This window comes from Candidatus Obscuribacterales bacterium (assembly GCA_019744775.1).
Lineage (GTDB): Bacteria > Cyanobacteriota > Vampirovibrionia > Obscuribacterales > Obscuribacteraceae > SBAT01.
The window spans coordinates 1-57,671 of the sequence record JAIETZ010000005.1; the positions used below are offsets into that span (position 1 = coordinate 1).

The following is a 57,671-nucleotide window of genomic DNA, read 5'->3' on the forward strand; positions in this document are numbered from 1 at the left end:
TGTCGGGATGTTGGTGCCGGTAAGAGTATTGGAGAGCATGTTGGCGCCGATGATGGCATTGCCGCCGGTGGCAACACCCTGTCCGTTGACGATGAGTGTGCCGCCGATTTGGCTTTCGCCTTGCAATTGAATGATGAGGGCGGTTAAGTTAGGATCAGTGAAGTCCAAACTATAGATGGGACCTTCAACATCCGGCGTGGCAGTGCCATTGATGGTGACATTACCGCCAAGAGAAATTGCCGACGCAGACAATGACCCTGTATCGAAGATAACGGCACTGCCGTTGGAATTAACATGATTATCCGGAGCGGATGCGGTTATGCTGTTGGTGCCGAAATAAGTGACGCCGCCATTTGTGTTGTTAACAACTACATTACTTGGAGTGGTGGTGTTGGTGCCTGTTGGCAGTGTTGTGCCGATGAAGATGTAGACGCGACCGAGTGTGTCGCCGGTGGTGCTGGCAGACAGTGTTGTGCCGCTATCAATTATGATGGCACCGGACGATGTATTCATGTCTTGAAGTATTAAATTTCCTTCGTCGACTGTTATGTCTTGCGAGACACGAATGTCGCCATTTGCAATAATAGTAGCCGAACCACCTATAACTGTGGTGGCACCATTGATTCTTACTTGTCCACTGGAAGAAGTGAGTTCAAAATCGCCTGCAACGTCAACAGCGAAGATCAGTACACCATTAGCTTCGTGAATATAGGCACCTGACGAATCACCGTTGTTGATGGTGATGCTTGAAACGGCAGTCTGAATTGGATTAGACACTCCAATTCCACTGGCTGCGTTTAATGTGAGCCCAGTGCCAGAAATGGTGCCTGTCGTTTGAATAATTTGTACGCTTGAAGAAATACTGATATCGTCAGCAGCGGTTATGCTGGCCGATAATGTCACGTCGCCATGACCGTTGTTGGTGGACAGTTGAATATTGCCCGCATTAAGAGTACCGCTTACGACTAATCCGGTCTGAGCGGACAAGTCTACAGATGAGTTGGAAGTACCAGTTACTACACCTGAATTAATCGAACCGAGAGTGCTCACATCTAATGACTTGTCACCAAGTGTAATGGTCTGACCGGCGCTTGTGAAGTTGCCTGTGCTGGTAAATACGAGATTGTAATTACCCTGGCCGGATCCGCTAACATCAAGATTGTCAGCTATAGCTAGTGTGGATTGCGATGATACTGATACGGTTCCGGCAATTGTCGCAGTCAACATGTCATTGCTGACAAAGAAGGGGCTGGCATTGGATGTGCCACCGACTGCTACTGCTTCAACTTGATTTGGATTTAGTGTTACTAAGCCGTTGCCGGCAAAGATTGAATTGTAGTTCAAAGTTGCAGAAGTCAGGGTGACATTGCCGCTTGTGCCGGTATGACTCGTGGTCACGTAATTGCCTGCAATGTCGCCGGAAGATGTCACCGAGACGTTGCCGCCATGTCCGCTTTCCGCCTCTGCAAATAACCCACTGACTAGTATATTGTTTGATGACGTCAATGTAATATCGCCGGCATTACCGGTACCGTGGTTAGATGTGATAATCGCCGATATACTGTTGCCATTGGCCAGGTTGAATGAGAGGGAAGGCAAGGTTCCGGAAGAATTTCCGTATCCGTAAATAATTGCGGTGGTGCCGAATGCAATCGTTGGTGTGGCAATTGGAGATCCTGGTGATGACGGATTACCACTTGAATAGAAAGTTAACGCTCCTGGTGTGGATGCGTCACTTTGGAAGAGGAGACTTTTTAAGTTGAATGTGGAGGTCCCACTATTTAGCGTTATGTTGCCTGCAGCACCTCCTGAACTTGAGACATCAATGCGTTGTGAAACACTAATTGCGCCGGCTGAAGTTAGGGTCATGCTGCCACCTGAGCCTGTTCCTAAGTTGAACAGATCGATTGCTACGAGCGAAGTGCTATTGCCCAGGAAAAACGAAAGCGACGGTATATTGCTTGAAGAATTTCCGTAGGCGTTAATTGAAGAAGGACTTAGGAAAGTGACTGTCGGTACTGCTATTGCCGTGCCTGGCGAGAGATAATTTCCGGAACCATAGAAGGTGATCGTACCTGGAAGCCCTCCGGCGCCGTGAGTGTTCAAAGTGGTTAAATTGAAGGTGGATGTACCGCTATTTAGAGAGATGTTTCCACCTGCTCCACCATTACTGTAAGTTGTTAGATTTACGCCCACATTAATGGCGTTAGCGGCCGTCAAGCTAATATCGCCACCGGCTCCTGTGCCGCTATTGTGAGTATCAATTGAAAAAATCGTATTACTGTTGGCTAGATTGAATGACAAAGAGGAAATAGCGCTGGATTTTGAGCCATAGACCCAAATGTCCGAGCCGAATGCAAAGGTGACCGTTGGTGTGGCAATTGCCGAGCCTGGTGCCGATGGATTGCCGGAACCGTAAAAGGCTATCGTTCCTGGAGTGTTGGAACTGCTGTAAGTCCAAAGACTAGACAAATTAAATGTTGATGTGCCGCTGTTGATTGTGACATTGCCGCCAGTACCGGAATCGGCTACTGTGGCCAGCCTGCTGGTAACGGTAATTGCCCCTGTTGAAGCAAGCGAGATATTTCCGGCATTACCGGTGCCGAAATTGGAAGTGTTGATTTCGCTAACTTCAATATCTTGATTGGACTGAAAAGATAATGATTGATTATTGCTGTCAGTGAAGCCATAGAAGTAAAGGGTTGCTCCTTGTTGAAATGCTACTGTTGGAATCGAAATTGCCGAGCCGGGTGAAGCGGCATTGCCACTGCCGTAAAATGTTAGTGTGCCCGGTGCGCCGCTGTTGCTGTAGGCATATGTGTTGCCTAGCGTAAACGTGGAAGTGCCACTATTGAGAATTATGTTGCCGCCATTTCCTGAAGCACCACTAATCTTGGCGCTGTTGATAGTGTTGATTGTCGTGATTGCTCCCGTCGCAGTAAGAGTTATTGCACCGGCATTGCCGCTTGTGTTGCTTTCAGTATTGATTGTGTTGACCGTTAATGAACCATTGGTGCTGGTTATGGCAACTGCACCGACTGCTGATGTGGCACCGTTTAGTTGGATCGCGCCATTGGCTGTAAGCGACAAACTGCCATTGCTGGTCAAGAGTCCGCTACTATCCATCAGAAATACCGGACCAGCTTGATTTGAACTTACATTGACCACACCTGCCGATGGACTGCCGCCGATGTATTCGTATGTTCCGTTTAGTACGGCTTGAGAGGTGTGGGAGCTTCCGTCTATATTGATGGATACCACGTCGGAAAGTGTAAAACCTTGCATGGATACTGTCACGGATTGCGGAATATTGTAGGCGGTCAGTGCTGCAGCCAAGTTTGCCGGCCCGATAATCACATTGCCGCCAGTCGCTATGCCGCCACCGTCAACGATGAGGGTGCCGCCGAGCTCCATGGTTCCCTGGAGATTGATAATCAGGGCGGTCACAGTTGGATCGGTGAGGTCAAGACTGTTCAGCAGAGTTAGTCCTCCACCCTCTGTAGCGTTGATGGTGACATCGCCATTGAGGGTAATTGCGTTAGCCGGTCGAGAGCCGGTATCGAAAACGATATCGGCGCCATCCGCATTGGCAAAGTTCTGCGGAGCATTGCTAGTGATGCTGTTGGTGCCGAAATAAACTTGTCCGCCGTTCTGTTCATCTACTGTCACATCGGAAGGAGTTGTTCCTGTAACGGCTGTGTAATCACCAATAGAGATGTAGACGTTGCCTAGCGAGCCGCTTGTTGCAGAAGCTGTAAGGGTCGAACCAGTCTCAAGGAAGATAATTCCCGAACTTGTATTTGTATGCTTGAGTGTAATATTCCCTTGCGTAGCTTGAAGGTTAGCGCCTACGGCAGTTTCTAGCGAACCGTTAGCCAGAGTGATGCTAATGGAGCCATTGGTGGCAGTTAGTTCGGACAGCTCAAGCGCAGGAATGGTACCAGACATGGACATAGTGATTGAAAGTCCTGAGGCAAATATGAATCCAGCGACAAGACCAGATGCACCGCCTGTAATGTTGACGTCGCTGGTGGCGTTTACATTTAAGTCTGAACCGGGTGGCGCGAAGTTGAAGTTGATGGAGCCATTAACGCCGCTGAAAGATGTAACATCGATCCTGCTATTGAGGGTAACATTTAAGTCACCACCCTGATTGGCGATGGCCACACTGCCACCATTGCCTGAACCTGAAGCATAAGCGTCGATTGCACCTTTGACGCCGTTAGTAATGCTATTATCGTCACTATCGATTACAAAGTTGCCTGCGGCTGAATTGTAAGATAGCGTGACTATTCCTCCGTTGCCGCTGACGCCTTCCGCGTAAGCATCGATATCGCCCAAGACTGCCAAATTGCCGCTGCTTGAAAGTGAGACGTAACCCGCATTGGATGAGCCCACTAGAGTATTATGACTTGTGCTGGAGTCAACTCTTTCAAGCTGAATGGAGCCTGTACCTTGCTGAGTCATGACTATATCACCACCATGACCGAATGCGTTTCCACCGCGGGTAGCAACAACGGTTGCCTGAATGCCGTCTTCGGCATTGAGAATAATGTAACCTCCGTTACCACCTTCTCTGGCCGCAGTGTCTAGTGAGAAGTCAAAATCAATTCCACCATGCTGAGCAGTCAGCACTATATTGCCACCATTGCCTCCGAGGGCGCCACCGTTGGCGGCAAGGTAAGAGGTGCTGGTAATGTTGCTTTCAGCTTGAATATTAATAGAGCCGGCATTGCCGAAATTTGCGGAGCCACCAATGTCGATGAAAGAGCCAATGGACACGGAGCCGGCAGATGTGATGGATACATCGCCACCATTGCCGTAGCTGTCACTACTGAAGACGTCGTAACCTGGGGCATTGGTAAAAATGAACGATGTGGTGACATTGCCCGTGCTTGAAGTGATGTTGACGTCGCCGCCGTTGCCGCCGGATAGGCTGCCTGTGGACTTGAAGGTAGAGGCGTTGACATTGTCGTTGGCCAGGACGTCTATTCTGCCGGCAGAGCCATTGGCAGCAGCACGAGTAGCAACAACAGATTGAGCAGAACTGCTCACAAAGCCGAAATTTGCCTCGCCATTAGTTTCAATGCGAATGTTGCCGCCATTGCCTGGTAGATCTGAGCTTTCATTGCCTGGTCGGCTGCGACCTTCAGCTCTAGCACTTACAGTGCCGTTAATATCACCCTGAGCAACTAGAAAGATCATGCCGGCGCGGCCACCGCCATCGAGCCAGTCGAAAGCGGAAGCGGAACTATCGAGGAAGCCGATTGAAGTAATTGTTCCAGAGTCGGACTGAATGACGATGTTGCCGCCGTTGATGGGCTCAACAGATGTTCTACCGCCGGTGGCATTAGCCGATAAAAAGCTTATGTTGCTTCCTGCATGCAGTGTTATATCACCACCGAAACCGGATCCAAGACCGGCTGAGTCGATAAAACCGCCGACGGAGATTGAGCCGGCAACCAAATTAATGGAGCCACCATTGCCGGAGGCGGTGCTGAAATCTGCGCCGCCATTAGCGCGAATGCTGCTGGTGGAACTAATTGAACCGGCTGCTATGTGGATCCAGCCGGCAGAACCACGAGAATTGCTGGTAAACGACGACTCAGCAGAGCTATCGATGAAACTGTTGAAAGTGACGGCATCACCGGCGCCAATTAGAATATTGCCGCCTTTACCTTCTGCAAACACGGCACTGCCACCGACGGCGTTAATATTTCCGTTGAGTGGATTGGTTACAGAAAAAGTAATATCTCCTGCAGCGGAAAGGAGGATTACATTGCCTCCGGAGCCTAGTTCTTCACCGCGAGCGTCGATGTACTCATTTATCGATATATTACCGGCAGACGAAATTATTACTGAACCTCCGGATCTTTCTTCATCAGTACCGCCGCCGCCGACGCCACCGGTGAGAATCGCTTCTGTTGTGATGGTATTGGTAGAACCTAGAACTACATAGCCACCACTGGTATCTGCGCCGCCTCTGGTATCAAGATTACCCGTAAAGTTAAGACCACCGGCAGCAGTAGTATCAAAGTAGAGGCTGCCACCGCCAGTGGCGATACCGTCAATAGAAGTGATACCGGCATCAGTGTCGCGGATGAGAATAACCATATTACCGGTGCCTGTGACAGTGAGTACTCCGCTATTAACGGTGAAAGTACCGAAAGTGCCTGTTGTTGTAGCAAATACTGCATCACCGAAAGTGATGGGAGAATTAGCAGCGGCGTATAAGTTGGAAAAACTTGAGACAAGCGAAGCGCTTCCGTAGGTAGTGCTGGTCATCGTACCCGGAGTGAAGGAAGAGGGATTGAGCACAGACAATACGAGCGTGGATTCGGATGAGATATTGACAGTGCCCTGCATGTTGTTCTGGGTGGCGATGACTGCACCATTGTTGGATTCAAGAGAAATAGAAGGAGCAACAAGAGAGCCAAGACCGGTAAGTATTAAGTCCGCAGATGTAGAAAGGGTATTTTCAATCGTGATGCCGGTAGCGGCAGTAATCGTGCCGTCGTTTTTGACATATGAGAAGTTTGAAATATCCACAGTAGCCGAAGCAGATTCAATGCTGTCGGCACTAATTATAAGCGAGGCATTGGCAGCGTTAGTTACAAAGGCGACACTGCCTTCGGCGACGATGGTGCTGCCCGGAATAATTTGTATATCGCTGCCGGAAGTGATGGTGATTTCGTCATTGGTGGCGGTTATATCGCTAAGCGTAAGGAGTCCGGATTGGGAAGTGAGATAAAAGGCAGTTGCTGCTGAGCCGGTGACTATACCGGAAATCTGCTTTTGAGTGACATTGACTTCACCGTCGGCACTTTGGAAAGTGATGAGACCTGACAACGGATCAGCAACAAGTTTGCCGTCGTTAAAGGCAGTTATGGCAAGATCAAAACCCGCCGGTGCCTGAATGGTTAAGGTGGCGCCAGCTCCAAGCGCGGCGATCAAGCCATCATTGGACAGGGCCGGAGTGGTAATGGTTATTGCACCGCTGCTGCCGTTCATCACTGGGGTGACAACTTGAACACCCTCAGAAATAATCACAGTTGATAATGGATCTGCGCTGGTCGTTATGGTAATTGTCGGTGCCTCAATGTACGATGAACCATTGACGGTAAACAATTGGACAACATTGATGGCTGAAATATCTATGGAGTCATTTGCATATAGATTGTCTTGGACGGACACCCCCCCGTTATTATCGACTGCATGTAAAACAATATTTTCAGCGACAACTGAGCCTATAACATTTATATGGCTATCGGCAACAACTGAGAAGTTGTTGCTAACGCGAGAGACTGAAGAGGAGCCAACATAGACGGCGCTGTCGGCAAGAATGCTGACTTCACCTGCAATGCTTGAGTTACTTATAGAACCAATTTGGACACCACCCATGCCTAGCAGTGGATCGCCACGACCTGTAACAGTGATGTCGTAGTCACCACCGCTGGTACTGAGGTTGACATTGCTGAGCCCTACATAGCCACCAGTTGAGCTTGTACCGGCAACGAATGAAATGGATGCACCGCTGGCAGTATAGTTGAAGTTGCGACCGGCATCGATAGTAATGCTGCCGCCGTCAACACCCATGTCAATCCAGCCACTAGCTAAATTAGTGAAGCTGCTGCCGCCCGTCATTATGGTGAAGGCATTACTGTTGCCGGTGTAAGCCTGCCGCCAGGCAGAATTACCATCGAAGAGATAGGATATATCGAGATCTCCGGTTGCTAAATTGGACAGTCCGCCATTTGTGCTGAGACCAAGGTTGTTGCTGCCGAGTGTTATGGAAATGCCTGTGCGGTCGATGGCTCCGGCTGACACAAGGACTAGGTTGTAGGAACTGGATAAGTCAATATCATCTTCGACGTTTAAAACTTGAGTGTGGTAGATGTCACCGATTTGCAGAGTGCCGGTTGTGATATTTGCAAGGTCCGAGGCGGAAATATCGAAAGGAGCAGCTGTGCCGGTGGCGTCAGCAATGGCAACTATGGTATCGCTGGTTGGTGCCAATGCTACAAAACCAGCCGGACCGGCATCCAGGGAGTTGCCATTGAAGGTAACAGGCGAACCACGCAGCTCAATTCTGCCGCTGTTGTCGACCGTCCCACCTGTGACGACGATGTTATCATTTAAATTCAAGTTGCCGCCGGCAGTAATGTAGACGCCGGCACCGACGTTAGCAATGGTTTCAATTGCGCCAACCTGCGCGCTGCCGTAAGTGGTGATGGTCAGGGAATTGCTATTGTCAAATTCTTCTCGCCCTAAAGTAATTGTTTGACCCTGACTTGTGAAGTTGCCGTTGCTGATGAGGACCAGATCATAGTTGCCGGGATCATCAATCGGACCGGAGACATCCAAGTCGGCGACAACTGTCATGCTTGACGCGTTGAGACCATCACCGATTGTGAGAACTTGGGTGGTTATGTTTGCTAAATCACCGGCGGTGATGTCGAAACTGGTGCCGCTTGCAGTTGTGCCGCCAACATTAACTGCCATTGAAGTTGTAGGTCTTAGTATTAGAGATGTAAATGCGTTTAACACATTCCCGTTAAGAATTACTGGGGAGCCGGCCAAAGTAACTTCTGACGCGCTGATTGTACCGTTGAGGGTGACGGTACCTAATGCGTCCATCACCAGTGCATTGCTGCCGGTAGTCATGTCACCGGCATTGATTGCTCCAAGGGCATAGATACCTACAGCTCGGCTTTGGGAGTCAAATGTGAAGTCGTTGTATTCGTAACTGCCGTTTGTGTAGAAATTCAATTGTCGGTAAATGCTGGTGAAGCCTAGGTCGACGTCGTCAGCTAAGGTAATGCTGTCGGTTGAAGTAAAGTTGCCTATATTGAGAGTGGCGGATCTTATGTGGTCGAGGTTGTTTTGGGAAATATCGAAATTGACACCGCCTTGCGTCGGGGTGAAAAAGTTAATGTCCATAGCACTGGAAGGGTGAATGGTGACAATGCCATTGAAGGTACCGGCGTTGATATTTTCTCCTGGATCTAAGTTGAACATTATCGGGGAGCCGCTTAAATGGATGTTGCCGTTGATGCTGAAAGCGGAACCCGGATCAACTGCTTCTATCGCGTCATTTATGTAAAGAACCCCCAAAGCTGTAATACTAATGGTCGTACCGGTGCCGAAGATTCCATTGATGTAGGCGTCTGCTCCTGCTTCTATGCTCAAGGTATTGAATCCGAGAGTTATCGACTGGGAGTCCATGTCTACTGTGTCGGCACTAAGTAGTGTGAGGTTGTACAGGGTTGATACATTGATATCGTCGGCAAGGTAGAGACTGCCGGTGTTATTTGAGTCACCAATTGTTAGATTTCTGGCGACGATATTAGCCATGTCTGGGTCAATAATATCCAGAGCTGACCCGCCGCGAACTGCACCACCGACATGAACAACGTAGTTGCTGCTAAGTGGATGAATTATTACTGAGCCGAAGCCGCCGGCATCTACGAGGCTTGTTAGCGTGTCGTTACGAAAGTCGTCAGTAATTAATGTAATAGTGCCATTGCTCTGCGAAGTAATGCTGCCTTCGTTGGTGACACTCGGTGCGCTCAGGGACAAATTGCCTGCGCTTGTGAGTAATCCGGTGGAGTTCACCAAGAAGGCTGGTCCTGTTTGAGTAGATGTAACTTCTATCTGTCCGACTGCGCCGGCACCGGTAAACTCATGAGTGCCGGCAAGTATTGCCTGTGAGCTGGTACTTGCGCCGCTAATGTCTATGGTTACAAAGTCACTGCCCGTAAATCCTTGCATGGTGACGGTGACGTTGTCCGGAATATTGTAGGCGGTCAGGGAAGTCGGTAAATTAGTCGGCGCAAGAATTACATTGCCGCCTGTAGCAATGCCATTGGTAACAACGAGTGTGCCGCCGATAACTGCTTGCTCTTGCAATAAGACTAAGTAGTTAACGGTGAAAGGATCGGTCAGATCAAGACTGGCTAATGAGCCCGCGGTTCCTTCTACATCACTTTCAATGCGAACATTTCCATCAACGGTAATGGCCGTTGCCGCGGCGGAGCCGGTATTGAAAATTACCGTAGACGATGGGGCGGAAATGGAGTTGACTGGAGCATTAGAGGTGATGCTATTGGTACCGAAATACGGTGAACCATAAATATTCATATTGGGTGGAGTTGAGCCGGTCACTGGTGACGTGGGGACATTACCGAGCACAATGTAGACATTGCCGAAAATGTCCCCAAGAGTGCTTGTTAAGCTAAAGGTAGAATTGGTGCCTAAATATATTGTGCCATCGACAGTGTCATTGTTTTGCAGAAGCAGGTTGCCGTTGTTGATCGAGATGGTGGAACCGGGTATTAGGGCAATCTGACCGCCTTCCGTAGTAATTGAGACGCTTGCGCTCTCAATATTGCCGCCGGTGAATCCGGTGAAGGCATTGATGGAAACAAGTCCGGCAGCATTACCTGATTGAGCGGTCGCTGTAATGGAGTCCAGAGTTACGGCACCGGATGCGGATGAAATTGTAATATTACCTGCGCCGCCGGCAATGTTTCCGCCATTGCTTACCAATCCGACAATTGAAATATCTCCCTCGGCCGTCAGGGTGATTGCGCCGCCTTTGCCTATTCCTGTGCCGCTGGTGTTGATTGTGTTGATGTCAATAATGGTGCCCGCATTTAGGATCACAGCACCTCCTGCCCCGGCGGCAGTTGCTTGGTTGGTCAGGGCATAACCAAGTGTTATTGATCCATCCGTAGTGTTGTCCGATGTGTCTAAAGTCAGACGCGTGCTGGCATGCAATACTCCGTAAAAGTTGATAGCACCGTCAACGTTGACGGTCAAAGAGCCGTCCGATGTCATTTGTCCAGTTGTTAATGTTAGCGAGTTTCCTCCCAAAAAAGCTGGACCAGGCTCTGTCGAGGTGATGTTCAGCGTGCTGACTGAAGCTCCGGATGCAGACAGGAATTGCAGCGTGCCAACTACAGTAGCCTGGCTTGTTGTGCTGGCTCCGGTTATGTCGATGTTGACTGACTCACCATCAAAATTGGCTAATGTAACCTGGTATAGGTTTGGCACATTTAGTGCGGAGATGCTGGTGTCCAGTATGTAAGGGAGGATAACAGCTGTATTGTCAGTGTTGATAGAGCCACCTATGTAGTGAGCTGTTTGCAGATTTTCTATGGCTGTGACGACGCTTGCATCACTAAGATCAAGACTTGTAAGCGGAGTAAAGGTTTGTTCGGTCTGTGATGTGATGGTGGTGTTGCCGCCCAATAGTATGGCTGGTCCGGGCGCGCTACCTATGCTGAAAACTACACTTGCGTTTGTGCCATCGGCAGTGACTGTATTTGTTGAGGGACTGGCATTAACCTGCCCTGTACCAAAGTAAATTACTCCGCCGTTCAGTTCATTTGCTGTTACGTTGCTTGGTGTCGGTCCGGTGTCGGGACTTGACGGAATACCGCCGATAACAAGGTAGATTTTACCTAATGTGGTGCCGGTGGTTGACGCGGTTAGCTCGGCATCAGACTCAATCACTATCTGACCATCAGTGGTGTTCAAGTTATTGATGGTTAGGTTGCCTTGGTTAGCGTAGATTGTACTGTTGGTGATGACGGTGACATCACCCACAGTGTTTGTGATTGTAATTGAACCGTAATTTGTAATTATGGTTTCTAATCGTGTGCCATTGACGGTATCGTTATTCGTAATATTGAAATTGAGAAGAGCACTGCCTCTAAGGGTGCCGAGGGTTGATGCCAGTGTACCGGTGACGGAGCCGGTTAGACTGTGCAAATTGATCTGGCTGGTATCGGCCATAAGATCAATTGTAGATCCGTTAAGGATGACATTGCCGTTGTTGTTGACGGTAAAGGCGATTGCAGCGCTGCCGGAAATTGCACCTAATGTGAGATCGCCTGTGATGGTTTGTATGAAAATATTTTGGGAATCGGAGTTTATGCTGATTGCGCCGCTAATTGAATTTTGACTAACGCTGGTGTCAAATCCACTTGTATCTGTGCTTGTTATGTGAAGATCGCCTATGATGTTGCCGGCACCTATGAGTGTAGCTCCGGCAAACCCGTCAGTATAGGAGTAGAAAGTTCCTCCGGATGCTCCCAGCGGTGTTGCAATAACGCCTTCATTTGTCACCTGGGAGGTTCCTGATATGGAAATGGTGCCTGCGGAATTTACTTGCAGCCGAGCTCCTGATTCTACTGTCAGCAGATTAAAATTCATGGTCAGGTTAATTAGGGCAGGAGGCCCACTCTGCCAGGTAGCTTGCACAGTTGATCCGTTGGCAATAGTGAATGTGCTGCCGGAAGCTTCCAGATCAAGCACGGCGCCTGATGAAATATTGCGCAGGGTTACAGGGTCGAAGCCTGTGCTGTTGATATAGATGTCACCAGTTGTACTTGCGCTGAGTTCTTGAGTTTGCAGTGCAAGTGATAAACCGGTTGTGCTATTGGGACCACCAATCCAGCCGGATGTAGCGCGCAAGGTCATGCTGTTAGCTTCAAATGTTGTGTTGTTTGTGGTCTGGTCTATATTGCCGCTGCCGCCTGCAGTCAGAATTATTGTGCCGGCACGCACTGTAGCTCCGTCAATTACGATGTCACCATTGGACGTCGTAATAAGATCAAGCACTGTAGTACTTTCGAAAAGTGATTGACCAAGGCTGGAATTGCTGAGCTGCACTGAGCCATTTTGGCTTAAATAAGCGCTGCCACTGTTTGTGGAGACCATTAGTCCGACGGTTGCATTTGTGTAAAACCGACTGCTGTTTGAAGTGCCGATATTTCCTGCATCAGTTATTAAAGCAATTACTGGAGCAGTCACCGTTCCGGGTGATTCTCCATGCCTAATGCTGCCGCTTCCGGATGTTACCAGTGTTAGTGATGCGTTACCGTTGACGGTTCCGTCGACTGTGATATTGCCGTTGCCACCAGTGGTGACTATAGTCAGGTTCTCGGCGCTAACTTGTCCTAGTACCTGGATATTCCCGTTGCCTTGCACAAGCAAATCGGTGCTGCTCTCCAGAAGACCTGTAGCTGCCACGCTGAGCACGGTGGTATCAAGATTAGAAATAATATTTATGGATGGATTACCATTAGTGTATGAATGCGTGCCGCTTATAGTAACTTTGTCAGTAGTACTAGTGGATGTGAGGTACACACTGGTAGGTGTTGTGTCGTCAAAGTCGGTAAATTCAATAGTTACGTTATCGGGAATATTTTCTGCGGTCAGCCATGGAGCCAACACGGAGGGAGCAATAATGGCATTACCGCCAATTATATTTGGTCCGGATGTTTGCAATGTGCCTCCGACGCTGCCCAGAGCCTGCAAGGCTAGAATTTGCGCTATGGCGTTAGGGTCATTTACGAGATCCAGACTAGTGAGCAATTGTGGTGTTGAGTCTTCAGCCTTGGCGTTGATGGTCACGTTTCCGCCAAGTTGAATGGAAGTTACAGCACTGCCATTAAAGGCAACAGTGCCGCCATCAGCGGTTACGTGGTTGTCCGGAGCTGATGCCGTTAAGCTTTGAGAGCCATAGAATATCTGACCGCCGTTTACTTCTTGGGCCACAAGATTGGCTGGAGCAGTGCCTGTCACATAGGAGCCTGGATCCGGACCACTGAGAAGATAGACATTCCCAAGGCTGGCTCCGTCACTAATAGCCGTCAAGAACGAATCCTGACCGATGACTATCGTGCCGGCTGTGTTCAGGTTTTGCAGGTAGACATTACCTTTATTTGCCGAGAGCACGCTACCTGCCTGTACGTTAAGATTTCCGTTGCCGCCTACTATTAGGCTAATCGTGCCGTTGGCTGAAATACCGTAGTTGTTGGCGACAATTGTGTTGGCGACAATATTTGAAGTTGCAACTTGCACTGTGAAGGTGCTTCCGGACATGCCGGTCAAATACCAGGCTTCATAGAAAGTGTCGAAATAGTAGGGATCCAGAACCACCTGGTTGACGTTGACACTGCCGGTAGTGCTTATCAGAGTAAGTCCAGCTGGTGACCATATGTCATTTGTACCAGGTCCGGTTATGGAAAGATTGCCGCCGCTGGTTACAAGTTGAGCTGTACCGGAGCTGTTGATTGTTGGACCCTGGGCTCCGAACATAGTATAGAAGGGAGAGCAGCCGTAGCAGTAACTTCCCCATGAATCCGTTACTGCTGTGTTGATGATTTCCGATACTATTGTTATTGAGCCTCCCGAGTTCAATATTGAAATTACGCCGTCATCGTAATTAGGACCCACGGCGGTTATTGTTGCACCATTGTTCAATGCAACGTTTCCATTAGTATTTGAAATGTAGACATTGCCTTGAGTAGCATCTAGAATCGATTGATTGGTGATTAGCAAATTGCCGTCGTAATTTAGAATATTGATATTCTTGCCTACGCCACTGCCGGATTTCAGAACAGACCCGTTGGTTATTGGTAAATCACCACCGTAGTTCTTTATGCTTAAGTTGGAATTGCTTTCGGCAAAAATATAAGTGTGGTTGATGGTCACAGAGTCATTACTAATAATGCTATTTGTTTCTGTGAAACTATCTTGCAGATTGATGTTATTTGCGGAGATAGAGCTGAATCCGTTGAGGGAAGTTCCGGTTAATGATAGAGAACCTTGAAAAACGTTCAGCGACGAATTACCGGCTACGCTCATTGAAACGCCGTTACTAAAGGACAAATTTCCTCCTGTGACGCTGATTGTTGTGTGTGGGGAATCAGGGGCAAGACAGATACCACAGGAATTGAAGTCAATGTAAGGCTGATAGTGAAGTCCGTTTTTCATAGTCAAGTTGCCGTTACTGACACTCAAATTGAAATTCGGACCATTTGTCGTCAACTGGTAATACACCAGTCCAAAACAAAATCCGCAACTGGAGTTCTGAATAAAGCCATTGTCCATGGTAAAGTTGCCGTTTGTTACTTGAATGTCTAAGCTTCCAGCCTTAATGTATCCGTATATGTCGGTTTGTCCAGCGCTGGATATGGTCATGGTGTTAGATAGATTTAGCTCGTTCCACGCGGACAACCCGGAGCCGGCCATTAGCAGGAATCGACCAGAGCCGCTGGCTTTGTTGATATTTATGTGCGGATAACCAATGCTAAAAGTGTTGAGGACAAAATTATTGCTGGTGAAAATTGACCAGGTGGCTGTGTCCAAAGAAATTATCGGGTCGTCTATTGTCACCGGCCCAATATGGCCTCCACCTGTGGCTGTAAAGCTTGTCGCCCACCAAGTAGCATTGGCTTTAGTTGAGATTTCACCCCATTGTCCGCCGTTTGCTCCATATAGCAAGCCGCCGTTTTGTACATTGAGATTACCGAGGATTTCGTTGTTTTCACTGGTAAAGACCAGCATTGAAGCGCCTGTGACTAATCCAGAGATTTTTACATCGCCGAAATAAAGATTGCCGGCAATTGGACATGTGGAACAAGCGCCAGTGTCTACTTGTCCGCCGACGGAAACATAAAGAGTGTCGTTCATCGGATTGAAGACATTGTCCGGCAGGGCTGTATTCAATAAAAGGATATTGCCGAAAGTGTGGGAGCTGTTGGCAAATGAGTAAGTGACACCGCCGTGGCTATCCGTGCTTGTGCTCAGTGGTCCATTGACTGTTCCGCCGTTTGTGACTATTTGGGGAGGTATGTCTATTGTCCCTAATGTGGCTGCACCTGCTGCAGAGAAGATGAGCAGCAAGTAGTCGCTACTTGTTGCACCGTGGGGAATGCTGGCGTTAAGCGTGCCGATGAATTCCGCCTGCAGTGCTATCAAATTGCCGTTGGCATCAAGATTGATATTTGGAGCATCTATTACACCGCCGCCTCCCAAAGAAAGAGTGCCGTTCGGGTTTTGGATGGTTACATGATCAAGATCGGTAATTGTGCCGTTGTTGCTGACAAAACCGGCAGTAATTTCCGTCCCGGTGGTGCCATTAAGCGCATATTCGTTCCAGAGGCGAACGGAGCCATTGCTGCTTGTGGTTATTGTGATGTTGTCTGCCGTCATCGAGCCGTCGCCTACTCCGAATGGATTGGTCGGTCCAAAGATGATGTCGCCATAAGTATTGTTGTGGGTTATGTCTATGGCTCCTGTGGCTTCCACGCTGCCGAAATAGAGAGCGCCATTGTCCACGCTTACAGTGAAGTCTGTTGCAGTTGAACCTCCGGTTGAGACCAGTCCACTTAGTGTATTTTGATGAACGGTGACGCTGCCTCCCGAAACGAAGTTGATAAAACCATTGTTGCTACCATTTACGCTGGTTGTGACGTTAATAAGTCCGTTGCAGCCGCCGCATTCGCTTACCGTAAGACCGGAACCACCTGCGTTAACAGTTACAGATGATCCTGATATGGTTCCGTTGTTTTCCAGATCGTTTGTATTTATGACTACTGCCTGATCTAGGCTGTTGAAGTCATTATTTGTGTAGCCTTGATAAGCGGATATGGCCGCGCCGGTTGCCACTGTAATCTGTCCCGAGGCAGTTATTTCAATTGCCGTACCGCTGCCGCCTGAATTGCCCATGATGGTCGAGCCTGCCAGCACATTTAAGTCGCCATTGGTGGTGAGACTGAACAATCCCTGAAAACCGGCTCCATTGCCGCTCAGATTTAATGGCTGTCCGCCGCTGTCGTTATTTACGTATACGCCTGCTGATATGGAGAATGGTGTCACATACAAGATATTGGAAGATACCGACAGATTTTCCGTAGCTGTTTCTACTGCATCAACATCCGAGCCGATTGTGCCACCACCGCCTACAGTTAGGACAATGTTTTGTCCTGTTAAAGTACCGGTTGTTTGTGCAATACCTGTTGTGCCGCCGGAGTAGATCGAAAGAGTATTTGAGGCGGTAACACTATTGCCCAGGGTTACATTACCTGTGGCGTCATAGGTGACGTTGTTGCCTGCAACAGTTCCACCTGTTGTCGTGTAGCCGCCCGAGGTAAGGGTGATGTCACCGGCTACAGTGCCGGCTGCCGAAAGATTGTCGGTATCAATAGTGGTTGTTGCCAGCAGATTTATCTCGCCGCCATTGCCCCCATTGCCGTCCGTTGTAATATTGGCTGTGTCAATAAATGTTGCTGATGTCAGATAGACATGACCACCGTTGCCTGTGCCTGTTGGTGTCGTGACGATATTACCGGTGAATGTAATTCCACCGGTACTTGTTGTAATTTCCACAACACCGCCATCGGCGTTAAAGCCGACTCCGCCATCGTTATAACTGGCGACATTGAGAATTAAGTCGGGGTCTCCGGTAAGTGCCCAACTTTCCATATAAAAAGGATGTGTGCCATCACTGACGGCAAATTTGGCAGTACCACCTTTAACGTTTACATCACCGGCTAAGTCTTGGACGCTCACATTTAAGTGACCGTCATTGGCGTCAAAATTGACTTTGTCTCCCAAGAGTTGCCCGCCTAGAACATTTACAGTCGGCTTGAGTACACTTGTATTTAGGATTGAAAGTTCTTTTGAGGCGGATAGAATTCCATTGAGATTGTTGATATTGAGTTCGTTGGCAATTCCGGAAACTGTTAATTTGCCTGCCATTGCCTGAACCAAACCTGAGTTGATCAAATTAGCTGTAGCCATATTGATATTGCCCAAGGTTGCAGCTATTTGCGCCTGGTTGGCAATTGTTGAAGCTTGCATGTTCATATTCTGCATTGCTTGAATGATGCCGCTGTTAACAATTGAACCACCAGCCGTCATAGACAAATTACCGGCACTCATAATGGTGCCGGCATTGACGATGTTATTTACTGCGTTGAGATTGAGGTTAGCCAATGTTGATGAAATCATGGCACCGGCATTGTTATAAATGTTAGTTGCATTAACCGTCGCTGCCGTAACGGCTGCATTGGAAGAGAAAAAGTTGAGTGTCCCTGAATTGGACAGATTGCCTGTCAGATTTAGACTTTGCAAGATTGCTGCATTCTGTGATGCTCTGACGCCTTCCGGAATTACTAAATTGCCTAGTCCGTTGGTCGCATAGTATTGCAAATGCAATCCACCGCCAATGGCTGCGCCCAAATCATTTAACTGCAAATACTGATTGCCCGTGTTTACGACTTGCCGCACTGCAACCATTTCTGCTGCCGTCAACATATCTGTCGGACTAATTGTGCGTGCTACGCCTGCTAAGTTAATAGTTGCTTGACCGTCAGGCAATACTGTCGATGCTGCGACACTACGATCTGTTGAAGATAAATCAAGGTTGGGAGCGCTAGCTTGCGCAACTGGAGCTTCCTGTGCAAAAGCCGGCGCATAAGCAGCCCAGGGCCACAAAAGCTGGAAAGCCAATAGAAATACTAAGTACCGACCCATGCCCATATTCGTTCCACCCAAAGGAAGAAAACAGGACTGCCCCAGTTAAATTTGGTTCTGCCGTAGAACCGCCTATACCTACATATACCTCATCCCTTGACTACGTAAACTGGTTTTTAAATAACCTCGTAACGATTAGGCTTCAAATTTAAATAGTGATTTCCAAGACAGGGTCAGCGTTTCAGGAGACAAGGCATCAGCCGGTTATGAAACTCGTCCAAAAAAAGTAGCAATAATTTTCAGATGGAGAGAGTTTCTTGGCTCAAAAACGTTGCCGTAGCTGGTCTTAAATTAGTCCTTCGTGATTTCCCCACTGACAGTGGTCAATTTGGATCGTAATCTTGAGCCAAGTATTTAGAGAATGGCTGGGATGAGAGATTTAGAGTCAAGCAAATGCGCTGCAAGTGAGGCTTCTGCAAAAGATGCGCGCACAGTCAAATATTGCGAGGGTTGGAGCCTAGCCTTTAAAGACGACAAACTCGCAGCAATTACTTATCCCAATGGCAAAAAGGCTGAGATTAGCTACGACGACGATGAAGCTAACCGCGTAAAATTGCCCGATGGTACTGTCTGGACAAAACCAAGCAAGTATGATTATTCATGGTATGAAGGCAACCGAAAATGCCTGGACACACTTGGTTGTATAACTGTATTCAATGACGGCAGAATAATATCGAAAAAATGGAAGACTGCTCAAGAACGTACCTGGTATCCCGATGGAATTAATAAAGTTGCGACTCCAGATTTGACCGGCGACGAATTAACAGGACTGTATCAGTCAGCATTGCCACAAATAGATTTCAATAAAGACAGTAAGTTGACCAAGGCTGAACTTAGAAATGCAATAACAAACCCAGCAGTAAAAGGAGACGTCGCTCGTTTTGCAGCTATTGCTTACCGAAGCTTCGACGATCTGTCGTCCCTTACATGGAAGTGTCCTGGCGTCGAGGCGATCATCGGAAAAGAGGACATTGCTGTTTACAATTCGTCTTCCGTACAGAAGTTAGACAATTGGTCGAAATTGGCTGGCATGCTGAATAATACCGAAGCAAAAATTGGAAGCATTTATCGTAATTTGCACGATATCGACGGAAAGAATCGCCACCGCCATCTATATTCTCTTTCAGGCGATGCCGCGAAAAGTATTCAATCCAAGTTTGTCAAACAAGGCTTGTTGGCAGACTGCTATTTTCATGCAGCCGTGGCATCAATTGCTGAGGCTCGACCTGACTTAATAAAAAGTATGATTCAGAGCAACAAAGATGGAACATATACAGTAACTTTTGCCGATAGCTCAATAACAATAAACGGTCTGACAGAGGCTGAAAAAATGCTCTATGGCTCCAGTACCGAAGGTGGACTTTGGCCATTGCTGATTGAAAAAGCTTATGGTGAGCAACTAAAAACGGAATATAGTAAGCTCGGACTTGGCTCCGTGGTCAACACCATGCTGCCATATCAACTGACGGATATCCCAGGTCAGACTGAACGTGTCCTAAATAAAATAACAGGACAAAAGCACCACATGGTTATTCTTCCTATGACCGACGAGAATGATATAAGTGCCAAACTGAAGTCCGCGTGCGAACAACACATACCAATGACCTGTGGCACACGAATAGCGGACATTCGTCCACATCTCGATGGACTTGAAACGCTCCATGCTTACAGCGTTTTGTCATATGACGATAACAAACGACTGGTCACCATACGCAATCCACATGGCGCTGACGACTCGAGTTTTCAGGGCACGTGCCAGATGACTCTTAAACAATTCAGAGACAATTTCACTGATCTGTACTTGGCTTGGAAGCCTCAGTAACAGGCTAGTTTACAATTCTAATTCTTGTCAGGCGCTGTTTCGAAGGCATTCCGAATGTAAATGATCGCGAATTTTAGTTTTGAAAAATGCTAACCTAAACTGGCGGAATTTTGTTTGGGTACATTTCGACGAATCTTGACGGTTTATTTGCAGCAAAGTTGATGTCCGCCATTAATTCGTAGGGGCGCATTGTATGCGCCCGCTCGGTTGCGTGTTGGCTTAATCAAGTACACTGTGTGCATATGAGACAGGTCATTCAGTACATCCGCGAAAAGTACCATCCTCTTCATTACCTCAGGCAAAATCGGTTGATTTACGATTTCTTGCTTGATAATTGCAACAAGCAAATCGCTTGGCGTTTGCCGGGCATTCCTTGGAATGTGTATCTTCTGTCGATTAGGGACTTGTCCTGGGTTTTGGGTAGCGGTGTTGCTGAACCCTACACAGATGGACTTTTTCGGGCTATTTCTAAGAGGCTTCGCCCGCACATATTCTGGGACGTTGGAGCTAATTTGGGTTATTACTCTTGGCTTCTTCTCGGGCAAGATCGTTCGGTGCAATGCTTCCTATTTGAACCTGATCCTACGAATGCAGATTGCATCAGAAAAACGGTAAAAGGTGCTGGGCTGGAAACTGTCACTCTATTTCAATTGGCAGCGTCTGATATTGACGGAAAGGCGGATTTTGCTGTTGATACATTATCTGGTGCAACGGGCACTCTAGAAGTTCGAACGCGCAACTTTGGCGAAATACAATGGGGTAAAGTTGCTCCCATAATTCAGGTGGACCAAGCGAAGCTGGATAGCATAGCAGCACGAGAACAATTACCCGTACCTGATCTGATCAAGATAGATGTAGAAGGAGCTGAACACCGGGTTTTGGATGGGCTAAAACAAACTATCCAACGAAGTCAACCGATGCTAATTATTGAATGTGTAGACTCAAAGACAAGAGATATACTCGCCTGGCTTCAGAGTCTCGGTTACGAGTTAATGGATGCTTGCAACGCAGGCCCGTACAGACCATCTTCGCAAATGGTTCTAGCCATACCTCAGCGGTACGAATCGGAAAGAATCGCATTGGTAGAAGAGTGGAAAGAAAATTTCTCCTGCTAGACTGAGCTCCACGAGGTGACGATTATGTTAATTGGCTCTTTGCCGTGTGTGATCACAAGCTTTCATGTAAGTGGATTCCAGTTGTATCTGCCGCCTTCATAAGCTTGTTGCTCGCAAAAGAGTTTGTGCTTGATCGTCCGCAATTTCGAAGTGATGAAAGTCTATTGGCGTTGTCCATGATCCGCCCCAGCGTATGAAGCCGTGTTCGGCAAAGACTGTGACAATTCCTTCTACCATGCCTGGCTTTTGGTTGTGTCGGTTTAGATATTGCCAGCTTTCTTTGGGCTGAATAATTGGATTGTGTTCGTTGCCAGGTTCGAACGTTATGAAAGGGTTTTGCACGGGGTTGACATCAATTGCAAGACCATACGAATGCATCGAGGCTTTGTCGCTGCCTTCGATAGGACGATGACAAAAGCACGAGGTGTTGTTGTCGGACATTGAGAGCTCGTCGTTTCCTTGATAGTGATGAATGGAACGGATTTTGGCAATGGGGAAGCGGCGTTGGTATAGCTCATGGAAGATTTGGGCGACTCGAGGTGCCACCACATCTAATACCACTAGCTCGCCGTCATTATGTTCGACGTTGCTGAAATCGACGTATGGGATGGAGCTGATGAGGCAGAGTCTGGTCAGAGGGATCGGACAATCCGGAGACCAAGCTCCGCATGACTGCAATGCTGCTGCAAAGTCGGGTGGTATTTGGGATATAGTTGCCTGTGTCATTGGACATACTGTATCAGACGAAACGGCGACAATTCGGCTGTTCGAAGTGTCAACTATTAAACAAGTAAAATAGTGAACGGGTCGACAGATGGACTGGTCGACAATACGACGAATGGGCTGGACTTGTTTGTCGGCGATCACAAATGATTGAGGGCGGTTTAGTTGAGTGCTTGTTGCTGATTCGGCTACTTCGTTAAGTGTTGGTTTCACGGGCGCATGCAATGCGCCCCTACGACATGCAAAGGTGGATCGACTGATGGAACTGCTTACTATTGAAATAGATGACTTGAGCAATATACGACTGGAGAAATGTTCAAGAAGAGAACAAGTGATCTTGTAAACGAGTTGAACAATTAACAGATTAACGAGAAAACAAGTCGACAAATGAACAAGTAAATAGGTTAACGAGTCGACAAGACGACAAGTTGACGATTAGGCTTACTGATTTGATTTGGACAATTCGGAAACGTGACCGCAATTGCAGGGACGATTTTTTGCTAACTCGGCTGCTTTAATTCGTTCATTTTGCGCTGTCTGATAGTGTTTTTGTGAAAAATAGATCGCGGCAAGAAAGTAATGTGGTTCGGCGCTCAACGGATCAAGAGTGATGGCTCGTCTCTCGCTGCTTATGGCTTCAGAAGCTTTGCCGGATTGGTAGTACACCCAACCTAATCCTGCGAATGCTTCAGCGTTGTTTGGATCTTTTGCGAGTACTTGTTTATATGTTGGTATTGCAGCGGCTGGATGACCGCTGAAGCTTAGTGCCTTAGCTTTCAGTAGTAATTGCTTCAGTTCGATTTTGTCGACGGCTTCAAACGTTTCTCCTTGTACTGGCGAAATCGTCAGCACTAAATGAACAGCTATTAGAAGCGTAGAAAAAAGCTTGTACTTCACCTGATCATTTTCTGCGATCGTTGTTAAACACACAAGTCAAGGGAAAAGAGGGGGTGCTATAACCAACCCCGTTTGGCGAAAATCCCGTACAAAGCCGTATAACAGGGCATGCCCGAAAAGCCGTACTGGGTGGGCATTTCAGGCTTCGGCGAAACGCCGTGAAACATAATATACATTATCGGATCCGTGAAAGCTTGCCCTGCTCAAGTTCGTCCGCACTTTAGTTGCCGGCGAGTTTTGCGCTTGCCAACCGGTTTAGGCTTATACCTTGTTCCGCTGCTTCCATAGCCAGTGACCGGTGTACTTCTGGTGGGATTCGCACTCTAAATTCGCCGCTGTAATGCTTTTCGGATAACGGTATCGGAATCGACTCACCGCTGGATTCCATATCTCCAACGACTTCATTGACTGTTTGTCGAATTCCCTTAAGAGCTTGTTCTGGACTGGAATCTAGCCATGAGAGCGACGGAAATTCGGTGCATAAACCTACAAATTCATGGTCGTCTGGTGACCATGTGACTCGATAAGTGTAGTGATCGATGTTCATTTGCTCTGCTCTGCCTTCTGCTGTTGAAGCTTGTCAACGGCTAGTAATACTTGTTTCACTTGATATGCTTTCGCTTTGCCTTTGGCATTTTGAATATTGATTCGTGGATCTCCAAGCCATGGCGTTTTGAAGATGGTATGACTTGTTCCTGTCTGTCGCGGCTGTCCAAAAAATTCCTCGCATATCTTTGTAAGATCGTTAAAACGAACGTTGTTCGGATTGCTCCTCATTTGGTCAAGGATTTTCTTTGAGCTTGACATAAAGACATGGTACCAATAGTGGCACCACTAGTCAAGCAGGCAAAAAGTCAACGAGAGGACAAGTAAACAATACGACAAGAGAATAGGTCGAAAATGCGAAAAGTTGAAAGGTAGTATTTAAGGCAAGTCGTACCAAATCGAGCGCCCTGCATCATGGCGCGCCAGGTTGATGAGTCGCTACGCGCATTTGATTTCTTCCACCCGTATCATCACCCGATTGTCGACTCGCAAATACAGTCGCTCCGAACAGGTCCGGATTTTAGGGAGTATCACTGCAATCAGCTATGCGCCGATCCGATTAGCTGTCCGCATCCGTTGTATTGTTCCAGCGTACAACACTCGATTGGCATCCAGCCAAAATATCCGCAGACCCAGCGCCTGGAGACCCAATAAGAGCCCGCGCATGGGTTGGGCGGTGGAGTGTAAGGGGGCACCGCTGGTGGTGGCGGCGGAGGAGGCGGCGGCGGTGGTTTTACAACGGGGCATGTCACAGCCCACTCTGAAGCTAGGACTGGACAACCGCTGGGATCCGAGCACCACGCCTTGTCATAGCTTGTAGCAGCAGAATAGTGTTTAGCTGCCGACGAGGGATTCGGCGGTGGTGAATTGGGTCCTGTGGTCGCAGGATAAGCATTGGCATTGAGGTCACGTCCTTGTACCTGCCAAGTAACTGTGCTGCCATCTTTTTCTTTGATGATAATCGCTTGCGAGTTCTGATAACTTGCCTGTCCCTGGGCAATCGGCACGTTGGCAAAAGGTGTCGTTTGCACATTGAACAATTTGATATTGCCTGATCCGTTAGGCAAAACTGTTCCTCTGGCTGTCTTGATAGTGCCACCATCTACTTTGAAGAGCAGCTTGAAGTTGTTATTCGGCTTGGCGCTCTGAGCATAAGCCGGTTGCAGTATGTGTGACTGCGAGTCATCCAAATGGCCGATTGCTGGGTCACCCTCGTGTTTAAAGACCTCCAGCTTGCTCTTAAATTCGTTGCCAACCTTTTGAGTCGCCACACCCCAATCAGCAGCTGGTGCACTTGGGTCTTGTCCGGTTGAAATTGGTCCATCTGTCAGAAGGTCTTGAACGGTTGCAGCGCGGCCAATCGGATAAAAGTTACTGCCCATAACAACATAGTGTCTTTCGTTGACCTTACGGACACCGCCGCCAGTTAGAGCTTTTAAGTTGTCGTACATTGCTGTTGTCGTCGCGCTTACATAGCAAGCATTATTTAGTGCATGATCCAATCGTGGATGGTCCGCCAATACCTGGGCTCCTTCTTTCGTCTTTTCACGTTCAAGAGCCTCGTTGAATTCAGATTCTGTATTTAGATCGGGCACTGGACCGGGCTTGCCTGTAGCATCGTTATAGAGCTTTGCAAATGCCTGGATACCGTGTTTAAAGGTCTCTATTGCTCGTTGGTTGGTCAGCATCATCTCATTGGTCATTTGGAACATGTCCGAACCTGGATTGCCGTCCATAGTCACATAGCGACCGTCATCCGTGAGCACACCCATGTATGCTCTTGGTCCGATAACCGGATCAGCAGGCAAGTATCCCCACATGCGCGCTTGTTGGCGCTGGTAGGCGTCTTGATTTTCCATCCATCTAAGTAAATTTCTAGGATCATCGCTGCCTGTCGGATCACGCATGCTTTCGCTGATAATCAGCGCCGGCGTCGTTGTTCCATTCACGCGACCGGTCTCGGCATAAGCAGGTGGCACCCAATCATTATTATGTGACGTGTACGTATTAGGACTGCTATTGCCGGATAAGGCGTATGCCTTGATGTCAGCCTTTAGCGCTTTCACAAGTGCATCCGGGTTGGCTCGCAAGCTTACTGACTTGAGCCAGTCATAAGTCAAAAACGCAAGACTAATGCTGGGATCGTCATTGGCTTTGCCGGCGATACCTTTGTAGTTGGTCGCCACGAGTGAACCATTACCTGGCACCGGGCCGTTGCTTGCCGTAAACCAATTGCCCTTGCTCGGCGCATTCCAATTGGCATAAGTGCTGGTTCCGCTGTTGTCTAGTGTTGAGGCATTCATGATGCCGTCGACGCCTTTATTGAATGTCAGACCATTGCCCGGTTCAGTTGGAAAACCTGCTCCGAAACCAACGAGCAAAGTGCCCGTTGCCGGGACATAAGCGCCTCCACCGCCGCCTCCACATTGCGCATAAGCAACCGTGCGGATGGCTGTCGTTGGTCTGACTTTTGAGTGCGGTGCAATTCCTTTTACGCCTTCGCTGACGGTTACTCTAACAGCAACAGGTATTTCAGATGCAGTAGTTGTGCGGAATGACCCATTTGGTACCAGTCGGCAATCCCAAGTCATTGGGACGAATCGAACGTTGGTGCCGTTGACCCCTGGTACTGGGTAATCTACATCGGGTCGGTAGCAGCGTCTGTTTGCGTTGTCGACAAAGCAATTTCCGCTGCTGTAAGCAATAACATCGCCGCTGGCTGATTGTGCATTATCACCATAAGGCATGTTTGTTGTTGTTTCGCCGGTACCGGCTGGAGCATTCACGGTGCCTGGATCTATAAGGATGGTGTATGACGTTGAAGAGTCACGTCCCATGCGGTGTTGATTCTCGTCGTAAATCCTTTTCGCATTGGCTACGACGTTAATTGCCGTGCCGTTTTTATCGTACGCGTTGGCACCGCCGCCTAGAGCGGAAACAAGTTTGTCTCTTAGAATGTCGCGAGCAGTATTTGCCAGACTCAGATCATGCTTCACCAAATACAAAATATTGTTCTTCGAATTATCGGAAAGCTTTGATGCCACCAAAGCGTTAAGGCGCAGTTCAGCATAAATAGTGTTGATGCTTTTGACAGGATGCGCGGAGGTGGTGCTTGCCGGATCATCAACCAATCCTATCCGACCGAGTGGACCGTCGACAACAATCCGGCACATGTCCACCACTACCTGTAATGCAGCCGAGTCGGTGGCGTTCATTGTTTCTTTGTGGACGCCTGTCAATTGATTTAGGTTGAGTATAAAGAAGGCGAACATCGCCAGCATGACACCCAGTGTTACAAGAACGAGTGCCAGAGTATTTCCTGACTTACGGCGGGTTCGCATATTCACACCTCATGGTAAAACCGGCAAATCGTTGTCGCGTAAAGGGAAAGTGCCAAAAGGTTTATACCCGTAGCGACTCAATATTAAACCAAGCTAATAAACTAACTGTTTATTGTCAAAACAAAGACCCTGATTCCGTTTGAGGGAATCAGGGTCTGGAGATTGGCGATCCTAAAATTTGAGCAACAAGCCTGGGGAAATTCAGTGACGAATTCCCTAAGTCCTAAAGCATAATTTGCGGATGTCCTAGTAGTCTTCGTCGTAAGGGACGCGATAGGCTACGCCTTGGAATAGCATGCGATGGCTACCGTTGTATGGGCTTGGATAGCCCATGAAGCCGTGATTGGCTCCGTAACCAAAACCATGCATTGTTCCGTAAAGTGCCCCTTGGACTAGACCTACCGGCCCACCAGTGAGACCGCCGGCTACTAACTCGTAAACACCATCTTCTTTACCGAGGTTGCGAGCAACCATTTTAGTAAAGCCAATGGCGCCTTTTATTCCATCTTGAAATGCTCCAGTTGGAACATCCCAAAGAATGGCCGAGACAGCATTGACGACACGCACTGGAAGGTACCAAAGCTCGTACTGCACCCTGGCCGAATCTGGTCTTTCAGGATAAGCTGAAGCCATATTTGCCAGTCCACAGATGAGAGCCATAGCTGCCAACGTTGCGGACAGAACTTTTTTGCGCATTGTTTTTTACCACTTTCTAGCTTGTAAAGCTCCGGCTCCAGCTTTCGCTTTCGCCTTCGCTGCTGCTCCGTTGCGGCTTGCTCATCGCAACCCTTCACGTCGCATGTATTACAAAGATCCGAATCCAAATATCACTATTTTTCTTCGGAGGTCATGTAAGACCAGCGGCTAAATGGCTTTTTCCATCCGTACGCGACACCATGCCACCACCCGTGGTGGACGCCGTAGAGGCTACCCAGCACTAAGCCGGGCGACCCCCCGATTGGTGTGGCCATTGCTAATTGAGCGGCACCCTTCTCATCGCCGAATTTACCGGCGACGTGAGTCGTACCTTTCAAGAAGCCATGGTATCCATCATCAATCGGAGCGTTGATAGCACCGCACCAGATCCCTGCTGAGACTGCTCCGAGCAGTCTTACAGGAGCCTGCAGAACCCAGTTAACCGGTTTGGCTTCGTAATCCATAGCCAAGGCCGGGGTTACTGATGTTACTGCTACCGCTAGTGAGCAAAGCATGAGACCCAGATATTTTCTGTTCATTTATTTGCACTCACTTTCTAGAGGAAAGCAGTATATATGCGTTGTACCTACCAGGCAATAGCGAAAGGTACTATTTAATCCTCGGACTCAGGAACAATATAAGACTCTGTGCTGAACGGCTTGTCCCAACCAGCTGACCATGCATGACGGCCACCGTAGATGATACCAGCCGGTACGCCCCAGACTACGCCTGTTGGTACGCCTAAAGCGAAACCAGCGAGGTTCTGGAAGAGACCTTTTTCGTCACCGAAGGCAACAGCCAAACGCTTTTGGATTTTCTTTGGTTGGTACCAAAGAGAATTCAAAGCAACACCTTCCGGCTCATCGATGATGAGGGCTGTTGTTCTGCCCAGGTAAGACATACCTGAACCGACAACTCCATCAGCATATGAAGGAAGAGCAAAACCAGCTGCAATTGCTGCTGCTGCGATTGTAGTAAGAACCTTGTTTTTCATTTTATTCGTCCACCTTAAATTGGGAAAGCGAGGATGGTTCCATAGAACCACCCCCGATACCACTATCTCTTTATTACTCAATGAACTCGTACTTCATTTGGATAATTACTCATCCTTGAAAGTAAACGAATCCTTGCTGAACGGCTTTTCGTAGCCGGTCTTCAGACCGTGCCAAGCACCGTCAAAGCAACCATAGATAGCACCACCAGCAGCACCGAACGGTCCGCCAACGATACCACCGGCCCATTGCTGGTACATGCCGTCTTCGTCACCGAGTTTACCAGCTACCCATTTGGTAGCCATGATTGCTCCTCTGGTGCCATCTTTGGTGGCGCCTTCTGGAACTCCGATTACGGTACTAACTGCTGATCCCGCTACTTTCCACGGAATCATCACAATGCTCTTAAATGTGTCGTCATCAGCATAAGACGGCGCCACGCAGGTGCCGGCAATAGCTGCAGCGATCATTAAAGAGGACGCTAACTTTTTACGCATGCCAATCTCCATCTCTTAGCAATCAACTTAAACGATTTTGTTGAATGTCATAGGACTAGTAATCCTAAGACATTACCAATTGTACCCATTTTCTTATTAAGATCCACACTGTTGTATCTACTGACAAATGGTGTCATTGCGCACTGAATGATGCAAACTCAGTATTCAAGCCTCTTTTAGAAGCTGTAGTTGATAATCTTCGCGTCTGAGAATTTGAATTTAACGAAACAATTGATTCTCAAGCGATGGTGATTCGATCCTGTTTTGATATTGATCAGATATTACGACTCGCGCCAGCTCTAACTTTCGAGACTTTTCAAGAATTTGATTTCGATCGATTTTCTCTCTTGGAAATCCAATTTTTCCCTCTTGAGTAGTCGAGGTTAATTCTGTTCGCAAGCGGTTAATTCTGCCGCCAAGGTAACGCGAGATTACGACAGATATAAATCAATGGTCGTTATCGGACACTCCTGCCTGGCGATCGTATGGGCGCATTGCATGCGCCCGTATAAGCATGAAGCGGAGCAAAAGCGCCGAGGAGGCGGTTGCAGTGTAGCGCACGTGTAAGGCTCGACAGCAAGCGAAGGAGGAAGCGGTGTGTTATTCAAATACGCTGCTGGAACCGGAGCCTTATGTTAGGTTCCGAAGTGTTCCGTGGGTTGCCACTTGAAGCCTTGCGGGCGGAACATAATGCGCCACAGCGACAAGAAAATACACGGCATCCAAATTACATTGGCGTAGAAGGTCAAGCAAGCCGTCAACCAAAGCGTTTCCGGAATCGACTTATGTCTATACAGACGAATTCCATTGAAGAAGTTGAATTGGCAAACAAGCGCCACAGCCATCAACACAATTACGAAAAAGCGCGGATAGTTCGGACCGCCAACAATAAAGTTGATAAGTTCGGAAAGCAGTTCCATCGCCACAAGCGGCGGCACGGTAAATTCACCAACAAACGCCATCAAGTCAAGTCGCTCGGTAAGTGACAGACGCGATGGCGCATTCAACGGCAGCACGTAGTCTAAATAGCGACGAATACTGCCCTCAGCCCAGCGCTTGCGCTGCCGATAAAGTGACTTCCAGGTTTCAATTGCTTCTTCATATACACAAGCAAAGGGACAAAAACGAATGTCCCAGTTTGCAATGAGCAAGCGCATGGACAAATCCAAATCGTCAGTGATCGTCTTGTTATTCCAGCCGCCCACATCGATTAGCGCGTTGCGTTTGATAAGTTGTCCGTCGCCGCGCAATTCGACAGCGCCGCCTATCAAGTCGCGCCCCATTTGCCAGAAGGCATCGACAGCATATTCAGATGCCTGGCACTCGACTAAAAAGCCCTTTTGATTCTCGTATATCTTCTTCTGCACTTGCACCGCACCGACATCTTCCGGCGCCAGTACAGGCAATGTCAGCCTCAAGAAATCCGGAGCTACATAAGCATCGGCGTCAAATACACAAACAACTTCCGCTCTCGATAAAGCAAGCGCTTCATTGAGGGCTGCCGACTTACCTGGATACGAACCGGGCAGTCTATTCAAAACGCGCAAATTTGGAAACTCGCCTTTTAGCTGTTCAAGTATCTTTGGCATTTCGTCTGTTGAATTATCATCAATTACCCAAAGCAAATAATTCGGATAATCAATCTTCAGCATATTGCGCACGGTTTTCTCAATTACACGCGCTTCGTTTTTGGCCGCTATAAAAAGATCGACTGTAGGCTGCCATTCCGACTCGGCACCTTCTTTGACCGTAGTGCCGAACTCATTATGCGGGTGCGGGCGATCTTTTGCGCGATTGAGTTTCTTGTGCCAACGTTTTTGTGCTGCCAAAAGCCAAGCACAGTGCGAAATCATCATGATGCAAATGCCGCAAATCAATATAAGAATGAACGGACCCGGCACAAAGTAATCGATGTACTTGAGTGTCAGCCAGGCGCCTACGAAAATAGCAATTAATAGAATGCGATTAAACATCTTGTCTACCGATTACAAGTTTACTGTCACTGACAACTTCTACTCTTAATTCTCACGTACAAATAATCTCCTCAATATGCGTGGATGCGATTGCCATATTCATTGACAAGCGCGGCAACCCGGCGTGCGCCATTCATTTCATTGGCAAGCCGTGCCAATTGATAAGCGCTTACCTCATAGGACGGCGTCTGCAAGTGATGACGAATGCGGTCTGCCATGGCTTTGGCTGTCAGATCCGGATAAGTCATTTGGCTTGAGACTCCAAGTTCGACTAATCTCTGAGCATTTGATTCTTGCTCGATTTGTTTGTAATCAGGAACCAAAAGTGACGGCTTGCCAAGTGTTAGGAGTTCCATAGCTGTTGAGTGTCCCGCTTGAGATACGACAAGATCTGCTGCTTTGTAATAGCGCTCCGGATTTTCGGTGAATTCAATTACTCGCAGATTTGGCGGGGTATGTTCAGGTACAAAGCTGGAGAAAACATCAAAATGCACATCGGGCATCAAGGTTGCTGCCTCAACCAACGCATTGAACAAAGGCAATCTATATTCATGTCCGCCTAGTGTACCGACAACATACGGACCCGAAGCCGGCCTGCCATGACTCAAAACTTCGTCTGCAGTCCAGCTTGTTACTGGTCCCACCATGCGCTGCAACTTCATTACCTGTGGCTTGCGGCTGAGCATCGGTAGACACACCGTGTGCGGCGGCGGAAAATCCGCGATGATAATTTCTGTTATCTCTTTGAACATGGCTCGCACGGCAAAATCAACCGGTGGCTCGGCGGCGCCTCCAAGAATGGCATCTTGAATGGCTTTTGTTTGTTCAGCAAGCGGCAGGTCTTGCCCCTGCTTGTTTTTTCTTCTATGGAAAAAGTGTTCAAACTCCGTCTGATTGGTCATGTACAAACAAGGAATGCCTAGCTTTGCAGCAGCAAAAACGCTGGCGGCACGACAATCAGAAAGTACGCAAGTTATCTTGTAGTCTTTCATGATTTTCAATTCTTCGCGAAATTGTTTGCCCATGGTCAAAGGCGCACTAGCGTTCTTGAGAATTGTTTTTGAAAGTTCAAACGAACCATCTTCGCCGAAAAATTTCACTTCCGGACCAACTTCGACAGTGCGATAGCCCGCGCGGTCAATGCGTTTTTTTACGTATCCGTATGTACCGAAAATTACCGTTTCAGGATCCAAGTGTCTGGCAACTGCAAGTGCTCGACTGGAATGTCCATAACCTTCGCCGTTAATGCAAATGAAGATGCGCGATGTCTTATGCGCGCGTCGTTTGGCAAATGCCGGTGTCCAGTGAACTACTTTAGCCATGTTTGTGACTCTTCGATCCGTCCGTGTGAATCTCTGTTCCGTCCCTCGTTCGGTCTGATTGTCTGGTCCGCCTCCCCGTTGGACTGTCTGGTTCGTCCGTAGGGGCGCATTGCATGCGCCCTTGTCCTAATAGATACCTTCTAAACGTTCTCTTCTAGTTGTGCGAAGCAGATGATAAATGCTTGAGAGGAGCATTGGTACTCCAACAATTATCAAAGTTGTGGACACTCCGCCGGGTAAATTATCAGCGGCTACACCGGCCAGTATAACCGGAATTGTAGAGGCTGCAGACATTGCTGTATTTTGAGCCCCAAACACCTTGCCACGCAAGTTTTCCGGCACGGCTGCCTGCAACGATGCTTGTGTGGGCACGGCAACCATGGCGCAGCAAACGCCGGTAAATGCTGAAAGTATCAGTGCGCTGCCCACAAATCCCCCATGGAACGCCATTTCCGATAGTCCTAACTCCGGCAATAGAAGTGTCTGAATGAAGCCTAACGATCCAAGCATGCTCATGAAGAGTCCCATGCCGGTGAAGCCCAGATAGGCAAGTGCTGTTGGTTTCATCTTTTGACCATAGTGAGCCGTGGCGAAATTACCTACACACATGCCCAGACCGGCAGCGGCAACTATCCAGCCGAACTGGAATGGCTTGATGTGCAAAACCTGTTGGCTCAAAGCAACAGCAATAATATTGAGCGTAATAATCGTGCTGAATAAAATTGTGATTTTCATGATTGCACGAAATACTGTGGCGTTGCTGGAAATGTACGATAGCCCGAATCGTAATTCTTCCCACCAGGGTTCGCGATTGGTTGTATGCGGCACATTGTCTTTGACAAAACACAAGAGCAGCGCGGCAATAAAGAAGCAGCATGCAATAAAAAATGGCGCATCAGCCAGACCAATGTGAGAAATAATTGGTTCTCCCACTGCGAACCCAAAACCAAGCGCAATCATCATTGTTGTAAAAAAGAGCGAATTGGCGTGATACAGATCTTCGTGCTTCACCAGTCTGGGAATAGAAGAAGTCTCAGCTGGTGCAAAGAATTGTGCACCGATTGATGTGAGAAATGCTAGGAAATAGGCAAGCATAGGATGCCTTTCTACAGAAGGCATAGATACAAGTGCCACGCAAATTCCACGGACAACGTTTGAGAACACCATGACTGATCTATTAGATGCGCGATCAACATAAACTCCGGCAAGTGGTGAGAGCAACACAGCCGGAATAGTAAAGGCAACATACAACCAACTAGTCATTTGCGCAGCACCGGCTGGCGCATGAAACTCTGTCGGCGCTGCTTGTGACAAAGTCTCTTGTGCTGTCAAAACCGCCACAAACAACACGAACACAGCGCGGTCTGCTAGCTGTGAGAAGATTTGCGCTACCCACAGGAACATGAAGTCCCGGTTGCGCAACAGCGATTTGTAGCCTTCAATCATTAAATGTCGTCGGAAGGAAACTCGTCCATGATTTCAGCGCCAGGTATGGCAATACCTGCGCAACCACGCTTGCTTGATTTGAAGAATGCAACAATTTCCTGGACTTCCGGGAATTGTTCAATTTCTTCTTCGATGCGAGCCAGCGCTTGTGACACGTTGAGACCCGAGCGATACAAGAGTCTGTAAGACTCCTTGACCGCTGTGCGAACTGTCTGTCCAGCTCCTGCGCGGCGCAAGCCGATGACGTTAACGCCACGTACCATTGCCGGACGACCGTCGCATGTTGTAAACGGCGGCAAGTCGGATCTTGTGCCGGTCATGCCGGAAAGCATCGCTAAGCGTCCAACACGAACGTGCTGGTGGAAGATACACATTCCGGACATCACGACACCGTCGCCGATAGTTACGTGTCCTGCCATCATCACTGAATTAGCGAGAATGACGCCTTTGCCCAGTTTGCAGTTGTGAGCAATGTGCACGTAATTCATCAAGAAACAATCGTCGCCGATTTCGGTGAAGCCTTCGACTGTGGCTCTATGGATGGTTACGTATTCGCGAATAGTAACTCTATCGCCAAGAATGACGCCTGTCGGCTCGCCCTTGTAGCGGAAGTCTTGCGGCTCGAGCCCGATGGAAGCACCGGCATAGATTTTGCAATCTTTGCCGATGGTTGTGTGTCCATCGATTACGGCATGAGCACCAATTTTTGTTCCGGCGCCGATTTTTACATTTGGTCCAATTACTGCGTATGGTCCAATCTCGGCTGCTGGATCAATCTGAGCGCCGTCTGCGATTACTGCTGTTGAGTGAATGCGAGTGGTCGTTGTGTTAATGCTCATTGCTTATTTCCTTTTGCTTAGGCTTCATTTTCACGCTTGATCATTGCGAACGAAATTTCGCCTTCACAAGCGACTTTGTCACCGACGCGTGCAATACCTTTGAGACGTCCAATAGGACCCTTCATTTTGATGAGTTCAACTTCGAGTTCCAGTTTGTCACCAGGAATAACCATGTGACGGAATTTGAAACCATCAATGCCCGTAAATACGCCGAGATATTCTTTATATTCAGGCTTTACCAGAATTGCGATACAAGCTAATTGTGCCAATGCCTCTACCATCAGAACGCCAGGCATAATCGGCTTGAATGGAAAATGTCCTTCGAAAAACTGCTCGTTGGCAGTCATGTTTTTGTATCCGATGGCCTTGTGTCCAGGCTCAATGTAAGTAACTCTATCGACAAGCAAAAACGGATAGCGGTGTGGCAACAACTTCTTAATCTGGTTGATGTCCAATTCCTGCGAAATAGTCGCGGTCATATTTCTTTTCTCTCTCCAAATTTCAAAACGTCGGTCCCATGGGGCGCCTGACAGCACCAGCTCTCAGCTGGTCTTAACCACCCAAGTATAACAAGAGATCTTGTGAAATACAGTTTATGTATAACTTCGTAGGGGCGCATTGCATGCGTCCGGTAACTAAATTCTCACTCAGCTTTACTTGGAAACAGCTCAAAGGCATTACCATTGTCAAGCTAAAGAAGCCAAGAAATTCAAGTAACGCCAGAAGGAACAAAAGATGGAATCCATGAGCTTTACGCCAGTCACAGGAAAGAGCGCCACCGCGCAAGCGGCAGCCTTGTCTAAGCCACGTAAGAGGGACGAAAGTCTCTTCAAGGAAATTGACCAGGACAAAATCGCTCAAGCCGTGACGATGATTTTGGAAGCCGTCGGCGAAGATCCAAGCCGCGAAGGTTTGCTCGATACGCCTGCTCGTGTAGCTCGCATGTATCAAGAATTGCTCTATGGAGTCGATGTCGATTCATCATCTGAACTCACCTGCGAATTTATAGCTGAAAATGATGAGCTAGTGCTTGTAAGAGATATACAGTTTGCCAGCCTTTGTGAGCATCATCTGGTGCCGTTTATGGGTGTTGCCCATGTCGGCTATATCCCCAATGCCGGTCGCATCACCGGACTTTCGAAATTGGCTCGCGTTGTTGAACTCGTTTCAAAACGCCCGCAAGTACAAGAGCGCATGACCACTCAAATTGCCGACGCTTTGGTTAAGAAACTCCAACCACGCGGCGTCATCGTGGTCTTGGAAGCCGAACACCTTTGCATGTCCATTCGCGGTGTGAAAAAGCCGGGTGCTAGAACAATTACATCGGCAGTTCGCGGCTTGTTTGAAACAAATCAAGCTTCACGCTCGGAAGTTATGTCCTTGATTATGAAGGGCTAGATCTTCTAATATTCAGTCGATGAGCGAAGGCAATTACATAAGTCGACGATCTTTTATTTTGGGCGCCATTGCCACCACGGTACTGCCGTGTTTGCCGGGAAGAGCTCAACAATCTTTTAGTCCCTTCTCGTTTGCGTTTGTCAGTGACATTCATTTGACGCACGGCGTGCCTGATGGATTTGTTCTGACAAACGAGAGCCAATTGTTTTTACAAGACGTTGTCGCCAAGCTCAATCAACAAAAACTTGATTTTGTGCTCTTTGGTGGTGATCAAGTACATGGGCTTGGCAAAGACGACGAAAACTGGCAACTGTTTTTAGATATTGTTCAAGGACTTAATGCGCCATGGTCGTTTGTGCTCGGTGAGTGCGATGTCGCTGCTAGCGATGGCCCAATCAACAAGATGCGTTCATTTGGCCCTGATTGGCATGGTCGTGGAATCGAAACGGACACGCCTTACTGGTCTCACTCGCCACTCCCTGGCGTGCACTTAATCGGATTGGATACTAGTCAGCCTGGTTCGACAAGCGGCTACGTTGATGCACAACAACTTACGTGGCTGAAAAATGATCTCCAAAAGAACGCCGACAAATTCACAGTGCTTGTAAGCCATCATCCGATATTGAATCCGCCGCCTTTCCGTGCTGCAGAAACACAGTTGATGGATTACCTTTTGCCAAATGGGCAAGAAGTGTTTGATGCAATTTACGCTGCCAATTCAGTCAACTTGGCGCTATCGGCGCACTTGTATGTCAATCAATTGGGGCGCGGTGGCAAAACATGGTTCATAACAAATCCTGGACTTGTGACTTATCCTTGCGCGTATAAGATTTTCCATGTGACTCCGGAAAATATAAAAATGGAGACGTATCAAGTTTCCTTTCCGGCTTTGATTAAGAAGGCCCAGGACCTTTTGTACACTTACCCGTTGGCAAAACGAGTACCAATGCCCAAAGGTACGAATTTCATGATGTACGCAAAAGGAAAAGACAGTGCTTGGAGTTCCACGTTGCCAGTTGATGCCTACGAGCAATTATCCAAAGCTAAGAAGAAAAAAGAAAAGAACGCCGACGGATAACCAGCGTTGTAGGGGCGCATTGCATGCGCCCTTTTAAAAAATCCACAAGGAGAAATCAATGACAGCAACAAGTGCCAAAGGCGAAAAAGGCACAGATAAATACGGCGGCACTCAAGGCAGCCCCGTAACTTATAACAAGTATTTGCACGTCAACGAGCTAAAGACCCTGCAAGTCTGTCTCTCCGACCCCCCTCACCACGACGAACCTCTATTCATCATCATCCACCAGACCTACGAACTCTGGTTCAAGCTCATCCTGCACGAATTAGACACCGTAAAGTCCTTGCTCGCCGAAGACAACATCCGCCGCGCAAATTTCTTCCTGCGTCGCGTTGTCGCAATTCTCAAACTGCTCGTCCAGCAAATCCACATTCTCGAGACAATGTCTCCGCAAGATTTCCTCGGCTTCCGCCACAATTTAAATCCGGCCTCTGGTTTTCAGTCGAGCCAATTTCGCGAAGTCGAATTTACACTAGGTGCCAAAGACGCACGCATGCTTGAGCACTTCAAGTCAGATGCTATCGCCTATGAAGGTCTCAAAGAACGCTTTGAGCAACCATCTATCCAAGATGCATTCACTTCTTTATTGAAAAGAAACGGCTTCACTCTTCCCGAAGGCGACGAAGACGCTCGCGTTAAGGAATTGGCAAAGCTTTATAGAAACGACGACACTTATGCCGACTTATCAGATCTGGCAGAATTACTTGTCGAGATCGACGAACTAGTCTATCTCTGGCGCGTCAATCACGTCACCGTCGTCGAGCGCATCATAGGATTCAAACGCGGCACAGGTGGCTCAGAAGGCGTCGGCTATCTACAATCCACGCTAACCAAGCGCTGCTTCCCGGATCTTTGGAAAGTAAGAACCGTCCTCGAGTAAGAATCCTTGGCTTCTTGCCAAGATGTGCGCAATAGATTAAACTAAAGTGTGCATAGTAAGTGGGACTAAGAATGTGACTATTCGTCGAACACACATAGTAATTCCAGAAAAACTGATCGTGGAGATCGACAAGCTCGTGGGCAAGCGTGGGCGCAGCCAGTTTTTGGTTCAATCTGCCCAGAAAGAATTGCAACGTCTGCGCATGTTAAAGGCTCTGGATAAGGCTGCCGGCGCATGGCAGGACGTTGATCATCCTGAGCTAAAAAATGGCGCTGCTGCCTGGGTGAATGAAATGCGCAAAGGCGAGGAAGATCGTCTTGCAAGAAAAGTATCGAAGCGATGACGACCTACCTTTTGGATACTAGCGTAATCATTGATGTTCTCAATCGTAAAGGACAACGAGTCGAACTATTGAAAGATCTGCTATCGGCAGGAAATTCACTTGCTTGTTGCTCTATCAATGTTACTGAAATTTTCGCCGGCATGCGTCCTAAAGAGAAAGTAGCAACAGAGTTGTTTATTAACAGCTTGGAATATTTCTCTGTAACCAGGGACGTGGCTGCCCAGGCCGGATTGTTAAAGCGCGATTGGGCTGCTAAGGGAATAACACTCGCTGTTTCGGACGTGACTATTGCGGCAGTCGCTCTCGCGCACAATCTTACGTTGATTACCGACAACTGGAAACACTATCCAATGCCCGCTCTTCGCATGAATAAGCTCTCGTAACGGTATTAATCACTAACATTTGCACAGGTGCTAGTGTGGTACGATAATATTTATCGGACGAGTTCGTCACAAAATGGCTGAATTGGTGGTCAAATGGTGGATACGCTAACAAAAAGAGGTCCTGGCAGACCGAAAGATGAATCCTTGCCGGAGCGCCGGCGGGAGGAGATTCTTTCGGCGGCTATTGGCGCTTTTGCCGATTATGGTTATCCGAAAACCGACCCTCAGTTGATTGCTGATGAGATTGGCATCGGCAAAGGGACTATTTACCGCTATTTTGAAAGCAAGGAATCCTTGTTTTTGGCGGCAGTGGATTTAGGCATGGAGCGACTGGCTCATTTTGTTGAGTCGCGCGTGGCAACAATTGAAGATCCACTTGAAAAAATTGCCGGTGCTATTCGCTTCTATTTTCGGTTCTTTGATCAAAATCCGGAAGTGCTTGAACTTCTCATTCAAGAGCGTGCTGAGTTTCGCGATCGCAAGAAGCCTACTTATCTTAAGCACCGCGAGAAAAACATTGGACCTTGGCTTTTGCTTCTGCAGTCATTAGTTGATGAAGGTCGCGTGAGAAAACTAAACGTTGAAACAATCACGGAAACAATAAGCTGTCTGTTGTACGGCACTATTTTTACTGGTTACTTCAATAAATCAAAATCCAACTTTGAAGAGAAGACAGTTGATATCGTAGACATAGTTTTTGCTGGAATACTGGGAGACACCGAGCGTAAGCGTCTCGACAAATATTTAAAAATGGTCGGAGAAAAATAATGAATATGGATACCCTGGAGCGAACCAAGCAACATTGTGAGACGACAAAGCAAAGGCTTTTGTCGAACTTTGCTGCGGCAAGCCCAAGAGTCCGCTTAGGCATTGTGGCAGGGTTGGTGGTTGCCGGTTTGATTGTGGTTGTTCTTGCTCTACAGGCTTTTGTCTCTGCATTACGTCCGGCTCAAGACGAGAATGCCAAGGCATCGCTTACGGTGGCAGTTGATCCGGCTTCCTATCGCCACATGGAAAGGAAACTTGGAATTACAGGTACCGTGTGGGCTTGGGATCCGTTATCGATCGGTGCAGAAGTTGGCGGATTGAGAATTGAAACCGTCGATGTCGAGGAAGGTGCTTTCGTTAAGAAGGGACAGGTACTCGCTACACTCAATTCATCTATATTGCGTGCACAGTTGGATCGCGAATTGGCGCAGCTAAAACACTCAAAAGCAAATTTGGGTAAAACAATTCAACCTAATCGCAAGCAGGATATTTCTGCTTTGCAGTTTGCTGTCGAACAAACCAAAGCACAGGTTGCCGAATCCGAAGCCTATTTGGAGCGGGCAAAAGCTAATTTGGATAATGCGCGCAACAATTCCGGACGCTATGCCGCCTTACATAAGGAAGGGGCAGTAAGCGCCGAAGAAGCTGAAGCTAAAATGACTCTGCAAAGGACAAGTGAAGCGGAGCTTCTGCATGCACAAAATGAAGTTGCAGCAGCCAAATTTGTTAACAGGCAAGCTATGGAAAGATTTTCACAAGCTATCGAAGGCGGCAGATTGGAAGACATCCAAATGTCGCAGGCAACTGTTGCTGAGACTCAAGCAAACGTCAGAGCACTGCAAGCACAAATTGCCCAGACTATTATTCGCGCACCCAGTGACGGCTGGATAACTAAGCGTGACGCGCATATTGGTGATATCAGTACTGCCAATGAAGCACTATTTCTAATGGTGAGAGACAATCGCCTTGAAATTCGTGCGCAAGTTCCGGAAAAGGATTTGGCAAGACTACAGCCTGGACAAAACGTAGACATAACAGGCGTACTTCCCGGTAATGTAAATCTTGCCGGTAAGATTCGTGAAATCAGCCCACTTGTAGATGTGGACACTCGCTTAGGCACTGTCCGCATTGACATTCCATTTAATAAGGATATCCACCCAGGCATTTTCGTGCACGGACAAGTAAGCCTCGGCACAGCCGAAGTTATGACAGTGCCATCCAGTGCTGTTGTCGATCGTCACGAACGCAGTTGCGTATTCTTGGTTGAGGGCAACAAGGTCTACAGCCGCTCAGTTAGTTGTGGCGAACGTTTCGGTGACTTCGTCGAAGTTAGCTCGGGAATTAAGCCCGGTGAGCTAGTAGTTGTATCCGGTGCCGGCTTCTTGAAAGACGGCGATGTAGTACGAGTATCAGACAAAAGGACTAGCAAATGACACAAGGCGGTGGCGGAATTAGAAACATCTCCGCCTGGTCAATTAAGCACCCGGTACCTGTTTTAGTTCTCTTTCTATTATTGTTGCTTGCTGGACTTGCAAGCTTTTTCCAGCTTGGCATTGACGAATCACCCAACATTGATATTCCAATTGTTTCGGTGACCGTCAATCAAACTGGTGCGGCTCCGGCTGAGCTTGAATCTCAAGTCACTCGTAAGATAGAAGATGTGGTTGCCGGGATAGGTAATATCAAACACATCTATTCAGTTATTAACGAAGGTGTTTCGGCTACAACAATTGAATTTGAACTGGATACCGATGTTGACCGAGCTGTTAATGATGTTCGCAATGAAGTTTCCAAAATTCGTACTCAACTTCCCAAAGATGTTGACGAGCCAATTATTCAACGCGTGGATTTTGTCGGACTGCCGTTTGCCACATATTCGGTGTCTTCGGATAAGCGAACACCTGAAGAATTAAGCTGGTTTGTCGATAATCGAATCTCTCGTGGACTAATGGGCGTTAAGGGTGTTGGACAAGTCCAACGTGCCGGCGGCGTCGATAGAGAAATTCGAGTCAATCTTGATCCATATAAATTAGAAGCGGTTGGCGCAACGGCAGATATTGTCAGTGCGCAAGTCCGTGCAACCAACATAAACTTGCCGGGTGGTCGTGGAGAAGTTGGAGCCAAGGAAGAAACAATACGCACTCTAGGCAGTGCCGAGAGTCCGGAAGACCTTGCTTCAACGCGTATCATGTTGCCCAATAAGAAATGGGTGCGTCTGGATACTCTAGGTGAGGTCATCGATAGTACTTCTGAACCCAGGCAGCTTGCCATGCTCAACGGACAGCCTGTTGTAGCTTTCTCAATCGTTCGCAGTCACGGTGCCAATATGGTGTCCGTTGAAGACGCCGTTGATGCAAAACTCAAGGAATTGAGACAAAGCATTCCACCGGATATCAAAATAGAGAAAATCCGCAGTCAAACACATTATGTTCGCGAGTCTTATCATGCGGCTTTAGATTCGCTGCTAATTGGAGCAGGGTTGGCAGTGGTGGTTGTTTGGCTTTTCTTGCGCGATTGGCACTCTGCGGTTATCTCATCGCTTGCTATGCCGTTGTCGCTAATCCCGACGTTTTTGATTATGCAAGTCGCCGGATTTACGATGAACAACATGTCTTTGTTGGGATTGGCTTTGGTAATCGGGGTCTTAGTCGATGATGCCATTGTAGAAATTGAAAACATCGTCCGACATATGTCCATGGGTAAAAATCCCTACAAAGCGGCGCTTGAAGCGGCTGACGAAATTGGACTGGCAGTCGTTGCCACTACCGCAACAATTATTGTTGTTTTCGTACCGGTCGCTTTTATGGGCGGCATTCCCGGCAAATTCCTCAAGCAGTTTGGTCTGGTTGTAACGACTGCGGTATTCTTCTCTCTTGTTGTTGCCCGTATGCTCACGCCTCTGATGGCTGCTTATCTACTCAAGCCGGTAAAGGAATCTGAGTTGCATGACCGGCTGTCGAAAGTCTACGACACATTATTGAGTAAGGCGCTAAGACATAGACTGACGACAGTTTTAATTGCTGTTTTCTTCTTTGCCGGCAGTCTTGTACTTTTCCGTATGATGCCTACTTCGGTTATGGGCAACATTGATCGTGGCGAAAGTATATTGGATGTCGAGTTGCCGCCTGGTTCGACTCTTGCTCAGACCAAAAAGGCATTTGATGACTTGAGTGCCGCTTTGGTGAACCGTCCGGAAGTGGAAAGTGTATTAGCTCAAATCGGTAGCGCCAGCACAGGACGTTTCGGCAGACCGTCCGGAGCCGGAGAAGTCAGCAAAGGGACTATCTTCATTACGCTCAAGCCTAAAGGAGAGCGTCGCCTTTCACAGCAAGATTTTGAAATGGACATTCGCCCGGCTTTGAATAAAGTACCAGGCGTAAGACTTAAATTCACGGTATCAGGTGGCATTACCGGCAAATTGAAAATTATTCTTGCTAGTGACGACGGCGAAGCCTTGTACAAGACAGCGTATGCTCTTGAGGAGCAAATGCGCGGAATCAATGGACTCTCAGATATTGTTTCCAGCGCGTCACTTGAGCGACCGGAAATTCAAATTATTCCTGACTTTGCCAGAGCGGCTGAGCAGTGGGTGTCGGTCAATTCCATTGCCCGTACAGCTCTTATTGCAACATTAGGTGATGTCGATGCTAATTTGGCCAAATTCAATTTGGAAGATCGCCAGATAAACATCCGCGTTCAGCTAGACCCTCATTATCGCTTGGATCCACAAGTAATCGGCAACTTGCGTGTGCAAAGACTTGATGGAAAGCTCGTTCCTCTATCCTCGGTAGCGACTGTCCGTTATGGCAGTGGACCTGCGCAAGTAGATAGATACGATCGTCTCCGTCAGGTGACGATTGATGCAAGTTTGGATAACAATTTAACTCTTGGACAAGCACTGGAGAAAGTGCACAAATTGCCGGCGTATAAAGAAATGCCGCAGTCAGTAAAAAATATTCCAGCCGGTGACGTTGAAATTCAACGGGACATTTTCTCCGGATTTACCTGGGCACTTGCTGTCGGTATTCTGCTTATTTATGCAGTTTTAGTTCTTTTATTTGGTGGCTTCCTCCACCCAATTACAATCATGGTTTCGTTGCCACTTTCCCTGGGTGGTGCGTTGCTGGCGCTTGTCATAGCTCGCGAATCGTTGGGCTTCTATGCACTAATTGGTATCGTCATGCTCATGGGTCTTGTCACAAAGAATGCCATTTTGCTTGTTGAATACTGCATTGTCGCTATGAAGGGAGGCATGGATAGAACCCATGCAATCTTTAAATCAGGACAGGCTCGTATGCGTCCTATCGTTATGACTACTGTCGCTATGATTGCCGGCATGCTGCCTATTGCATTGAAATTTGGTGCTGGTGCTGAAGCCAGAGCACCAATGGCTGTTGCCGTCATAGGCGGACTAGTCACGTCGACGCTTTTAACATTGGTTGTTGTGCCTGTCGTATTCACCTACATTGATGATTTCCAGCAGTGGATGGTTGGCAAGATTACCAAAGCCTACAAGAAAGGCTATGGCAGTCACGCTCGCGAAGAAGAATTGACCCATCCTTAGGGCATCATACTCTGAAATCATCAATGCGCCCCTGCAGATTTTTGCGCAACAAAAAGGAGGAGACGGGAAACCGTCTCCTCTCTCAAGATCTAAACGACTTATGTCTTACGACACTTTGCCGTGGTCATCGCAATGTCCGCTGTGGGCATTGTGCAAGTGACCGTTTACAAGGAAGTCGACGTGATCGCCGTGCGGCACTCCTGCGTGACCGCAGTTGTCGCCATGCTTGTGCGATGTTTCGTGACTGCTGCAATCATGACCGGTTGTGCAGTTTGCTTGATTGGCTCCGCCGACCGAAAGCGTATGCTCATCGATGTGACCATCATGCATGTGGTGCAAATGATTATCATGCAGGTAATCGGTATGACCGTCATGTTTAATAGCTTGGTGACCGCAATTGTCGCCGTGTTTATGTTCATGACCAGAATGTGTATTGCAGTTCAATGTATGGACTCCTTTCAAAGGGTTTCAGTTGTTTGAACTAATGATCAGTATACTATACGGGGGTATACTATAATTCTTGTGAACCTGAATCTCGTAAGGAACTTAAAATGTCGCACGAAATCAAGGACAAGCCGAAGCTTATCAACCGTGTAAAGCGCATTCGTGGGCAGTTAGCGGCTGTTGAAAAGGCTCTTGAGGACGATCAGGAGTGTGCTTCAATCCTGCAAACAATTGCTGCCTGTCGTGGCGCGATTAATGGTCTTATGGCTGAAATTATGGAAGATCAAATCCGTTGCCATGTCTTAGATCAAGATGAGAAGCCATCAGCTGAACAATCTAAGGCCGCTCAGATGCTCGTTGATATTGTCAAAGCATATCTGAAATAGCTAGTGATCGTGGCCGAAACAACTTCTAAGGCGATGATTGAGAACACTGGCAGTAATTAAAAAGACGCTACCCAAAACATTTACTGGGATTTCGCCTGAAGGTCCCAAAAGATTGTCAGCAAAGAAGCTACCAAAAATTACTAGAGAAAAGCCAAAACACATGCTGGCAAGAACTCGCTTCTTGCCGTGTTTGAAATAGCCCGGAATTATTGCCAAGGCGCACAAAGGCAAGATTATCAATGCAATTGTTTGGTCGCTTAAACCGAACACGCTGCGACTCAATCCAAACGCCGGCAGTACGGCAAGCAATATAGGCATTGTCAGGCAGTGAACAATGCATACTGACGGCCCCACAACGGACAATACGTTGCAAAAGGCTGCGCCTCTCTCCATCCAGCTCATGTTGGTTTCGACCATATAGTCTGAAAATATACACGATTTAATGATACTTTGCAGCCTTGCGTTACATAAAATAAGGGCTATGTTAACGCGTTGTCCCTATCCCGATTGCCGGCATGAATTTGAGTTGCCGGATGACATGACGCCTCGCAGCGGCGACTGCGCTTCCTGCGCACGTCCAATGCTTAATCGCCTGCTAATCGGCATAGTCAAAATGGAAGAGCGCGCTCAAAGAATTGCTTCGCAATTATTCACCGAAAATACTGTCACTGATGGGACGAAAGAACCGTTTATCGTCATTGCCGAAGATATTCGCAGTCTTTGGAATGTTGGATCAATTTTTCGTACTGCTGATGGAGCAGGTGTTTCTCGAATAATTTTGACTGGTATAACGGGCAGCCCGCCGCGCAACGAAATAGCTAAAGTAAGTCTGGGTGCAGAAGACACGGTGCCTTGGAATTACAGCGTCTCTTCTCTCGAGGCTGTTCTTATGTTGAAACAGCGCGGCTATCAAATTGTCGGTTTGGAGAGATCGGATAGCAGTCAATCTTTGTCCGATGCATTGTCCAACCATGTTTTGAAAACACCACTGTGCTTGGTCGTGGGTAATGAAGTAACTGGTGTGTCTCCGGAGATTTCGCGTCAGTGCGATGCTGTCTGCCACCTGCCAATGCGTGGCATGAAAGAATCTCTCAATGTGGCGGTTGCCTTTGGAATTGCTGTTTATGCGATTGCCGAATATTTTTCGACTCAGGACCTTTGTCCCACACGCATGTAGAGCGGCAATTTGATCTTGTGTTTGCTACCGTTGTTAGGGACGATGTTTTGAAGTTCTTCAGCTAGTTGTACAATCGGACTTTCACCTATAGCTTTTCTATAAATCTCAGATGCCGACCAGCTTGAATAAAATCCCAGCATGCGTTCAATTGTCCACTCATCTTCATGCACCAATGCCGGTGCTTCAATTTCCAGAAATGGAAAGGGCAAATTGCGATACTTCTCCTGAACATATTTTGTTGGTGGTGGCCAATACGGTTTGACTCTTTCATAGAATGCTTCCAGCGTTTTTTTGAGATAATCAGGGCCGATGAGCCAACCGTATCCCCAGACGGCAAGTATGCCTTTGGGTTTGAGCACTCGATTTACTTCTTTGTAAAACGCATTTAGATCAAACCAGTGAACAGCATTTGCTGCTGTAATGAGATCGCAACTGGAATCTGCTAATTGGCTTTCTTCAGCCGGTGCTGTGCGAAACGTAATGTTCTCGACGGGCGGAGCTTGTGCTATTTGTGCGTCGCTTGAATCGGTGGCAACTACATTTTCAAAAATCTGTCCAAGTTGAATGGCTGCCTGGCCGCTGCCTGTTCCGGCGTCCCATGCCAGTGTTTTACCAGGAGTAACGCTGGACAAGAATTCAAACAACTCTTTGGGATAACCTGGTCTGTGGCGAATGTAATTTGCTGCTTGCAGATCAAAGAGGTGTTGAAAGCTCATCTATTACTTCTCCTGCGTCACCTTGGCTAACTCTTCCTTCAATTTGCTGATGGCTGTGTCAAATCGTGGAAGGCAATGTTTATGGTGAGAATTACCGGCAAATTTCTCATCGTGCACCTTGCGCTCATTCTCAAGATGATTGATAGTCCGGGCCAAATATTCTTTGTCTATTACTACTTGCATGTGTTCTCACTTGGTCGCTGCCGCCATCAGGCGCTTGACTCGTTCCGGGTCGACTTTGTTGCGCCAGTTGCCTTCGTGTTTGAAGGCAGATCCGACAATGAGAGCATCGGCATGTTCTGAATATTGACGGATGTTTTCCGCGGTGACTCCGGAGCCGACAAGCACCTTGGCGGAAGTAGCTAAGCGTACTGCCTCAACTTCGCGAGCATCAGCCGGCTCGCTTGTAAAGCCGCCAGTGATTATAACGCCGTCTGCTCCGAAGAACTCGGCGGTGCGAGCAGTTTCAGTGAGGCTGATGTCCGATGTAATCGCGTGCGAGGAATGTTTTTTCTTGATGTCGGCAAATATACGTATGTGTTCGCCTTTGAGATAGGCTCTTCGCCTCATCAGGACTGCCGCGGAAGATTCATGCAATCCCTCATCGCCCACGTGCGCAAAGACAAATCCTTCGGCTCTAATAAAATCGAGCCCACAGGAAACAGCAACGCCCAATGATTCGAGATTAGCAGCAGCTAGAAGTTGAACACCGGTCGGCAACATAGCCTCGCGTTTAACAGTGTTTGCAACAACGGCCATTGCGGCAACTGTTTCCGGCTCAACATAACCTTTTAAGTAAGGTGCATCATGCATGTTCTCAACGATCAGCGCATCAACGCTTTCTTTTTTATAGGTCATCGCGTCGTTCAATGCAGAGTTGAGAATCTCTTCTATGCTCCCCTTGTATCCTGCCGAGCCTGGTAATGGCGGAAGGTGGATTACACCAATAACGGAGCATCTACGGTTAAACATTTATTTGACTCCTGTTTGTTTCAAGAGAACCGCGCGAACTGGTGAAGCCTCAAGCTCCATAAACTTTAGGGGTGGGGCGACCAAAAAATAATTGCCTTCAGACACACTTGTTAAATCGAGATTCTCAAGCCAGCACATTCCGGCTTTTATGAGTTCATGATGAGCGGCAAGTGTTTTTGAGTTGATGTGATCAACTGATGGCGTATCCAGTCCTATTAGTTTCGTGCCTTTGGAAGCTAAATATTGCACGAGCTCTACAGATAGATACGAATAGTTGTTTTCAAATACTTCGTATCTTAGAGACTTAGCCGTCCTGAATAGCACTCGTTCAACATTTGCTTTATCCAGCTTGTCTTTCGTTGCTGCAAGCGATATTTCGCCTTGAAAAGGAGCCAGGTCAATTACTGTTGCCGGACCAATAAATGCCGCCAGCTTCATTAGCCCGGCGGTGCCTCTAAGTGAATCTAGACTTCCTTTAACGTGCACTGGCGCATCTGCATGTGTTCCAACATGTGGACTCATGGTCAACTTTGTAAGATTGAAGCAACTGTCCTTGCCGAGTGTGACGGTTGTCTCTTTGCTAAAAGGCGTGTCACCAGGGAAGCAAGCAGTCTTTGCTGAGATTGGTATTGAAATATCAATTAGCTCATAGTCTTGCATGCTGTTGCCTTGATTTCGAAATGAAAGTTGTTGTGTAGATGAGCATTGTTCGGGTCAGCTTTCTCTTCTGCTCGTAGACCAAGCTGATGGAAAATTTCCTTAACAATTGTCTCCATGTGATGCATATCTGTACCTGAAGCGAGTTTGATGACAATTCCCAATCCAGTCGGATACTGGGCATTCGGTAAGAGTGAAATGGCAAGCAGCCCATCGGCTCCTTGCTTGGACAATAGTTCCACATCTTTTGATTCTGTCAGCTCACCTTGCATGATGCGAGTATCAATGCGATTTTTGCCTCCGATAATTTCGGGGAAGTCGTGCATGTAGCTACGCAAGTTTGTCCATTCGCGAAGCATTTCCTGCAAATGTTTTGGTGCTGCTTGAATTTGCTTGACTGTGAAGTCACTACCTAGTTTTGTGTACAATTTCGCTAAATCTGAAATGGCAAAAGCATAGTTGGGAATGCGACAGCCATCTACAGTTGTCGGAAATTCAGCATTTTGGCTTTTCAGCAAATAAGCCAGCAACTGTCGTAATGGTTCAAACTGCTTTCCTTCCGGAGCTAGGTAATTGTCCGACGGTAAATTACCAGCTTTCATCGCCAGCAGATAACCCATGTGTTTGCCGCTGCAATTGTTGTATTTGGAATTTGGTCCTGCGCCCTTATCTTTGAGGTGAATTCTGTCAGCTTGCGCCATTGGATAAGTGGCAGGGCATTGAAGTTTTTCTTGACTAACTTTGCCGATTTCTGAAATCTCGTCCAACGTTTTGAGGTGAATTTCCTCAGCGCTATGAGAAGACATCATGAGCGCATAATGATGCGGCTTTAGCTGTGGATAACTCGCCTTTAGAACGGGCAAATGGGCCAATAATTGCCACGCTTTTAAGCAAGAGCGAGTCCAGAGGACATAGCTGGTGTCGCCTATATCCAGGATTTCATTTTCCTTGCCATCAATTATCGATATTGCACCGGTAACAGTGACTTCAGTCCTGCCGGATCTCTCAATGCTATAAATTGGCGCCCAGGGAAATGAAAGCAAGCCTATCTCCTTGTTGACAAGGTTTTTCCTTTGCAAAAACAAAATAGTAGCAAAAGTAGAGCCGCCAAGTATTTTGAGTTTGAAAGCTGAGATAATTGCAGCGGAGGCGGAGCATGTTTACAACGATCAACCTCAAGAATTGGATAAACGAAAACAGGCATTTATTGAAACCGCCTGTTGGAAATAAGTGTGTCTGGGAAAATCGCGAATTTATCGTCATGATTGTTGGTGGTCCCAATACTCGCACTGACTATCACGTCAACCTAAGCGAAGAATTTTTCTATCAGCTTGAGGGAGATATCGTTCTCAAGGTTATAGATAACGGTAAACCAATGGATATATCCATAAAAGAGGGAGAGATTTTTCTCTTGCCGGCTAATACCCCTCATTCTCCAAGACGTCCGGCTAATACTGTCGGTCTGGTCATCGAAAGACAGCGCAGGGAGACTGAGATTGATGCCTTGCAATGGTATTGCGAGAGTTGCGGTGAAAAATTATACGAGGAAAAATTCAACTTGACTGATATTACCGGTCAATTTCAACCTATTTTTGAACGGTTTTTCAACAGCGATGCCAGCACCTGTAAAAAGTGCGGAACTAAGGCAAAGCAATGAACAAGATAGATATTCATACCCATATCCTGCCTGCTGAACTGCCGTCTTTCAAGGACAAGTACGGCTATGGCGGCTTTATTGTTCTGGACCATCATAAGCCTGATAGAGCGCGCATGCTCAAAGATGACGGGCAGTTCTTCCGTGAAGTTGAGTCGAATTGCTTTGATCCCAAAGTGCGTCTTGCCGAAATGGACAAAATGGGCGTCAATGTTCAGGTGCTTTCCACGGTGCCTGTTATGTTCAGCTACTGGGCAAAGCCGGAACACGCTCTGGATTTGTCGCGTTTTTTAAATGATCATATTGCCGGCGTTGTGGCGTCCAGTCCAAAGCGTTTTGTAGGACTTGGTACATTGCCGATGCAAGATCCCAAACTTGCTGTTCAAGAACTTGAGCGATGCGTAAGAGATTTAAAATTGGCCGGTGTGCAAATCGGATCGCATATTAAAAATTGGAATTTGAGCGATAAGGAATTATTTCCAGTCTTTGAGGCAGCAGCCGAATTGGGTGCTGCGATATTTGTGCATCCGTGGGACATGATGGGGCAAGACCGCATGCCTAAGTACTGGCTGCCCTGGCTTGTCGGTATGCCGGCGGAAGTTTCCTTGGCTATCTGTTCCATGATTTTTGGTGGCGTATTTGAAAAGCTGCCAAAGCTGCGCGTTGCTTTTGCTCATGGCGGCGGAGCATACTGCATGACATTGGGTCGCATTGAACATGGTTTTGTTTCTCGTCCTGATCTCTGCGCGGTGGACAACAGCATAAATCCACGTGATTATTGTGGACGCTTTTTTGTTGACTCGCTTGTGCATGACCCAGGAGCACTGCGATATGTGCTTGATGTTCTCGGTGAAAATTGCGTTGCCTTAGGCTCCGATTATCCATTTCCTTTAGGTGAAGCACAGCCGGGGGCAATGATTGAATCCATGAATGATTTGATGCCGGGGACTAAACACCGCCTGCTCTGCGAAACAGCACTCACCTGGCTGAATAGGAAGCATTCAGATTTTGACATACCCTTGTTTGGTCAAACGGAGGAACGTACAAGCGTATGACAGCCGTTCCACAAACTGTGAAGTATGAAAACAGCGAAGAGTTTGCGCAGACGATGGATCGTGATGATCCATTAGGCGCATACCGTTCAAAGTTCGCCTTTCCGAAACGAGCCAACGGCGAGCCTTATCTTTATTTTGCCGGCAATTCATTGGGGCTAATGCCTGAAAGTGCCAGAGACTACGTCAATGCAGAGTTTGACGATTGGGCAGCTTTTGGAGTTGAGGGGCATTTAGGCGCGCGCAAACCGTGGTTGCCTTATCACGAGAACCTCACGGAAATGTCGGCTCGTCTGGTGGGCGCAAAGCCTCTTGAAGTTGTTGTTATGAACAGCCTGACTGTTAACCTGCACCTAATGATGGTCTCCTTCTACAGACCAAGTAAGACAAAATTCAAAATATTTATTGAGGCGAATGCTTTTCCGTCTGATCAATATGCTGTGCAGTCGCAGGCAAAATTTCATGGTTTTGATCCAGCCATTGCCATTGGTGAGTTTCCACCTCGTGCAGGTGAGATTACATTACGCACAGAAGATATTTTGGAGACTATAGCCCGAGAAGGTGAATCACTTGCTCTTATTGTTTTGGGTGATGTGAATTATTTGACAGGTCAGGCTTTTGATATCCCGTCCATTGTTAAGGCCGCAAGAAAAGTCAATTGTCTAGTTGGACTTAATTTAGCTCATGGTGCCGGAAATCTTTTATTGCAATTACATGATTGGGATGTGGATTTTGCCGTTTGGTGTAGCTACAAATACTTGAATGCTGGACCAGGCGGTATTGCCGGATCTTTTGTGCATGAGCGTCACAGCAAAGAATTTGATTTGCCGCGGTTTGCCGGTTGGTGGGGGCACAACAAGAAAACACGTTTTGAAATGCCTTCTAAGTTTGATCCGCTTGCCGGTGCCGAAGGTTGGCAGTTAAGCAATCCGCCGATATTGCAGTTAGCTGCATTAAGAGCTTCCATGGAGATTTTCGATCAGGCAACAATGCCTGCATTGCGTAAGAAAGGTGATTGGCTCACTGGCTATCTAGAATATTTACTTGCTGAAATGCCAGGCATTTCAATTATTACGCCAGGCGATCCAAAAGCCAGAGGCAACCAACTGTCATTAAAGATCAAAAACAATCCGAAAGCACTTTTGGAGACATTGAAGTCTCAGGGTGTAATTTGTGATTTCCGCGAGCCGGACATCATTCGTGTGGCACCTGCGCCTCTGTATAACAACTTTCAGGATGTTTATCGCTTTCACCAGGTAGTAGCTAAGCATGTTCGCTAAGCCAGTAATCACTATTGCCGGTGCCGGTCTTGTCGGATCTCTTCTTTCCCTGGTCCTAGCTCGACGTGGATTCTCTGTAGAGATGTTTGAGCGGAGAGCCGACCTGCGTAAACATCAAATCGGTGCCGGGCGGTCGATTAATTTGGCTATTTCCACACGTGGGATTCATGCCCTGAAGCAAGTTGGTCTTGATCAAGAAGTAATGAAATATGCCATTCCTATGCGTGGGCGTATGATCCATAGTAAGAATGGAGACTTGTCTCTACAACCATATGGAATTAGTGACGAGCAGTGCATAAATTCCATTTCGCGTCAGATTCTCAACAAAATACTTCTGGAACATGCCGAAGCCACTCAAAAGGTACGCATTCACTTTAAGAGCAAGGCCGCCAACGTCGATTTCGACACTAAGATACTCAGTGTTCTTGACGAAGAGAAAAAGTCCAGGATAAAACACCAATTTGATGTGCTCATAGGTACTGATGGCTACGCCTCGACTATTCGCACCGAGATGATGCGTGGTTCCGATTACCAGTGCGAAATTGACACTCTCAATTATGGCTACAAGGAATTGACGATGCCTGCCGCAAAAGGTGGCGGGTATCTGATGGAGAAGAATGCTCTGCATATTTGGCCGCGCGGCACATTTATGCTCATAGCCTTGCCTAATTTCGAAGGCAGTTTTACTTGTACGTTGTTTCTGCCATTTGAGGGACCAGTAAGTTTTGAGAAATTGCAAACTCCGCAGGATGTGCATCAATTTTTCAGTTCGGAGTTTCCTGATGCATTTAACCTAATCCCCAATTTGATCCAGATGTTTTTTGATAACCCAACCGGTCACATGGACACTGTCAAATGCGGGCCATGGTTCAGGAATGATGATGTGCTTCTGATTGGGGATGCTGCGCATGCCATTGTTCCTTTTTTCGGTCAAGGCATGAATTGTGGTTTCGAAGATTGCTCCGTGCTCAATGAGCTAATTGGTGCTGCCGGAGACGAAATTAATTGGGCTGAGTTGTTTGATGCCTTTTATGCGAAACGCAAGAATAATACCGATGCGATTGCCGATATGGCTGTCGAAAACTTTGTAGAAATGCGCGACAAAGTTGCCGATAAGCATTTTCAGTTGGAAAAGGCAGTGGAGAAGATATTAGAGAAACGATTCCCTGGAAAATATATCTCTCGTTATGGACTGGTTACGTTTTCCAATGTCGATTATCAAAAGGCTTTGACTATCGGGCAACTTGAAAGCGAGTTGCTCGCTATCTTATGCCGGCACATTGAAAATGCGGAAGCCGTCGACTTGCAACACGCAGAAGAGCTTATAGACAAACAACTCGCGCCTATTATTACGGCGTTGTAGTAGTTGTCGTTGTTGTTGTTGTTGTGCTTGTGCTTGTAGTTGCGTCGTTGGTGATTACGTTGACGTTATGCACCTTGTTACTGAAGTAAATAACAAGCATTGCCAAGGCGGTAATTGCACCGGCTCTGGCGACTTCCACGCCGACTGTCTTAATAAGCGAGGTTGATGCGACAACGATGTCTCCTGACTGAACTGGAGCATTAGCCAAAGAATCTCTATTTTTTAGTCCCTTAACCAGGGAAACTCGCTTGGAAAATACTGTGCCGTCGCGATTCATACGGCTAAGTAAAACCGATCTTGTTGCTGCTCCTGGCCCGAAGCCTCCGGCTCTGGCAACAACGGAATAAAGTGTGTCATTTGGACGCAGCTCAATTAATCCAGGTGCTCTGACTGTTCCTAAAACACGGACCCAACGTCCGCGAATCGCAGAGAGATCACCCAATCCGTCCGGATTGAATTGGTCGCCGCCTCTTGTGCAAAAGACAATGTCGCCAGGTCGCAGCATGACTACTTGAGTGTTATCACCTTCGCTGGCCATTTTCCAGAGGTCGACATTTATGATTTCGTCTCCGCGTCTGACTTGGACACGGCGAACGTTAGCGGTTTCTCTTAGCCCACCACCTGCTTGAATTGCGGTTAAAACGTTGGGGATTACAGTGTCGGTACTGGAACTCAATTGGTAACGTCCAGGCAACTGTATTTCGCCAAGAACATAAACCATGACTGGTCTAACTTGAACGAGGCTTACCTGAAAATGCGATTGAGTGAAAAATTCTTTTGAGCGGTCATTGATAACTTGAGCCAGCTGAAGAGTCGTTAGTCCTTGTGCTTTTATATATCCAAAAGGATACAAGGTGATATTGCCATCTTGGCTGACAGGCACCGGTTGCTGCTGTTTATATTGATCGTATACGTCGGTGATACCAACCCAATCACCCGGACCTAATACATAGGTGTCTACTTGGTCAGTAAGTTGTGCAGGGCTTGGTATATCTATTCGTGTAGCAGCTTGCTCATCGGCGGTTAGATCTTCGATAGCGTCTTGAGCGTATACGGCATTGCTACAAAGAATTAGTGCCGCAGAGAAAACTGCTGCTAACTTTTTCGTCAAATTTTTAAATGGGTGCCGTGCGATCATTTCGATCTAATAGTTTAGTTGTATTACGACCGAAACTAGTCGTTTGTTAGCAATTGCTTAGAAAGTTTATAAGTTGTATATCCTCCTTGACTTCGGTCTGTGTATAGGGACAACTCAATTACGACTCGTTCAAGTAAAATTGCACTGGTGAATTCAGACTGCATTCAAAGGACGTGACAACGTTGAAGCGTATCGGCATTAACTGTACTGGTGAAGCTCCTTCTCCGTTGAGTTCATACAGTCATGCGGTACGAGTTGGTTCTTTTGTTTTTGTATCCGGACAAGGATCGCGTGATCCGAAAACCGGTCAGGAAGCTGGTGTCACTTTAGATGGCAACGGAAAGGTTGCCTCTTACGATATTGAAACGCAGACACACGCAGTTATTGCCAACTTACAGAGTGTTTTAAAGGCGGCAAATTGCGAATTGACGGATCTTGTTGACGTCACAGTCTTTCTAGTAAATATGCAGGATTTTTCAAAATATAACTCCGTGTACGAAAAGTATTTTTCTTTTCCGAATCCACCTGCACGCACGACTGTAGCGGCGGCTGCATTGCCGGGAAAAAATTTCATTGAAATAAAAGCGACTGCATTTTGTCCAAATGGACAGGGAGAATAAATGGGCGCAGGAACAAAGTTGAAAACCAAACACCTTGGTCATTTTATTGGCGGCCAATTCTTGCCGTCGGCATCAGGTGACACTTTCGAGACCGTTAATCCGGCAACCGGCGAACTGTTGGCAACTGTTTCCTTAGGAAGTGCTGAAGATATTGATCGCGCAGTAGAAGCTGCGAAGGACGCATTTGATAATGGTCCTTGGCCCCATATGTCTATTAAGGAACGCTGTCAAATATTGCGTCGTGTTGGTGATCTGATATTAGCTAATCAAGAATCCTTGGCATTAGCAGAAACTGCCGACACCGGCAAGCCAATTGTTGAGAGTATGGACGGCGATATTCCGCGCGCTGCCTACAACTTTCATTTCTTTGCCGACTATGCGCCATCTTTAAATGAAGAGTGCTTTACGGTAAATGTTAACGAGCGTCATTTCACGGTGCGCGAGCCTCTGGGTGTCGTCGGACTTATTACGCCATGGAATTTGCCGTTGTATTTGGCTACCTGGAAAATTGCTCCTGCATTGGCGATGGGCAATACTTGCGTTTTAAAACCTGCTGAATGGACTCCGTACACAGCGACCATGCTTGCTGAAATTATGAATGAAGCAGGATTGCCACCAGGTGTATTTAACATCGTGCATGGATTTGGCGCCGGTGGTGCCGGTGAGGCATTAACCAAGCATCCGGATATTTCGTCAATTTCTTTCACTGGAGAAACAACAACCGGGCAAGCAATTATGGCTGCCGCTTCCAAGACTTTGAAAAAGGTCTCCTTTGAACTGGGTGGCAAAGGTGCAACTGTGCTTTTTGCTGATGCCGATCTGGATGAAGCTATACCGACAGCTATTCGCGCTGCCTATCGCAATCAAGGTCAGATTTGTCTTGCCGGTTCGCGATTGTATGTTCACAAAAAAGTATTTGACAGAGTTGTCGAACAAATTGCTGCCGAAGTTGCTCAGATAAAAGTAGGCGATCCATTGGATAGACAAACGCAGATGGGTTCTCTTATTAGCAAAGAGCACTTTGATAAAGTCGAAAAGTATCTGGCACTAGGCAAGAAAAAGGCGAAGCTCATTACAGGCGGTGATCGCTTGGAAGAATTCCCGAAAGGACTTTTCTTGACTCCGGCTGTTTTTGTTGGACTCGATAACAAATCGCCTCTATGCCAGGAAGAAATATTCGGACCGGTATTGCCTATTGTTTCCTTTGAAGAAGAGGAAGAAGTCATCGATATGGTCAATGACACACCATATGGCTTATCGGCGAGCATTTGGAGTTCCAATGTCGATACTTGCCACCGAGTCTCACGCCACATTCGTATGGGCACCGTGTGGGTTAATTGCTGGTTTGCTCGCGACCTGCGATCTGCTTTTGGTGGAATGAAAGCAAGCGGTATAGGCCGCGAAGGCGGTCGCTGGAGCTTGGATTTCTTCTCGGAAGCCAAAACTATTTGTTATCGGTACAAAGGGTAAAACATGGACCTTGGAATCTCTGGTAAAAAGGCACTCGTTTGTGCTGCTTCAAAAGGAATCGGCAAAGCCGCAGCTAAAGCGCTAGCTGAAGCCGGAGTAGAGCTTTTCCTTTGTGCTCGCGGCGAAGATGAATTGAACGCTGCCGCTGCCGAAATTGGCAAATTAAGCAGTAAACCGGTTCATTTTCTCTCTGCAGATTTGACAAATAAGGAATCTCGTGAAAACTTAGTCAAAGGAGTCCGTGAGCGTTTTTCATCTATTGACATTCTGATTCATAACGTTGGCGGACCAAAGCCTTCGACAGTGCAGGAAACACAAGCGCAAGACTGGCAAAAAGGCTTCGACCAATTATTTGAAAGTGTTGTCCACTTAAATGAAGCGTTTCTTCCAGGCATGAAAAAGAACAAGTGGGGCAGGATAGTGACAGTTACTTCGCTTAGCGTGATGGAACCAATAGGCACAATTGCCGTGTCTAATGCCATGCGCTCGGCTGTCACCGCCATGCTCAAGACTTTAGCCGATGAAGTAGCGGCAGAAAACATTACCGTTAATTGTGTTGCCCCAGGCGTCATCTACACGGACCGAACAGAAGAGCGTGTCAATGCCATGATCAAAGAAAAGGGCGGCACCAAAGACGACCATTTGCAAGATTACTTGAAGTCAATTCCAGCCAAACGTTTGGGAACTCCGGAAGAAATGGGTGCCACCATTGCTTTCTTGTGCTCTCAACCGGCGGCTTATATTACAGGCTCCACCATTTGTGTCGACGGTGGAAAAAGGCGTTCC

At 47.5% G+C, this 57,671-nt stretch carries 42 protein-coding genes (1 of these 42 running past the window's edge); 19 read left to right on the forward strand and 23 right to left on the reverse strand.

Features of this window, described 5'->3' with window-relative positions; translation table 11 throughout:
* Positions 1-18,333 (reverse strand): hypothetical protein (locus K2Y22_12490; GenBank protein MBX9879269.1); only part of this gene is annotated, 18,333 nt, incomplete at its 3' end.
* A 361-nt stretch (positions 18,334-18,694) separates the two neighbouring features.
* Between K2Y22_12490 and K2Y22_12495 the strand changes: the two genes are divergently transcribed.
* Together K2Y22_12495 and K2Y22_12500 are read left to right on the forward strand one after the other, a co-directional pair.
* A complete protein-coding gene (locus tag K2Y22_12495; protein MBX9879270.1) occupies positions 18,695-20,155 on the forward strand; it encodes a hypothetical protein in 1,461 nt (486 codons plus the stop codon).
* A 308-nt stretch (positions 20,156-20,463) separates the two neighbouring features.
* Complete coding sequence (locus K2Y22_12500) at positions 20,464-21,270, forward strand: FkbM family methyltransferase (protein ID MBX9879271.1); 807 nt, start codon at positions 20,464-20,466, stop codon at positions 21,268-21,270.
* Positions 21,271-21,366: 96 nt separating this feature from the next.
* On the opposite strand, the gene K2Y22_12505 is transcribed toward K2Y22_12500, so the two are convergent.
* From K2Y22_12505 to fabZ, 14 genes are all read right to left on the reverse strand, one after another.
* Complete coding sequence (locus K2Y22_12505; protein MBX9879272.1) at positions 21,367-22,206, reverse strand: M15 family metallopeptidase; 840 nt, start codon at positions 22,204-22,206, stop codon at positions 21,367-21,369.
* A gap of 228 nt (positions 22,207-22,434) precedes the next feature.
* Positions 22,435-22,890 (reverse strand): tetratricopeptide repeat protein, encoded by a 456-nt coding sequence (locus K2Y22_12510; GenBank protein MBX9879273.1) that lies wholly within the window; start codon positions 22,888-22,890, stop codon positions 22,435-22,437.
* A 220-nt stretch (positions 22,891-23,110) separates the two neighbouring features.
* Positions 23,111-23,437, reverse strand: a complete 327-nt coding sequence (locus tag K2Y22_12515) for a type II toxin-antitoxin system HicB family antitoxin (GenBank protein ID MBX9879274.1) — start codon at positions 23,435-23,437, stop codon at positions 23,111-23,113.
* Complete coding sequence (locus tag K2Y22_12520) at positions 23,434-23,667, reverse strand: hypothetical protein (GenBank protein MBX9879275.1); 234 nt, start codon at positions 23,665-23,667, stop codon at positions 23,434-23,436. Before K2Y22_12520 ends, K2Y22_12515 begins: the two co-directional genes overlap by 4 nt.
* Before the next feature lie 308 nt (positions 23,668-23,975).
* On the reverse strand, positions 23,976-26,777 hold the full coding sequence (locus tag K2Y22_12525) for a hypothetical protein (protein MBX9879276.1): 2,802 nt from the start codon (positions 26,775-26,777) through the stop codon (positions 23,976-23,978).
* Positions 26,778-27,023: 246 nt separating this feature from the next.
* Positions 27,024-27,473 carry a hypothetical protein gene (locus K2Y22_12530; GenBank protein MBX9879277.1) on the reverse strand — a complete coding sequence of 150 codons (450 nt, stop codon included), beginning with the start codon at positions 27,471-27,473 and terminating at the stop codon, positions 27,024-27,026.
* Between the two features lie 134 nt (positions 27,474-27,607).
* A complete protein-coding gene (locus K2Y22_12535; protein ID MBX9879278.1) occupies positions 27,608-28,012 on the reverse strand; it encodes a hypothetical protein in 405 nt (134 codons plus the stop codon).
* A 74-nt stretch (positions 28,013-28,086) separates the two neighbouring features.
* Complete coding sequence (locus K2Y22_12540) at positions 28,087-28,467, reverse strand: hypothetical protein (protein ID MBX9879279.1); 381 nt, start codon at positions 28,465-28,467, stop codon at positions 28,087-28,089.
* A gap of 105 nt (positions 28,468-28,572) precedes the next feature.
* Positions 28,573-28,962, reverse strand: a complete 390-nt coding sequence (locus tag K2Y22_12545) for a hypothetical protein (protein MBX9879280.1) — start codon at positions 28,960-28,962, stop codon at positions 28,573-28,575.
* Between the two features lie 635 nt (positions 28,963-29,597).
* A complete protein-coding gene (locus tag K2Y22_12550; GenBank protein MBX9879281.1) occupies positions 29,598-30,935 on the reverse strand; it encodes a glycosyltransferase family 2 protein in 1,338 nt (445 codons plus the stop codon).
* Between the two features lie 71 nt (positions 30,936-31,006).
* Entirely contained in the window at positions 31,007-32,257 is a 1,251-nt protein-coding gene (locus tag K2Y22_12555) for a hypothetical protein (GenBank protein MBX9879282.1), read from the reverse strand.
* 126 nt (positions 32,258-32,383) lie between these two features.
* Entirely contained in the window at positions 32,384-33,703 is a 1,320-nt protein-coding gene (locus K2Y22_12560; GenBank protein MBX9879283.1) for an MFS transporter, read from the reverse strand.
* Entirely contained in the window at positions 33,703-34,542 is an 840-nt protein-coding gene (gene lpxA, locus K2Y22_12565) for an acyl-ACP--UDP-N-acetylglucosamine O-acyltransferase (protein MBX9879284.1), read from the reverse strand. Before lpxA ends, K2Y22_12560 begins: the two co-directional genes overlap by 1 nt.
* Before the next feature lie 17 nt (positions 34,543-34,559).
* Positions 34,560-35,021, reverse strand: a complete 462-nt coding sequence (gene fabZ, locus K2Y22_12570) for a 3-hydroxyacyl-ACP dehydratase FabZ (protein MBX9879285.1) — start codon at positions 35,019-35,021, stop codon at positions 34,560-34,562.
* A gap of 358 nt (positions 35,022-35,379) precedes the next feature.
* Here fabZ and folE point away from each other — a divergent pair, with 358 nt between their 5' ends.
* From folE to K2Y22_12610, 8 genes are all read left to right on the forward strand, one after another.
* A complete protein-coding gene (gene folE / locus K2Y22_12575; protein ID MBX9879286.1) occupies positions 35,380-35,940 on the forward strand; it encodes a GTP cyclohydrolase I FolE in 561 nt (186 codons plus the stop codon).
* Positions 35,941-35,959: 19 nt separating this feature from the next.
* Positions 35,960-37,018, forward strand: coding sequence for a metallophosphoesterase (locus K2Y22_12580; GenBank protein MBX9879287.1), 1,059 nt, complete (start codon positions 35,960-35,962; stop codon positions 37,016-37,018).
* A gap of 58 nt (positions 37,019-37,076) precedes the next feature.
* Positions 37,077-37,898, forward strand: coding sequence for a hypothetical protein (locus tag K2Y22_12585; GenBank protein ID MBX9879288.1), 822 nt, complete (start codon positions 37,077-37,079; stop codon positions 37,896-37,898).
* A gap of 73 nt (positions 37,899-37,971) precedes the next feature.
* The gene (locus K2Y22_12590) at positions 37,972-38,241 is read left to right on the forward strand and encodes a hypothetical protein (GenBank protein MBX9879289.1); all 270 of its coding nucleotides are present in this window, start codon (positions 37,972-37,974) and stop codon (positions 38,239-38,241) included.
* A complete protein-coding gene (locus K2Y22_12595; protein MBX9879290.1) occupies positions 38,238-38,624 on the forward strand; it encodes a type II toxin-antitoxin system VapC family toxin in 387 nt (128 codons plus the stop codon). Before K2Y22_12590 ends, K2Y22_12595 begins: the two co-directional genes overlap by 4 nt.
* A gap of 93 nt (positions 38,625-38,717) precedes the next feature.
* Entirely contained in the window at positions 38,718-39,392 is a 675-nt protein-coding gene (locus tag K2Y22_12600; protein ID MBX9879291.1) for a TetR/AcrR family transcriptional regulator, read from the forward strand.
* The gene (locus tag K2Y22_12605; protein ID MBX9879292.1) at positions 39,392-40,825 is read left to right on the forward strand and encodes an efflux RND transporter periplasmic adaptor subunit; all 1,434 of its coding nucleotides are present in this window, start codon (positions 39,392-39,394) and stop codon (positions 40,823-40,825) included. Before K2Y22_12600 ends, K2Y22_12605 begins: the two co-directional genes overlap by 1 nt.
* On the forward strand, positions 40,822-43,956 hold the full coding sequence (locus tag K2Y22_12610; protein MBX9879293.1) for an efflux RND transporter permease subunit: 3,135 nt from the start codon (positions 40,822-40,824) through the stop codon (positions 43,954-43,956). The genes K2Y22_12605 and K2Y22_12610 overlap by 4 nt, the downstream gene beginning before the upstream one ends.
* Before the next feature lie 105 nt (positions 43,957-44,061).
* Here K2Y22_12610 and K2Y22_12615 read toward each other — a convergent pair whose 3' ends face one another.
* Positions 44,062-44,400, reverse strand: coding sequence for a hypothetical protein (locus tag K2Y22_12615; GenBank protein ID MBX9879294.1), 339 nt, complete (start codon positions 44,398-44,400; stop codon positions 44,062-44,064).
* A gap of 107 nt (positions 44,401-44,507) precedes the next feature.
* Here K2Y22_12615 and K2Y22_12620 point away from each other — a divergent pair, with 107 nt between their 5' ends.
* Positions 44,508-44,786: a metal/formaldehyde-sensitive transcriptional repressor gene (locus K2Y22_12620; GenBank protein ID MBX9879295.1), complete on the forward strand. Its 279-nt coding sequence runs from the start codon at positions 44,508-44,510 to the stop codon at positions 44,784-44,786.
* On the opposite strand, the gene K2Y22_12625 is transcribed toward K2Y22_12620, so the two are convergent.
* Complete coding sequence (locus K2Y22_12625) at positions 44,787-45,188, reverse strand: MerC domain-containing protein (GenBank protein MBX9879296.1); 402 nt, start codon at positions 45,186-45,188, stop codon at positions 44,787-44,789.
* 79 nt (positions 45,189-45,267) lie between these two features.
* On the opposite strand from K2Y22_12625, the gene K2Y22_12630 reads away from it, so the two are divergent.
* Entirely contained in the window at positions 45,268-45,963 is a 696-nt protein-coding gene (locus K2Y22_12630; protein ID MBX9879297.1) for an RNA methyltransferase, read from the forward strand.
* Here K2Y22_12630 and K2Y22_12635 read toward each other — a convergent pair.
* From K2Y22_12635 to K2Y22_12655, 5 genes are read right to left on the reverse strand one after another with little or no spacing between them, the layout of a single operon-like run.
* A complete protein-coding gene (locus tag K2Y22_12635) occupies positions 45,936-46,679 on the reverse strand; it encodes a class I SAM-dependent methyltransferase (GenBank protein MBX9879298.1) in 744 nt (247 codons plus the stop codon). The genes K2Y22_12630 and K2Y22_12635 overlap by 28 nt on opposite strands.
* Positions 46,680-46,682: 3 nt before the next feature.
* Positions 46,683-46,862, reverse strand: a complete 180-nt coding sequence (locus K2Y22_12640; protein MBX9879299.1) for a hypothetical protein — start codon at positions 46,860-46,862, stop codon at positions 46,683-46,685.
* Between the two features lie 6 nt (positions 46,863-46,868).
* Positions 46,869-47,651 (reverse strand): BtpA/SgcQ family protein, encoded by a 783-nt coding sequence (locus K2Y22_12645; protein ID MBX9879300.1) that lies wholly within the window; start codon positions 47,649-47,651, stop codon positions 46,869-46,871.
* Positions 47,652-48,311 (reverse strand): cyclase family protein, encoded by a 660-nt coding sequence (locus tag K2Y22_12650; protein MBX9879301.1) that lies wholly within the window; start codon positions 48,309-48,311, stop codon positions 47,652-47,654.
* A complete protein-coding gene (locus tag K2Y22_12655) occupies positions 48,293-49,351 on the reverse strand; it encodes an asparaginase (protein ID MBX9879302.1) in 1,059 nt (352 codons plus the stop codon). The genes K2Y22_12650 and K2Y22_12655 overlap by 19 nt, the downstream gene beginning before the upstream one ends.
* A 113-nt stretch (positions 49,352-49,464) precedes the next feature.
* Here K2Y22_12655 and nbaC point away from each other — a divergent pair, with 113 nt between their 5' ends.
* Genes nbaC through K2Y22_12675 form a run of 4 tightly spaced genes read left to right on the forward strand, consistent with a single transcriptional unit; the run spans position 49,465 to position 53,657 of the window.
* Positions 49,465-49,965, forward strand: a complete 501-nt coding sequence (gene nbaC / locus K2Y22_12660) for a 3-hydroxyanthranilate 3,4-dioxygenase (GenBank protein MBX9879303.1) — start codon at positions 49,465-49,467, stop codon at positions 49,963-49,965.
* Complete coding sequence (locus K2Y22_12665) at positions 49,962-51,017, forward strand: amidohydrolase (GenBank protein MBX9879304.1); 1,056 nt, start codon at positions 49,962-49,964, stop codon at positions 51,015-51,017. The genes nbaC and K2Y22_12665 overlap by 4 nt, the downstream gene beginning before the upstream one ends.
* The gene (kynU, locus tag K2Y22_12670; protein ID MBX9879305.1) at positions 51,014-52,294 is read left to right on the forward strand and encodes a kynureninase; all 1,281 of its coding nucleotides are present in this window, start codon (positions 51,014-51,016) and stop codon (positions 52,292-52,294) included. Before K2Y22_12665 ends, kynU begins: the two co-directional genes overlap by 4 nt.
* On the forward strand, positions 52,284-53,657 hold the full coding sequence (locus K2Y22_12675; GenBank protein ID MBX9879306.1) for an FAD-dependent monooxygenase: 1,374 nt from the start codon (positions 52,284-52,286) through the stop codon (positions 53,655-53,657). The genes kynU and K2Y22_12675 overlap by 11 nt, the downstream gene beginning before the upstream one ends.
* Here K2Y22_12675 and K2Y22_12680 read toward each other — a convergent pair.
* The gene (locus tag K2Y22_12680) at positions 53,644-54,795 is read right to left on the reverse strand and encodes an SLBB domain-containing protein (protein ID MBX9879307.1); all 1,152 of its coding nucleotides are present in this window, start codon (positions 54,793-54,795) and stop codon (positions 53,644-53,646) included. The two genes, K2Y22_12675 and K2Y22_12680, sit on opposite strands and share 14 nt — an antisense overlap.
* Positions 54,796-54,968: 173 nt before the next feature.
* Here K2Y22_12680 and K2Y22_12685 point away from each other — a divergent pair, with 173 nt between their 5' ends.
* The 3 genes in view from K2Y22_12685 to K2Y22_12695 are tightly spaced (at most 3 nt apart) and all read left to right on the forward strand, a layout consistent with a single transcriptional unit that may run on beyond the window.
* Positions 54,969-55,415 carry a RidA family protein gene (locus K2Y22_12685; GenBank protein ID MBX9879308.1) on the forward strand — a complete coding sequence of 149 codons (447 nt, stop codon included), beginning with the start codon at positions 54,969-54,971 and terminating at the stop codon, positions 55,413-55,415.
* On the forward strand, positions 55,416-56,885 hold the full coding sequence (locus K2Y22_12690; protein MBX9879309.1) for an aldehyde dehydrogenase: 1,470 nt from the start codon (positions 55,416-55,418) through the stop codon (positions 56,883-56,885).
* 3 nt (positions 56,886-56,888) lie between these two features.
* Positions 56,889-57,671 carry the 5' portion of an SDR family oxidoreductase gene (locus K2Y22_12695; GenBank protein MBX9879310.1) on the forward strand. The gene runs 9 nt beyond the window's last position, so 783 of the gene's 792 nt are visible here — the first part of the coding sequence; its start codon is at positions 56,889-56,891; its stop codon lies beyond the right edge, outside the window.

Coding starts and splice junctions, on each gene's coding strand:
- K2Y22_12560 (MBX9879283.1), bottom strand. CDS start 33,703: ATGATTGAAGGCTACAAATCGCTGTTGCGCAACCGGGACTTCATGTTC.
- K2Y22_12610 (MBX9879293.1), top strand. CDS start 40,822: ATGACACAAGGCGGTGGCGGAATTAGAAACATCTCCGCCTGGTCAATT.
- lpxA (MBX9879284.1), bottom strand. CDS start 34,542: ATGAGCATTAACACAACGACCACTCGCATTCACTCAACAGCAGTAATC.
- K2Y22_12620 (MBX9879295.1), top strand. CDS start 44,508: ATGTCGCACGAAATCAAGGACAAGCCGAAGCTTATCAACCGTGTAAAG.
- K2Y22_12540 (MBX9879279.1), bottom strand. CDS start 28,467: ATGAAAAACAAGGTTCTTACTACAATCGCAGCAGCAGCAATTGCAGCT.
- K2Y22_12640 (MBX9879299.1), bottom strand. CDS start 46,862: ATGCAAGTAGTAATAGACAAAGAATATTTGGCCCGGACTATCAATCAT.
- K2Y22_12595 (MBX9879290.1), top strand. CDS start 38,238: ATGACGACCTACCTTTTGGATACTAGCGTAATCATTGATGTTCTCAAT.
- K2Y22_12675 (MBX9879306.1), top strand. CDS start 52,284: ATGTTCGCTAAGCCAGTAATCACTATTGCCGGTGCCGGTCTTGTCGGA.
- K2Y22_12690 (MBX9879309.1), top strand. CDS start 55,416: ATGGGCGCAGGAACAAAGTTGAAAACCAAACACCTTGGTCATTTTATT.
- K2Y22_12665 (MBX9879304.1), top strand. CDS start 49,962: ATGAACAAGATAGATATTCATACCCATATCCTGCCTGCTGAACTGCCG.
- K2Y22_12605 (MBX9879292.1), top strand. CDS start 39,392: ATGAATATGGATACCCTGGAGCGAACCAAGCAACATTGTGAGACGACA.
- K2Y22_12635 (MBX9879298.1), bottom strand. CDS start 46,679: ATGAGCTTTCAACACCTCTTTGATCTGCAAGCAGCAAATTACATTCGC.
- K2Y22_12680 (MBX9879307.1), bottom strand. CDS start 54,795: ATGATCGCACGGCACCCATTTAAAAATTTGACGAAAAAGTTAGCAGCA.
- K2Y22_12515 (MBX9879274.1), bottom strand. CDS start 23,437: ATGAACATCGATCACTACACTTATCGAGTCACATGGTCACCAGACGAC.
- K2Y22_12650 (MBX9879301.1), bottom strand. CDS start 48,311: ATGCAAGACTATGAGCTAATTGATATTTCAATACCAATCTCAGCAAAG.
- K2Y22_12495 (MBX9879270.1), top strand. CDS start 18,695: ATGGCTGGGATGAGAGATTTAGAGTCAAGCAAATGCGCTGCAAGTGAG.
- K2Y22_12600 (MBX9879291.1), top strand. CDS start 38,718: ATGGTGGATACGCTAACAAAAAGAGGTCCTGGCAGACCGAAAGATGAA.
- K2Y22_12555 (MBX9879282.1), bottom strand. CDS start 32,257: ATGGCTAAAGTAGTTCACTGGACACCGGCATTTGCCAAACGACGCGCG.
- kynU (MBX9879305.1), top strand. CDS start 51,014: ATGACAGCCGTTCCACAAACTGTGAAGTATGAAAACAGCGAAGAGTTT.
- K2Y22_12580 (MBX9879287.1), top strand. CDS start 35,960: ATGAGCGAAGGCAATTACATAAGTCGACGATCTTTTATTTTGGGCGCC.
- K2Y22_12630 (MBX9879297.1), top strand. CDS start 45,268: ATGTTAACGCGTTGTCCCTATCCCGATTGCCGGCATGAATTTGAGTTG.
- K2Y22_12520 (MBX9879275.1), bottom strand. CDS start 23,667: ATGAGGAGCAATCCGAACAACGTTCGTTTTAACGATCTTACAAAGATA.
- K2Y22_12625 (MBX9879296.1), bottom strand. CDS start 45,188: ATGAGCTGGATGGAGAGAGGCGCAGCCTTTTGCAACGTATTGTCCGTT.
- K2Y22_12550 (MBX9879281.1), bottom strand. CDS start 30,935: ATGTTTAATCGCATTCTATTAATTGCTATTTTCGTAGGCGCCTGGCTG.
- K2Y22_12530 (MBX9879277.1), bottom strand. CDS start 27,473: ATGCGCAAAAAAGTTCTGTCCGCAACGTTGGCAGCTATGGCTCTCATC.
- K2Y22_12545 (MBX9879280.1), bottom strand. CDS start 28,962: ATGCGTAAAAAGTTAGCGTCCTCTTTAATGATCGCTGCAGCTATTGCC.
- fabZ (MBX9879285.1), bottom strand. CDS start 35,021: ATGACCGCGACTATTTCGCAGGAATTGGACATCAACCAGATTAAGAAG.
- K2Y22_12525 (MBX9879276.1), bottom strand. CDS start 26,777: ATGCGAACCCGCCGTAAGTCAGGAAATACTCTGGCACTCGTTCTTGTA.
- K2Y22_12535 (MBX9879278.1), bottom strand. CDS start 28,012: ATGAACAGAAAATATCTGGGTCTCATGCTTTGCTCACTAGCGGTAGCA.
- K2Y22_12585 (MBX9879288.1), top strand. CDS start 37,077: ATGACAGCAACAAGTGCCAAAGGCGAAAAAGGCACAGATAAATACGGC.
- K2Y22_12645 (MBX9879300.1), bottom strand. CDS start 47,651: ATGTTTAACCGTAGATGCTCCGTTATTGGTGTAATCCACCTTCCGCCA.
- nbaC (MBX9879303.1), top strand. CDS start 49,465: ATGTTTACAACGATCAACCTCAAGAATTGGATAAACGAAAACAGGCAT.